Origin of the sequence: Acidithiobacillus albertensis (assembly GCF_001931655.1) — a bacterium.
Taxonomy (GTDB): domain Bacteria; phylum Pseudomonadota; class Gammaproteobacteria; order Acidithiobacillales; family Acidithiobacillaceae; genus Acidithiobacillus; species Acidithiobacillus thiooxidans.
Genome location: NZ_MOAD01000001.1, coordinates 1 through 57,671, shown reverse-complemented (window position 1 = coordinate 57,671; position 57,671 = coordinate 1). Strand labels below are relative to the sequence as shown.

Annotated in this window: 52 protein-coding genes (1 of these 52 running past the window's edge); 13 read left to right on the top strand and 39 right to left on the bottom strand. The window is 55.2% G+C overall.

What is annotated here, in order from left to right; genetic code table 11:
- The 22 genes from BLW97_RS00260 to moaB all read right to left on the bottom strand — a co-directional run.
- Positions 1 to 205, bottom strand: partial view of a F0F1 ATP synthase subunit epsilon gene (locus BLW97_RS00260; protein WP_075321994.1) — the beginning only. The gene continues 221 nt to the left of window position 1, outside the view; only the first 205 of its 426 coding nucleotides appear in the window; the start codon lies at positions 203 to 205; its stop codon lies off the left edge, out of view.
- Positions 206 to 208: 3 nt separating this feature from the next.
- Positions 209 to 1,618, bottom strand: coding sequence for a F0F1 ATP synthase subunit beta (atpD, locus tag BLW97_RS00255; RefSeq protein WP_075321993.1), 1,410 nt, complete (start codon positions 1,616 to 1,618; stop codon positions 209 to 211).
- A gap of 41 nt (positions 1,619 to 1,659) precedes the next feature.
- Complete coding sequence (gene atpG / locus BLW97_RS00250) at positions 1,660 to 2,526, bottom strand: F0F1 ATP synthase subunit gamma (RefSeq protein WP_024894408.1); 867 nt, start codon at positions 2,524 to 2,526, stop codon at positions 1,660 to 1,662.
- A gap of 9 nt (positions 2,527 to 2,535) precedes the next feature.
- Positions 2,536 to 4,080, bottom strand: coding sequence for a F0F1 ATP synthase subunit alpha (gene atpA / locus BLW97_RS00245; RefSeq protein WP_031572784.1), 1,545 nt, complete (start codon positions 4,078 to 4,080; stop codon positions 2,536 to 2,538).
- 18 nt (positions 4,081 to 4,098) lie between these two features.
- Complete coding sequence (locus BLW97_RS00240) at positions 4,099 to 4,638, bottom strand: F0F1 ATP synthase subunit delta (RefSeq protein WP_075321992.1); 540 nt, start codon at positions 4,636 to 4,638, stop codon at positions 4,099 to 4,101.
- A 9-nt stretch (positions 4,639 to 4,647) separates the two neighbouring features.
- Positions 4,648 to 5,127, bottom strand: coding sequence for a F0F1 ATP synthase subunit B (atpF, locus tag BLW97_RS00235; RefSeq protein ID WP_031572782.1), 480 nt, complete (start codon positions 5,125 to 5,127; stop codon positions 4,648 to 4,650).
- 42 nt (positions 5,128 to 5,169) lie between these two features.
- The gene (gene atpE, locus BLW97_RS00230) at positions 5,170 to 5,424 is read right to left on the bottom strand and encodes a F0F1 ATP synthase subunit C (RefSeq protein WP_009561114.1); all 255 of its coding nucleotides are present in this window, start codon (positions 5,422 to 5,424) and stop codon (positions 5,170 to 5,172) included.
- Between the two features lie 45 nt (positions 5,425 to 5,469).
- Complete coding sequence (gene atpB, locus BLW97_RS00225; protein ID WP_024894404.1) at positions 5,470 to 6,219, bottom strand: F0F1 ATP synthase subunit A; 750 nt, start codon at positions 6,217 to 6,219, stop codon at positions 5,470 to 5,472.
- Between the two features lie 2 nt (positions 6,220 to 6,221).
- Entirely contained in the window at positions 6,222 to 6,620 is a 399-nt protein-coding gene (locus BLW97_RS00220; RefSeq protein WP_226860383.1) for a hypothetical protein, read from the bottom strand.
- 63 nt (positions 6,621 to 6,683) lie between these two features.
- Entirely contained in the window at positions 6,684 to 7,532 is an 849-nt protein-coding gene (locus tag BLW97_RS00215) for a ParB/RepB/Spo0J family partition protein (RefSeq protein ID WP_075321991.1), read from the bottom strand.
- Entirely contained in the window at positions 7,529 to 8,290 is a 762-nt protein-coding gene (locus BLW97_RS00210; RefSeq protein ID WP_075321990.1) for a ParA family protein, read from the bottom strand. The genes BLW97_RS00215 and BLW97_RS00210 overlap by 4 nt, the downstream gene beginning before the upstream one ends.
- Before the next feature lie 65 nt (positions 8,291 to 8,355).
- A complete protein-coding gene (rsmG, locus tag BLW97_RS00205) occupies positions 8,356 to 9,018 on the bottom strand; it encodes a 16S rRNA (guanine(527)-N(7))-methyltransferase RsmG (RefSeq protein ID WP_075321989.1) in 663 nt (220 codons plus the stop codon).
- Positions 9,018 to 10,892, bottom strand: coding sequence for a tRNA uridine-5-carboxymethylaminomethyl(34) synthesis enzyme MnmG (mnmG, locus tag BLW97_RS00200; protein ID WP_075321988.1), 1,875 nt, complete (start codon positions 10,890 to 10,892; stop codon positions 9,018 to 9,020). Before mnmG ends, rsmG begins: the two co-directional genes overlap by 1 nt.
- Before the next feature lie 50 nt (positions 10,893 to 10,942).
- A complete protein-coding gene (locus BLW97_RS00195) occupies positions 10,943 to 14,041 on the bottom strand; it encodes a type I restriction endonuclease subunit R (RefSeq protein WP_075321987.1) in 3,099 nt (1,032 codons plus the stop codon).
- Positions 14,038 to 14,583: a Fic family protein gene (locus tag BLW97_RS00190; protein WP_075321986.1), complete on the bottom strand. Its 546-nt coding sequence runs from the start codon at positions 14,581 to 14,583 to the stop codon at positions 14,038 to 14,040. The genes BLW97_RS00195 and BLW97_RS00190 overlap by 4 nt, the downstream gene beginning before the upstream one ends.
- Positions 14,573 to 15,580, bottom strand: a complete 1,008-nt coding sequence (locus BLW97_RS00185) for a virulence RhuM family protein/type II toxin-antitoxin system death-on-curing family toxin (protein ID WP_075321985.1) — start codon at positions 15,578 to 15,580, stop codon at positions 14,573 to 14,575. Before BLW97_RS00185 ends, BLW97_RS00190 begins: the two co-directional genes overlap by 11 nt.
- A complete protein-coding gene (locus BLW97_RS00180; protein ID WP_075321984.1) occupies positions 15,577 to 16,773 on the bottom strand; it encodes a restriction endonuclease subunit S in 1,197 nt (398 codons plus the stop codon). Before BLW97_RS00180 ends, BLW97_RS00185 begins: the two co-directional genes overlap by 4 nt.
- Complete coding sequence (locus tag BLW97_RS00175; protein WP_075321983.1) at positions 16,770 to 17,810, bottom strand: PDDEXK nuclease domain-containing protein; 1,041 nt, start codon at positions 17,808 to 17,810, stop codon at positions 16,770 to 16,772. Before BLW97_RS00175 ends, BLW97_RS00180 begins: the two co-directional genes overlap by 4 nt.
- Positions 17,807 to 19,363, bottom strand: a complete 1,557-nt coding sequence (locus BLW97_RS00170) for a type I restriction-modification system subunit M (RefSeq protein ID WP_075321982.1) — start codon at positions 19,361 to 19,363, stop codon at positions 17,807 to 17,809. The genes BLW97_RS00175 and BLW97_RS00170 overlap by 4 nt, the downstream gene beginning before the upstream one ends.
- Positions 19,360 to 19,836, bottom strand: a complete 477-nt coding sequence (locus tag BLW97_RS00165) for a copper resistance protein NlpE (RefSeq protein ID WP_075321981.1) — start codon at positions 19,834 to 19,836, stop codon at positions 19,360 to 19,362. Before BLW97_RS00165 ends, BLW97_RS00170 begins: the two co-directional genes overlap by 4 nt.
- Before the next feature lie 30 nt (positions 19,837 to 19,866).
- A complete protein-coding gene (locus BLW97_RS00160) occupies positions 19,867 to 20,436 on the bottom strand; it encodes a class I SAM-dependent methyltransferase (protein ID WP_075321980.1) in 570 nt (189 codons plus the stop codon).
- Between the two features lie 8 nt (positions 20,437 to 20,444).
- Positions 20,445 to 20,987: a molybdenum cofactor biosynthesis protein B gene (gene moaB / locus BLW97_RS00155; protein ID WP_075321979.1), complete on the bottom strand. Its 543-nt coding sequence runs from the start codon at positions 20,985 to 20,987 to the stop codon at positions 20,445 to 20,447.
- A 143-nt stretch (positions 20,988 to 21,130) separates the two neighbouring features.
- On the opposite strand from moaB, the gene BLW97_RS00150 reads away from it, so the two are divergent.
- Genes BLW97_RS00150 through BLW97_RS00135 form a run of 4 tightly spaced genes read left to right on the top strand, consistent with a single transcriptional unit; the run spans position 21,131 to position 24,875 of the window.
- Positions 21,131 to 22,066: a magnesium transporter CorA family protein gene (locus tag BLW97_RS00150; RefSeq protein ID WP_075321978.1), complete on the top strand. Its 936-nt coding sequence runs from the start codon at positions 21,131 to 21,133 to the stop codon at positions 22,064 to 22,066.
- Positions 22,067 to 22,096: 30 nt separating this feature from the next.
- Positions 22,097 to 23,038 carry a magnesium transporter CorA family protein gene (locus BLW97_RS00145; RefSeq protein WP_010640880.1) on the top strand — a complete coding sequence of 314 codons (942 nt, stop codon included), beginning with the start codon at positions 22,097 to 22,099 and terminating at the stop codon, positions 23,036 to 23,038.
- A 7-nt stretch (positions 23,039 to 23,045) separates the two neighbouring features.
- A complete protein-coding gene (locus BLW97_RS00140) occupies positions 23,046 to 23,948 on the top strand; it encodes a CorA family divalent cation transporter (protein ID WP_075321977.1) in 903 nt (300 codons plus the stop codon).
- 12 nt (positions 23,949 to 23,960) lie between these two features.
- Positions 23,961 to 24,875, top strand: a complete 915-nt coding sequence (locus tag BLW97_RS00135) for a CorA family divalent cation transporter (protein WP_010640883.1) — start codon at positions 23,961 to 23,963, stop codon at positions 24,873 to 24,875.
- On the opposite strand, the gene glcF is transcribed toward BLW97_RS00135, so the two are convergent.
- The 11 genes from glcF to def all read right to left on the bottom strand — a co-directional run bounded on the left by glcF (position 24,872) and on the right by def (position 39,254).
- The gene (glcF, locus tag BLW97_RS00130) at positions 24,872 to 26,122 is read right to left on the bottom strand and encodes a glycolate oxidase subunit GlcF (RefSeq protein ID WP_075321976.1); all 1,251 of its coding nucleotides are present in this window, start codon (positions 26,120 to 26,122) and stop codon (positions 24,872 to 24,874) included. The genes BLW97_RS00135 and glcF overlap by 4 nt on opposite strands.
- An 8-nt stretch (positions 26,123 to 26,130) precedes the next feature.
- On the bottom strand, positions 26,131 to 27,195 hold the full coding sequence (glcE, locus tag BLW97_RS00125; RefSeq protein ID WP_193650276.1) for a glycolate oxidase subunit GlcE: 1,065 nt from the start codon (positions 27,193 to 27,195) through the stop codon (positions 26,131 to 26,133).
- A 1-nt stretch (position 27,196) separates the two neighbouring features.
- Positions 27,197 to 28,669, bottom strand: coding sequence for an FAD-linked oxidase C-terminal domain-containing protein (locus BLW97_RS00120; protein ID WP_075321974.1), 1,473 nt, complete (start codon positions 28,667 to 28,669; stop codon positions 27,197 to 27,199).
- 12 nt (positions 28,670 to 28,681) lie between these two features.
- Entirely contained in the window at positions 28,682 to 30,022 is a 1,341-nt protein-coding gene (locus BLW97_RS00115; RefSeq protein ID WP_242947625.1) for a four-carbon acid sugar kinase family protein, read from the bottom strand.
- The gene (locus BLW97_RS00110) at positions 30,012 to 32,231 is read right to left on the bottom strand and encodes a phosphoketolase family protein (protein WP_075321972.1); all 2,220 of its coding nucleotides are present in this window, start codon (positions 32,229 to 32,231) and stop codon (positions 30,012 to 30,014) included. The genes BLW97_RS00115 and BLW97_RS00110 overlap by 11 nt, the downstream gene beginning before the upstream one ends.
- An 86-nt stretch (positions 32,232 to 32,317) precedes the next feature.
- Positions 32,318 to 33,721, bottom strand: a complete 1,404-nt coding sequence (locus tag BLW97_RS00105; RefSeq protein WP_010640895.1) for a sigma-54-dependent transcriptional regulator — start codon at positions 33,719 to 33,721, stop codon at positions 32,318 to 32,320.
- 21 nt (positions 33,722 to 33,742) lie between these two features.
- Positions 33,743 to 35,956 (bottom strand): sensor histidine kinase, encoded by a 2,214-nt coding sequence (locus BLW97_RS00100; RefSeq protein ID WP_010640897.1) that lies wholly within the window; start codon positions 35,954 to 35,956, stop codon positions 33,743 to 33,745.
- Positions 35,926 to 36,531, bottom strand: a complete 606-nt coding sequence (locus BLW97_RS00095) for a DUF4390 domain-containing protein (protein WP_075321971.1) — start codon at positions 36,529 to 36,531, stop codon at positions 35,926 to 35,928. Before BLW97_RS00095 ends, BLW97_RS00100 begins: the two co-directional genes overlap by 31 nt.
- Complete coding sequence (gene rsmB / locus BLW97_RS00090; protein ID WP_010640900.1) at positions 36,528 to 37,826, bottom strand: 16S rRNA (cytosine(967)-C(5))-methyltransferase RsmB; 1,299 nt, start codon at positions 37,824 to 37,826, stop codon at positions 36,528 to 36,530. The genes BLW97_RS00095 and rsmB overlap by 4 nt, the downstream gene beginning before the upstream one ends.
- Positions 37,823 to 38,758 carry a methionyl-tRNA formyltransferase gene (gene fmt, locus BLW97_RS00085; RefSeq protein WP_075321970.1) on the bottom strand — a complete coding sequence of 312 codons (936 nt, stop codon included), beginning with the start codon at positions 38,756 to 38,758 and terminating at the stop codon, positions 37,823 to 37,825. Before fmt ends, rsmB begins: the two co-directional genes overlap by 4 nt.
- On the bottom strand, positions 38,751 to 39,254 hold the full coding sequence (gene def / locus BLW97_RS00080; protein ID WP_010640902.1) for a peptide deformylase: 504 nt from the start codon (positions 39,252 to 39,254) through the stop codon (positions 38,751 to 38,753). The genes fmt and def overlap by 8 nt, the downstream gene beginning before the upstream one ends.
- 90 nt (positions 39,255 to 39,344) lie before the next feature.
- Here def and BLW97_RS00075 point away from each other — a divergent pair, with 90 nt between their 5' ends.
- Genes BLW97_RS00075 through minE form a run of 8 tightly spaced genes read left to right on the top strand, consistent with a single transcriptional unit; the run spans position 39,345 to position 46,659 of the window.
- Positions 39,345 to 40,412: a LysM peptidoglycan-binding domain-containing protein gene (locus BLW97_RS00075; protein ID WP_075321969.1), complete on the top strand. Its 1,068-nt coding sequence runs from the start codon at positions 39,345 to 39,347 to the stop codon at positions 40,410 to 40,412.
- Complete coding sequence (gene dprA / locus BLW97_RS00070; protein WP_075321968.1) at positions 40,412 to 41,509, top strand: DNA-processing protein DprA; 1,098 nt, start codon at positions 40,412 to 40,414, stop codon at positions 41,507 to 41,509. The genes BLW97_RS00075 and dprA overlap by 1 nt, the downstream gene beginning before the upstream one ends.
- 10 nt (positions 41,510 to 41,519) lie before the next feature.
- Positions 41,520 to 41,957 carry a Smg family protein gene (locus BLW97_RS00065; protein ID WP_024894351.1) on the top strand — a complete coding sequence of 146 codons (438 nt, stop codon included), beginning with the start codon at positions 41,520 to 41,522 and terminating at the stop codon, positions 41,955 to 41,957.
- 3 nt (positions 41,958 to 41,960) lie between these two features.
- Positions 41,961 to 44,480 (top strand): type I DNA topoisomerase, encoded by a 2,520-nt coding sequence (topA, locus tag BLW97_RS00060; RefSeq protein ID WP_075321967.1) that lies wholly within the window; start codon positions 41,961 to 41,963, stop codon positions 44,478 to 44,480.
- A complete protein-coding gene (gene fdxA / locus BLW97_RS00055; protein ID WP_075321966.1) occupies positions 44,477 to 44,803 on the top strand; it encodes a ferredoxin FdxA in 327 nt (108 codons plus the stop codon). Before topA ends, fdxA begins: the two co-directional genes overlap by 4 nt.
- Before the next feature lie 30 nt (positions 44,804 to 44,833).
- A complete protein-coding gene (gene minC / locus BLW97_RS00050; RefSeq protein WP_075321965.1) occupies positions 44,834 to 45,577 on the top strand; it encodes a septum site-determining protein MinC in 744 nt (247 codons plus the stop codon).
- A 19-nt stretch (positions 45,578 to 45,596) separates the two neighbouring features.
- Positions 45,597 to 46,406, top strand: coding sequence for a septum site-determining protein MinD (gene minD / locus BLW97_RS00045; RefSeq protein WP_010640913.1), 810 nt, complete (start codon positions 45,597 to 45,599; stop codon positions 46,404 to 46,406).
- A 1-nt stretch (position 46,407) separates the two neighbouring features.
- Positions 46,408 to 46,659, top strand: coding sequence for a cell division topological specificity factor MinE (minE, locus tag BLW97_RS00040; RefSeq protein ID WP_010640915.1), 252 nt, complete (start codon positions 46,408 to 46,410; stop codon positions 46,657 to 46,659).
- A gap of 281 nt (positions 46,660 to 46,940) precedes the next feature.
- Here the strand turns inward: minE and BLW97_RS00035 are convergent, their stop codons facing one another.
- On the bottom strand, positions 46,941 to 50,429 hold the full coding sequence (locus BLW97_RS00035; protein ID WP_075321964.1) for an FAD-dependent oxidoreductase: 3,489 nt from the start codon (positions 50,427 to 50,429) through the stop codon (positions 46,941 to 46,943).
- Positions 50,430 to 50,533: 104 nt separating this feature from the next.
- Here BLW97_RS00035 and BLW97_RS00030 point away from each other — a divergent pair, with 104 nt between their 5' ends.
- Complete coding sequence (locus BLW97_RS00030; RefSeq protein WP_226856101.1) at positions 50,534 to 51,325, top strand: UDP-2,3-diacylglucosamine diphosphatase; 792 nt, start codon at positions 50,534 to 50,536, stop codon at positions 51,323 to 51,325.
- A gap of 14 nt (positions 51,326 to 51,339) precedes the next feature.
- Here the strand turns inward: BLW97_RS00030 and gyrB are convergent, their stop codons facing one another.
- From gyrB to dnaA, 5 genes are read right to left on the bottom strand one after another with little or no spacing between them, the layout of a single operon-like run.
- The gene (gene gyrB / locus BLW97_RS00025; protein WP_075321963.1) at positions 51,340 to 53,742 is read right to left on the bottom strand and encodes a DNA topoisomerase (ATP-hydrolyzing) subunit B; all 2,403 of its coding nucleotides are present in this window, start codon (positions 53,740 to 53,742) and stop codon (positions 51,340 to 51,342) included.
- Positions 53,739 to 54,794 (bottom strand): DNA replication/repair protein RecF, encoded by a 1,056-nt coding sequence (gene recF / locus BLW97_RS00020; protein ID WP_024894344.1) that lies wholly within the window; start codon positions 54,792 to 54,794, stop codon positions 53,739 to 53,741. The genes gyrB and recF overlap by 4 nt, the downstream gene beginning before the upstream one ends.
- Before the next feature lie 24 nt (positions 54,795 to 54,818).
- Positions 54,819 to 55,916 (bottom strand): DNA polymerase III subunit beta, encoded by a 1,098-nt coding sequence (gene dnaN / locus BLW97_RS00015; protein ID WP_075321962.1) that lies wholly within the window; start codon positions 55,914 to 55,916, stop codon positions 54,819 to 54,821.
- Positions 55,916 to 56,173: a hypothetical protein gene (locus BLW97_RS00010; protein ID WP_075321961.1), complete on the bottom strand. Its 258-nt coding sequence runs from the start codon at positions 56,171 to 56,173 to the stop codon at positions 55,916 to 55,918. The genes dnaN and BLW97_RS00010 overlap by 1 nt, the downstream gene beginning before the upstream one ends.
- Complete coding sequence (dnaA, locus tag BLW97_RS00005) at positions 56,170 to 57,528, bottom strand: chromosomal replication initiator protein DnaA (protein WP_010640941.1); 1,359 nt, start codon at positions 57,526 to 57,528, stop codon at positions 56,170 to 56,172. The genes BLW97_RS00010 and dnaA overlap by 4 nt, the downstream gene beginning before the upstream one ends.
- Positions 57,529 to 57,671: the final 143 nt, after the last annotated feature.

Genomic DNA, 57,671 nt, shown 5'->3' with positions numbered 1-57,671 from the left:
GCATGCCGCCGTTTACGAACAAATATTCGGTGTTTTCACCGTTGATAATCCGTAACTCGCCGGGACGTAATCCGGTCAGCAAGGGAGCGTGGCGCGGCAAAATACCCAACTCACCCATTTGACCGGGGGCTACCACCATGGTGGCAACGCCTTCGTAAATACTCCCTTCAGCACTGACGACCCGCACATCAATGGTCATGGCCATACCTTATCCCTGTTGCAGCTTTTGCGCCTTGGCAATCGCTTCATCAATAGTACCTACCATGTAAAAGGCCTGTTCCGGCAGATGATCATATTCACCGGCAACAATAGCCTTGAACCCGCGAATGGTATCTTTCAGTGAAGCATAGGTACCGGGGCTACCCGTAAATACTTCCGCCACGAAAAAGGGCTGGGACAGGAAGCGCTGAATTTTACGGGCGCGCGAAACCAGCAGCTTGTCATCTTCGGAAAGTTCATCCATACCCAGAATGGCGATGATGTCCTGCAATTCCTTGTAGCGCTGCAGGGTCTTCTGACAGGAACGTGCCACGTCATAGTGTTCCTGACCGACAATCGCCGGATCAAGCTGACGACTGAAGGAATCCAGAGGATCCAGAGCGGGGTAAATACCCAGTTCGGCAATCTGACGGGATAACACCACCGTTGCGTCCAAGTGAGCAAAGGTCGTAGCCGGTGACGGATCGGTGAGATCGTCAGCAGGCACATAAACCGCCTGTACCGAGGTGATGGAACCCACCTTGGTAGAGGTAATGCGTTCTTGCAACTTACCCATTTCTTCAGCCAGCGTCGGCTGATAACCCACTGCCGAAGGCATACGCCCGAGCAGCGCGGATACTTCCGTACCCGCCAGGGTGTAGCGGAAAATGTTATCAATGAACATCAGAATATCGCGGCCTTCATCACGGAAATGTTCCGCCATGGTCAAGCCGGTCAGTCCGACGCGCAAACGGTTGCCGGGTGGCTCATTCATCTGGCCATAGCACAGCGCCACCTTGTCGAGCACGCCAGATTCGGTCATTTCGTGATAGAAGTCATTACCTTCGCGGGTTCTTTCACCCACACCGGCAAACACGGAGTAACCGGTATGCTCAATGGCGATATTCCGGATCAGTTCCATCATGAGCACGGTTTTACCAACACCTGCACCACCGAAGAGACCGACCTTGCCGCCCTTGGCGAAAGGACAGACCAGATCGATAACCTTGATACCGGTTTCCAGCACTTCGGTGCTGGCCGCCAGTTCATCAAAGCTGGGGGCGGGGCGGTGAATGGCCTTGCGCTCTTCCGTCTGTACCGGACCCTTGCCATCGACAGGATCACCCAGGACGTCCATGATCCGTCCCAAAGTACCGTGACCAACGGGTACGCTGATGGGGGCACCCGTACGGGCAACCGCCAGACCCCGCTTCAAACCTTCGCTGGGGCCCATGGCAATACCGCGCGCCACGCCGTCACCCAACTGCGCCTGAATTTCAATGGTGAGATTTTTTTCCGTGATGACCACGGCTTCCATGATCTCCGGGACCTGCCCGCGAGGAAAGGCGACATCGATCACCGGTCCGATCACCTGGACAATGTGGCCGACGGCATTATCTTTAGCTACCGCTTCGCTCATGATTTAACCCTCAAAAAATCCAAAAATGCTGTGCTTAATCGTCAAACCGCCGCCGCACCGGCGCTGATTTCGGCGATTTCCTGTGTAATGGCTGCCTGACGGGCCTTGTTGTAAGCCAACTGCAGATCGCCCACCATCCGTTTGGCGTTGTCCGAGGCATTCTTCATGGCCACCATGCGCGCACTTTGCTCGCAGGCCAGATGCTCAATGACCGCCTGATAAACGACAGACTCCACATAGCGATGCATCAGCTTGTCGAGAACCGGGCGAGCCTCCGGCTCATAAATGTAATCCCACATCTCCGCCGGTTTTTCGGCAGGCACTTCCGGCTTGGCTACGGGCAGCAACTGCTCCAGAGTGGCGCGTTGCAGCATGGTATTGACGAAGCGGGAAGAGACCATATAAACCACATCGACCTCACCCTTGGCGTAAGCATCGGCCATGGCCTTGATGGGTCCGATCATGTCCGCCAGATTGGGCTTGTCGCCCAGTCCATTCAGTTCAGCGACCAGATGGGCGCCATGCCGACGCAAAAAACCCAGCCCCTTGTTCCCCATGACCGCGAGATCCGAACTGACGCCCTGTTCGTGCAGATCGTGCATTTTATGGACAACCTGCCGAAGCACATTGACATTCAGCGCACCGCAAAGGCCACGATCGGTAGTGATGACCAGAAAACCCGCTTTTTTAACGGGCCGAACCTGCATCAAAGGATGTTCATACTCCGGGTGTGCCAGCGCCAGATGGCCCAGTACTTCGCGAATTTTCTCCGCATAGGGCCGGGCAGCGCGCATCCGTTCCTGCGCGCGCCGCATCTTGCTTGCAGCCACCATTTCCATGGCGCGGGTGATCTTGCGCGTATTTTTTACGCTCTTGATCTGACCGCGAATTTCCTTGGCATTGGCCATGCTGCTCTCCTAGTACGTCGAACTGGACTTGAACTGCTTGACTGCCGCGTCGAGCTGCTTTTTGAAGTCATCGGTGAGCTCTTTTTTGTCTTCGAGCCCAGCCATCAGGTCCTTGTTATTGCTGTGCAGATAAGCCAGCAAGGCCTTCTCAAAAGGCCGCACCTTGGCCACTTCCACGTCATCCAGGGCACCGCTGCTGGCGGCGAACAGGGCAACAGCCTGTTCTGCGACCGACATGGGTGAGAACTGATCCTGTTTCAGCAGTTCAGTAACCCGTTTGCCCCGTTCAATTTGTTTGCGGGTTATTTCATCCAGATCAGAAGCAAACTGGGCGAAAGCCGCCAGTTCACGATACTGCGCCAGATCCAGACGAATACCCCCACCCAACTTCTTGATGATCTTGGTCTGGGCAGCGCCACCGACGCGCGACACGGACAAACCGGCGTTAATGGCGGGACGGATACCGGAGTTGAACAAATCGGTTTCGAGATAAATCTGGCCGTCGGTGATGGAAATCACGTTGGTCGGCACGAAGGCAGAAACGTCGCCGGCCTGGGTTTCAATGATGGGCAGGGCGGTCAATGAACCGGTCTTACCCTTCACTTCACCATGGGTGAATTTTTCTACAAAATCCGTGTTGACACGCGCAGCGCGCTCCAGCAAACGGGAGTGCAGGTAAAACACATCGCCCGGATACGCTTCGCGACCCGGAGGACGCCGCAGCAACAGGGAAATCTGCCGGTAGGCCCAGGCCTGCTTGGTCAGATCGTCATACACAATCAGCGCGTCCATGCCGCGATCGCGGAAGAACTCACCCATCGTGCAGCCGGAATAAGGCGCCAGATACTGCATGGCCGCTGATTCGGAAGCGTTGGCGGCGATGACCGTGGTGTATTCCATGGCGCCATATTCTTCCAGCTTGCGGACCACTCCAGCCACGGTTGAAGCCTTCTGGCCCACCGCCACGTAAATGCAGTAAACACCCTTGCCTTTCTGGTTGATGATGGCATCCACTGCCACAGCAGTCTTGCCGGTCTGGCGGTCACCAATGATCAGTTCGCGCTGTCCGCGTCCCACCGGTACCATGGCATCAATGGATTTGACGCCGGTCTGCATGGGCTCGTCCACACTTTGACGATCCACCACGCCGGGCGCGATTTTTTCGAGAACGTCAAATTCCTTGGCATCTACCGGGCCTTTGCCATCAATGGGCTGTCCCAGGGCATTGACCACACGACCCAGTAATTCCTTGCCGATAGGAACCTGCATGACCTTGCCGGTGCATTTAACAATGCCACCTTCTTCAAGGCCGGAGAATTCTCCCAGTACCACGGCACCGACATTGTCCTGCTCCAGATTCATGGCCAGCGCATAGCGCCCGCCGGGAAGTTCAAGCATCTCGCCGTACATAACGTCTTCCAGACCGTGAATGCGCAGGATACCGTCGCTCAGGCTGATGATAGTGCCCTGGGAGCGCGTCTCGACACGGCCTTCAAAGCCAGCGATGCGTGCGCGGATCAGGTCACTGATTTCCGATGGATTCAGTTGTTGCATACTTTGTTCCTCAAGACTTTAGCTGCGAAGGGTTCGGGCAAGTTGCTGCACTTGTCCACGCACGGAAGCATCTATGGTGAGATCACCCGTATGAATTACGAGACCGCCAATCAGCGAGGCATCTACCGACTCACGAAAAGCGACTTTGCGACCGCTGAAACGCTGTTCAAGCGCCGCCTGAACCGAGCTTTTCTGCTGCGCGTCCATAGCCACCGCACTGGTTACCAGAACGTCGACAATGCCTTCGTCATGGCGCAGAGCCTCAGCGAAGAGGACGGCAATTTCTGCTGCCGCTGCCCAGCGATCGTTATGCACCAGAAGAGTCAGAAAGGCCTGCCAGCCCGACTGTTCCAGAGTAACAGGAGCGGCGGCGAGCAAGGCCACCTTGTCCGCTTCCGGGCGTTCAGGGTCATTCAAAAATGCCTGGGCCTGGTCGTCTGCAACCATGGCGGTAAGCACCTGCAAAGCGTCTGCCCAAGCCTGTTGCTGACCAGAGTCTTTGCCCAGCCCGTAAAGCGCCTCGGCGTAGGGTCGCGCCACCGTGATCAGATCTGCCATTTCAGATCCTCACAGTTGGCCGACCATACGGTCGATGATGTCGCGATGGGCGTTCTGATCAATTTCACGATGCAGAATACGCTGGGTGCCGTCGACCACCAGCTCCACCACCTGACCACGCAGGACTTCACGGGCCCGGTTGGTTTCCACATCAATTTCTGCACGGGCTCCGGCAATAATCCGGTCAGCCTCCTCACGGGCCTTGACCTGAGCTTCTTCACGTAGCTCCACACCACGACGCTCGGCGTTGGCAATAATCTCTGCCGCCTTGTCCTTGGCCTCCCGCAGTATTTCTGCCGCGCGTTTCTGGGCCAGGGCCATTTCTTCCTTACCACGTTCAGCAGCGGCTAGACCGTCAGCGATTTTCGCGCGGCGGGCGTCCATTACCTTACGCAGGGGACCATACATATACTTGTACAGCAACGCCACCAAAATGACGAAGGTGATCAGCTGTATGATCAGTGTTCCATTGATACCTACTGGATTCATGACTACCTCACTTGCAAGAGGGCCGGATCAACCGGGCCCGCATCAGCCCAGGAACGGGTTGGCGAAGAGGAACCAGAAACCGAAGGCCAGAATGATGAAGGGGAAAGATTCCATCAAGCCGGCAAAAATGAAGGTATTCACTAACAACTGGGGACGCATTTCGGGTTGACGGGTAATGCCTTCAATGGTCTTGGAGGTAATCAGACCCCAGCCAATGGCGGAACCCAGACCAGCGGCGCCAAAAATAATACCCACAGCAATGGCTGTAGCAGCTACGATAATGGTGTGTGCGTCCATGATAACTCCTTACAAGTGTCGCAAAAGTGAAATATAAAAACTGTATTAATGATCCTGCATATTCGCCATGCCGAGGTAAACCACGGTCAACACGGTGAAAATAAACGCCTGCAGGACAATGATCAAACTTTCAAACAGGGACCAGACCGTACCCATCACCAGCTCGCCCCACCAGGGCAACATGGCCAGCAGCAAGAATACCAGCTCGCCGGCAAACATGTTGCCGAAAAGTCGCAGGCCCAGGCTTAACGGCTTGGTGATTTCTTCGATCAGGGACATGATGATGTTCATCGGAAACAGCCAGATACCGAAGGGATGGGTCAGGTAGGTCTTGAAGTAGCCGAAACCCTTCACCCGCAAATTGGTGGCAATCATCACCAGAAATACCGTGATGGAAACGCCGAGGGTGGTGTTGAGGTTGACGGTCGGGGTTATCCGAAATTCTGGAATACCAAACCAGTGCGCAATAATGCCGGGCAAGTAGGCAGGGATGACGTCCAGGCTGTTCATCAGCAGTATCCACAAAAATACCGTGATGGCCATGGGTGCAATCAAGGGGTCCTTGACCGGGAAACTGCCCTGGACCAGATCATCAATAAAATCGACGACGCCTTCCAGCCAGTTTTGCATGCCGCTGGGGGTACTGGTCTGCAATTTTGCGCCGACTACCATGCCGGTAATGACCAGAATGGCCGCCATGATCCAGCCCATGACAATGGTGTCCAGATCAAACGTCCAGAAACCGGAACCGATAGTCCAGTTGACGAGATGATGGGCGATATCGCCTGAAGCCACACTTAACTCCTTTGCCTGATACGTTCCCGCATCAGAAATGCCAAAAATACGAAATGGGCCAGCAAAAACCCGGCAACCAGCCCGATAACAGGCAGATGCAGCCAGAAAATTGCCAAGATGAGACCCAGAATGGTGATGATCCAGCGCTGCAACACCGCCCCACCCAGCCGCCGTGCGGCAAGATGCGTAGAAGCGGGGAGCGCGATCAGGCGACCACCCAGGATGAGCATGTTGATTACGCTCAAAAATGCCGCAAAAAGCAGTGCGTAGGCTTCTTGTCGTCCCCAGCGCCATGCCAGCAAGGCAGCCAGGAACAGGGCCAACGTCAACACCGTCGCAGTGACTCGCCCTACATAGGACGAGAAGTTCACCATGCCCATTTGTTTTTCTTGCTCTTTCAATGGGCAAAACTCAAATACAGGCGGAGTCTAAACACGCAGATGCCCAGCGTCAAGAGTGATCCATCAGCTTTCGTCGTCATTGAGCGATACGCCCAGACGTTTCAGAAGCATGGCCTCCTGCTCCGGACTTTCCCAGCGAATACGCAGTTCCCCCCCCTGGCCACGGGCGCGCAAATCCACACCAAGTCCCAGAATGGATTGAATCAGTGCTATGAGAGCGGCCGTGTTGGGGTCCGGTTCCGGCGGGGGTGCTGGCGGATTCAGGTCTTTTTGAGCCAGCTTTTCGGTGGCGCGGACGCTCAGGTTTTCCTGGACCACTTTTTCGGCCAGAACCTTCTGCCGCTCGTCACTGAGGGTCAACAACGCGCGGGCATGTCCGGCACTGAGGGCACCACTTTCCACGTGCGGATGCAACGCGGGACAAAGGCGCAAGAGCCGGAGCTGGTTACTGATGGCCGCCCGCGAACGTCCCAGCGTTCCGGCCAGCGCTTCGTGGCTGAGGCCAAATTCATCCAGCAAGCGCTGCAGCGCCTGGGCTTCTTCCAGCGGATTCAGATCCTGACGTTGTATATTTTCGATGATGCCGATGGCCAGGGCCTGCTCATCGCCACAATCGCGGACTACCGCAGGTATTTGGGTCAAACCCGCCAGTTGTGCGGCACGCCAGCGGCGCTCGCCGGCAATAATTTCATAACGACCGCCGCCCACGGCACGCACCACGATGGGTTGTACCACTCCCTGATGGCGTATGGACTCCGCCAATTCCTGCAGGGAAGACTCCGCAATGATTCCACGCGGTTGATAACGACCGCGCTGGAGAAGATCAACCGGGATTTCCCGCATGGACCCGCTACCCGAATCTTCATTGGCAAACAGTGCATCGAGCCCTCGACCCAAACCCACTCGCTTCATTTTGTCCCCTCCCGTTGCAGGAATTCTTTGGCCAGACCCTGATAGGCCAGGGAACCCGCGCAGGAAGGATCGTATTCCAGAGCAGCGCGGCCAAAGCTGGGGGCTTCGGCAAGGCGAATATTGCGGGGGATAACCGTTTGATAGAGCTTATCCGGAAAATGCCGTTCCAACTCCTGACCGACCTCCGAGGAAAGACGGTTGCGGTTGTCGAACATAGTCCGCAACAGGCCATCCACTTCCAGATGAGGGTTCAGCTGGGCGCGCACCCGCCGGACGGTATTCAGCAACTGCGTGAGGCCTTCCAGGGCATAATATTCGCATTGCATGGGAATCAGCACACGGTTTGCCGCTACCAGGGCATTGATGGTCAGCATATTCAGGGCTGGCGGGCAATCAATGAGGACATAATCAAAGTCCGACGCCTCGGCCAAAGCTCTTTTCAGATGCTGTTCACGATCTGCGCGCGGGTAGATTTCCACTTCGGCCCCGGCCAGATCGGGGCTGGAGGGTGCGAGAAAAAGTCCGGCAGGGGATACTGCATGCAGCACCGCGCAGAGCGGTAATTCCCCCAGCAATACGTGATAAATGCTGCTCGCCGTATTACCCACCTGGCCCAACCCGGTGCTGGCATTGGCTTGCGGATCCAGATCAACCAGCAGCACCCGCTTGCCCGTCTGGACAAGTCCGGCAGCCAGATTGACGGCAGTCGTGGTTTTTCCCACGCCACCTTTCTGATTGGCAACAGCAACGATGCGCATGTTTTGGGGTGATTTCCCGATGAAGTCTACAATCGCGCAAGAATACCCTGTCAGCTCGCGGGGGGCTAGGGCATCTGCAGCGGATTCGTCCAAATCAAGAGCTTGCGCAGGGGTGAACCCGGTACCTGCAAGTCGTGACAACGCAGCTCCAGCGCAGCCGCGCGGGGCCAATCGGCCAGTTCTTCTTCGACACCGGGCCCCTTTAAGGCCAGCACTCTACTCTGCGGACCCTGCAGATGGATGGTCATTGCATCCAGGCGCGCGAGAGGGGCGGTAGCGCGGCTGATGAGGATGTCCGGCAAGTTTTCGGGCTGGTATTTTTCGCTGGTCGTGGGGACCACCTGCACATGGCGCAGGCCGAGCTCGGCCAGCACACTGCGTAAAAAAGCCACGCGCTTGCCAGCGGGCTCCACCAGCGTAAAGGCCTGGGCGGGTCGGCAAATGGCCAAGGGGATTCCCGGCAAACCCGCACCACTGCCAATATCCGCCACCTGCCCGGCATCCAGAAAAGGCAGCACAGCAAGACTGTCCAGCAGATGCCGGGAGATCATTTCGAGCGGGTCGCGCACGGCGGTCAGATTGTGGGTACTGTTCCAACGCTGAAGGAGTAGCACATACTGAATCAGCAACTGGCGCTGATCGGGATGAACCGAATCCAGTTGCATGAGCGCAAGACCGGCGTCCAGAGCCTCGGCCAGTTGTTCTGGCAGGGCAGAAGCGGACGGCATCAGCCTGCCTGCGGCAAGCTGCGGCGTTTCACGTGAATCAACAACAGCGACACGGCTGCCGGAGTGACGCCCGGAATGCGGCTGGCCAGACCAATGGTTTGCGGACGCTGGCGACTCAGGCGTTGCCTGACTTCCGTGGACAACCCGCGCACCGAGGCATAATCCATGTCCTCAGGAATGGCCATGCCCTCCCAGCGGACGGCCCGCTCAATTTCGTCCTGCTGCCTGGCAATGTAACCCGAATATTTGCACTCAATCTCCAACTGTTCGCTGACACGTGGGTCCGCACAAACCGGGATGTCCAGAGCCGTCGTCAGGCTGGCGTAATCCCAATCCGGACGGCGCAACAATTCCAGCGCGGTTACGTCCCGGTTCAGGGCCTGACCCACATGCGCGGCAACCCGCTCCGCTGCTGCATCTTCGGGGCGAATGCGCACACTCTGGAAACGCCCGCGCTCGGCTTCCAGATCATCCTGTTTGCGGCTGAAGGCTGCCCAGCGTGCATCATCCACCAACCCAAGTTCGCGACCCTGCGGGGTCAGGCGCATATCGGCATTATCTTCACGCAATTGCAGGCGATATTCGGCCCGGCTGGTAAACATCCGATAGGGTTCATCCAGCCCCCGGGTGACCAGATCGTCCACCATTACGCCCAGATACGCCTCATGACGCCCCGGCACCCAGGCAGACTGTGACCGCGCCCGCCGTGCCGCATTGAGACCCGCCAGCAGGCCCTGTGCGGCGGCTTCTTCATAGCCGGTGGTGCCGTTGATCTGGCCAGCACAAAAAAGTCCGGGCAGACGCTGGCTTTCGAGGCTGGCGTGCAAATCACGCGGATCGAGAAAATCGTATTCAATGGCGTAACCCGGACGCAGCAAAACGGCATGTTCCAGACCGCGCATGCTCCGCACCAAATCCACCTGCACGGGAAAAGGCAGACTGGTGGAAATGCCGTTGGGATAGACTTCGTGCGTATCCAGTCCTTCAGGTTCGAGAAATATCTGGTGCGAGGTTTTTTCGGCAAAGCGCACCACTTTGTCCTCAATGGAAGGACAGTAGCGCGGCCCTACGGACTGAATGTGCCCGCCATACATGGCCGACTGGTGCAAATTGGCGGTAATGATTTCATGGGTGCGCGCATTGGTGTGGGTAATATGGCAAGCGCGCTGGGGGATATCCACCTGCCGGGTCATGAAGGAAAATGCGGGGAGTGGATCATCACCGGGCTGGGCTTCGAGCACGCTATAGTCGATGCTGCGTCCATCAATGCGGGGCGGCGTGCCGGTTTTCAGACGGGCAACCGGAAAATCCATTTCCCGCAGGCGCAGGGACAGGGCGTTGGATGGCGGATCGCCTGCCCGTCCGGCGGCATAATTCTGGTCTCCCATGTGCACGCGCCCGCCGAGAAAAGTCCCGGTAGTCAAAATCACCTGACCCGCACGCAGCTCCAGGCCGGTTTCCGTGCGCACACCGGCCAGATGCCCGTTTTCCATTAACAAGTCGCCCGCCATGCCCTGAAACAATTGCAAATTGGGAATGTTTTCGAGAAGACGACGCACTGCGCGTTTATACAAACTCCGGTCGGCCTGGGCGCGGGTCGCCCGCACCGCCGGCCCCTTGCTGGCGTTCAGGGTCCGAAACTGGATGCCCGCCTGATCAATAGCGAGGGCCATGATGCCCCCCAGGGCGTCGATTTCCTTGACCAGATGCCCTTTGCCAATACCGCCAATGGCCGGATTACAGGACATCTGCCCAATGGTATCGAGATTCTGGGTCAGGAGCAGCGTGCGCGCACCCAAACGGGCTGCGGCTGCGGCAGCCTCGGTGCCGGCATGGCCTCCACCGACAACAATGACATCAAATTCGTTTTGCATCCGCTGATTATCCGCGCCCGGGGGTGGTTTTTGCAATATCCAAAAAAGTGTTAAACCTGTCCGCCCACGCCTTTGAACTTCTCGACAAAGGCTGCGATTTTCTGGAACACACTCTGCTTTTTACTCAGGTACTGAGGATTCAGTGGGCTCATTTTGGGGAGCAGGGCATTGAGCTCGGTGCCATTATCGCTGGCAAACTCCCGTTTCAGGGAAACGCTGATATAGCGACGCGCGGCTTCGACATTCAGGTTTTCGTCAGCGATAAGCGCATCGGCTTCGCGCCGCTGTTCGCCCTGGGCAAAGGTAAAAAAGGCCTCAATCAGGCTGGTTTTGTCACCAAGCTGATCCAGATCGGTTTGATTGATGAAATCCACCAGGAGCGTTTCTTTGGCACGATTCCCGAGGCTGGCACGGATCACCCGGCGCACATCTTCCACCAGGGCCACCTTGTCTTTGATTTTTTTGTTGTTCTCAAAAATCAGCTCGAGAATGTAATCCAGATTGATTTCCTGAGATTTGAGCAAATCTACCTCAAACACCACGTCATCCCAATCGATGCTGGACTCTGCTTTTTCCGAAGCGGATTTTTCCCGCCGCAACCAATCGCGCACATCATTGTAGGTAGAACGGTAGTCCTGGGTTTTGCGTTCGGATGGGATTTGAACAGCCTGCAACGCAGGCAACTCCTCATCCGTCACATAATACTTGGCCTTGAAGGCTTCTAAGGCTGCGGGGTCATCCATATCGACATTTTGCAAAGCTTTCAGGCTGGCGAATTCATCAAAGTTTTGCAGCACATTTTCCACGCGCAAAAATTCGCCAAACAACTTCACAAAGGCTTTTTTATCCGATTCTTTTTCAATGGCAGCAGGATCAGGAAAACGCTGCTCCAGTTCTTTCACCACATCCACAAAGCCGCGCCGCGCTTCGCCTGTGACCACATCGGTAAAGCCTTCCATGTACTCCCTGAAGCTTTTTTCGAGCACGACATTTTTGGTGTTTTTGTCCCCAAACAGGGTGATGGCGTCGATAGTCGCCTGTTCGAGATTGCGGAACGTGATGATATTGCCAAAGGTTTTGGTCGCATCATAAATGCGGTTGGTGCGTGAGTAAGCCTGAATCAAGCCGTGATAACGCAGGTTTTTGTCGACAAACAAGGTGTTGAGCGTCGGCGCATCAAAACCGGTCAGAAACATGCCCACCACAATCAGCAGATCAACTTCCCCGGCCTTCATTTGCTTGGCCAAATCGCGGTAGTAGTTCTGAAAACCGTCGCTATCCAATCTGAAGCTGGTTTTGAACAGTGCGTTATAGTCGGCAATTGCTGTCGCCAAAAACTCCTTGGCACTGCTGTTCATGGCCGAAACATCAAAGCTTTCATCAATAATATCGCCCACGGCATCTTGTTCTTCGTTGGCTGCAAAGGAGAAAATGGTGGCGACCTTCAAGGGTTTTTCGCGGTCTTTTTGCACGGTTTTGAAGGACTCATAATACCACTTGGCGGCTTCTACGCTGCTGACGGCCAGCATGGCATTAAAGCCTTTACCACCGGCCTGCAAACGATGGGTTTTTTGCCGGAAGTTATTCAAAATGTACTGGGTAATTTCGCGGATACGGTCGGGATGCAACAAGGCCTGGCGATTTTCGGCGGCACTGAGTTTTTTCGCATCCTGCTCGGCTTCCAGCGCCTTGAACTGAGGACGGACATCGTTGTAGTCCACCTTGAACTTCAGCACTTTTTCGTCGCGGATAGCATCGGTAATCACATAGGCATGCAGTTCGCGGCCAAATACGCTGGCCGTGGTATCGGCTCCCAGGGCGTTTTGCGGAAAAATGGGGGTGCCGGTAAAACCGAACTGATAGAACTTTCTGAAGCGTTTTTTCAGGTTTTTCTGGGCTTCGCCAAACTGGCTGCGATGGCATTCATCAAAAATAAACACCACCTGCTGGTTATACACCGGCAGGTCATTTTCGCTTTTGATCAGCCGGTTGAGCTTCTGGATGGTGGTGACGATGATTTTGTTATCATTTTTATCCAGATTGCGTTTGAGTCCGGCGGTGCTATCCGAGCCATTGACGCTATCGGGCGAAAAACGCTGATATTCCTTCATGGTCTGATAATCCAGATCCTTGCGGTCCACCACAAAAAATACCTTGTCGATAAAGTCCAGCCCGGTGGCCAGACGCGCCGCCTTGAAACTGGTCAGGGTTTTGCCGGAACCGGTGGTATGCCAGACATAACCGCCACTTTCCGTGCTGCGCCAGTTTTTCGCCTGATACGCGCTGTTGATTTTCCACATAATGCGTTCGGTGGCGGCAATCTGGTAAGGGCGCATCACCAGCAGGGTATTGTTTACATCAAATACCGAGTAATGCAGGAGCACATGCAGCAGGGTGTTTTTCTGAAAGAAAGTAGCCGTAAAGTCCTTCAGGTCTTTGATCAGGCTGTTATCCGCCTTTGCCCAGTTCATGGTGAAATCGAAGCTGTTTTTATTGCGCTGGGTGGTGTTGGCAAAGTAGCGGGTGTCCGTACCGTTGGAAATCACAAAGAGTTGCAGATACTTGAACAGGGAATGTTCACTGTTGAAACTCTCCTTGCTGTAGCGATGCACCTGATTAAAGGCCTCGCGGATGGCCACTCCGCGCTTTTTCAGCTCTACCTGTACCAACGGCAGGCCGTTGACCAGAATGGTCACATCGTAGCGGTTGGCGTGGCTGCCGGATTGCTCAAACTGATTGATGACCTGCACCTTGTTGCGGGCGATATTCTTTTTATCCAGCAGGTAAATATTCTGAATATGGCCATCATCAAACACAAAATCGTGAATATAGTCATCGTGAATTTTGCGGGTTTTGTCCACGATGCTATCGCTGGGTTTATCCAGCCAGGTTTCCACAAAACGCAACCATTCACCTTCCAGAAACTCCAGGTTATTCAGTGCCTGCAACTGCACACGCAGATTGGCGAGCATTGCCTCGGGATGATTCAGGCCGGGCAGGTATTCATGGCCCTGATTCGTCAAATCCTGAATCAGTTCGCGTTCCAGGTCCCCTTCACTCTGATAGCTATCGGCCACCTTCCAGTCCCGGTTGTATTGATCCAGAACAATGAAGTTGTTGGATTCGGCAATGGTTTTGTAGTCTGTCACGGCTGTACCTCCCAATGGCCGGTTTTATCGGAACCGACGCGATTAATTTTTCCCGCCTGCTGTAATTTGGCTAAAGCCCGGCCAATGGTGCATAGGTCTTTGCCCATCAGTTCGGCGAGCTGCTGGCGTGTCCGCTGCGGGTTATACGCCAGTAACACCAGAATCGCTTCGGGGGTTTTGAGTCCACGTACATCACGCTCCGGATTTACAGGGGCGTTTGCAGGGGCACTTACAGAGGCGTTTTGGGTTAGCGTCCGGGCAATTATCGACAACATGAAGCGAATAAACGGCGTACTATCGGCTTGCTCGTCACCCTGTTCAAGTGCCTGGTAATACGTCTGTTGATGATCTTTAATCACGCTTTCCAAGGGTAACGACAAAAACAGCGGGTGCCACCGAGACAAAATTAAGGTTTGCCACAAGCGCCCCATACGGCCATTGGCATTTAACGCGCTGGCGTCCAGCCGCTTTACTTGCTGGCTGATCTCTGCTACCAGATTCAGGATTTCGCTGGTAATGGTAAAGGGCGGTTTATAAGGCATTGCCGTCCTCTTTCAGCAAAATAAAATGCTCGATCAGGCGAATCATCAGCGATTTTTGCGCTGGCTCGCTTTCCGCGACCAGCAAGGCCAAGGCGACCAGCGTGTTGTCGTTAATCAATCGCTCCACGGGCCTGGCCAATAAATGCTGATTGCGGCGCAAGTACCATAAAAACAAAAATGAACCACTGCGCTTATTACCATCAGCCAACGGGTGATTTTTAATCACAAAATACAGCAGGTGCGCGGCGCGACTCGCGACATTCGGATAAAACAGTTCGTCACCATAACCCTGCTCGATGGTGGCAATAGCCGATTCGAGGCCATTGCCGCGCAACTGACCAAATAATTCCGTAGCTTCGCCCTTGGTGATCAGTGCTTGTTTTAATTCATGGATGGCGTTTAGCGCCTCGTCCAGATTCAGCGCCAGCATGGCCGACTGTTTACTGTTCAGCTCCCCCAGACTTTGTTCATCATAGCCCTGCAACAGACTCCAGCTCCGGGCATAGTCGCTGATCACCGAAAGCACCGCTGCGCCTTCAGCGTTCACCAACTGCTGGTTGCTGAGGGTCTGGGATAAAAGCGCCATCGCCTGCTCAAATTCGATGCCGCGCTCGTGCAAGCGGCGTTGATTGAGGGTGTAACCCTGCACCAAATGTTGTTTGAGGGTGCGAGTGGCCCAGATGCGAAATTGGGTGGCGCGACTGGAGTTAACGCGGTAGCCCACCGAAATAATGGCATCAAGATTGTACTGTTTGGTTTTGTAGCTTTGGCCATGCCCAGCCATATGTTCCAAAATGGAACAGGTGCTATCTTCGGACAACTCACCCGATTTATAAATATTGCTCAAATGTTTGGTAATGGCTGGTCGCTTGGTGCCGAACAAATCAGCCATTTGTGATTGCGACAACCAAACGGTGTCTTGGTCAAAGGCCACCTTCAGCTCAAGCTGACCATCGTCGGACTGATAGATTTGAATCTGCGTATTTTCATGATTCATGGGCATTCTCCTGCTTGAACCGGCTTGGGAAAGCGGAGCAGCAGATCGCGGTAATAATCGTATTGCTTTTGGCGCAGTTCGATTTCGCAGGGTAGGCCTTCGGTGAGGGAGGTGGTCAGTGCGTCGAACTTGTCGAGGATGGCGACGATGCGGGCTTGTTCGGCCAATGAGGGGAAAGGTAATTTTAGATTTTCAAATGTGCCTAGATTTATATTGCTTTGGGCACTGCCCTGGCCTTTTTCTTCTAGCTTTGTTTTTAATGAAGACAGTAGGTATTCAACATAACCTGAACTGGTCTTTTCAGGATTAGCTATAAAACCGATGACGCTATCAGGAAAACATGCATCAAATCCTAAAATGGATGTTTCAGCAATATTAGCAGCAATAGTTACGCACAATGTCCCTTTAGGCCACAATTTGCTTTGTATTAGCCCAAGCTCGCTATAGGTCTGGCTATATTGTGTAATGACATGCGCCGCATTTCTAATATCTCCGGTCTGGATGAAAGGTATATCACCGCCATACAATTTTTCATCATTTCTAGGACGATGTTTAGATTTGCCTCTACCAAAATCTAAGGCCACTTCTCCCAACGTCTTCCACTCCACTTCGCCGTTTTCAAAACTCAACAATTGGTCGCGGTAGTGGTTGTATTGTTTTTTGCGTAGATTAAGCTCGGTGGTCAGCTCGGTGGTCAGCTCGGTGAAGGTGTCCAGAATGCGAACGATTTCGGCTTGGATTTCCAACGATTTTTTGGGGTTTTCTGGGCAGGGGATGGGGATTTTTAGCTTTTCAACCGCAGCTATTGATAGGCGAGGAACACTTGCCCTGCGTACTTGAGATGAAATTTCATGCTGTTTCGTTAGAAGAAAGTGATACAGATATTTGTTATTAACAGCATTTGCTTCTGGGAAGAAATAGACATCATCTGCGGCCCAGAAAGCAACATCGCTAAAACCAATCTCGCCCGCCGCGCCGGCAACAATCACAAAGGTTGCCCCGGCTTGAGCATTACTTTTATGGTAGTAGCCGAGCGGCTTCATGCTGTTCTGATAGACAGCATAACTACCGACTTCTTCTAATTGGCTTTTGACGAGTCTTCTCCCGCGCTGGGGTGAAATTAACTCGCCCACCTCGATCCACTCCACCGCCTCGCCATCCAGCAGCTTGTCCAAAAAATTCCCGCTGCTCATGCCTTATCTCCCTGCAATTCCCGCTCAATCTGTTCGATGCTGGGCAGGTTGGTTTTAAGGTGTTCGGGGAGGGCTTCCACGAGTTTATATTCAGCTATGCCCATGGGCTGGGTTTTATCGCCCAGGGCATATTCAGCCACCACTTTGTTTTTGCTTTTGCACAGCAGCAGGCCGATGGTGGCGTTATCGAGTTCATGCTTGATTTGCTTGTCCACCGCCGTCATGTAAAAACCCAATTGCCCTAGATGCTCGGGCTTGAATTTACCGGTCTTGAGTTCAATCACGACATAGCAGCGCAATTTGAGGTGATAAAACAGCAGGTCAATAAAGAATTCGTCACCGCCTACATCCAGCAACACCTGCCGCCCCACAAAGGCAAAGCCTGCGCCTAATTCCAGCAAAAAGTGGGTAATGTGCTCGACCAGCGCCGATTCAATTTCGCGTTCGTCGGCTTCTTTGCCCACATCGAGAAAATCGAACAGATAGGGGTCTTTGAGCGATTCCCGCGCTAAATCACTACCCGGCGGGGGCAGGCGTTCGGCAAAGTTGGTAACCGCTTTGCCGGTGCGTTCAAGAAGTCGGGTTTCAATGTGGATATTCAGCACATTGCGCGACCAACCCTGTTCGATGGCGGCCTGGGCATAGGCCAGACGCTGTTCCGGTTGCTTCAGTCGGGTCAGCAAGACCAGATTGTGTCCCCAAGGCAATTGTCCAACAGCCTGTTGGACAATTTGCTCGTCTGGCCAGGCCTCGGCAAAGGCACGCATATACATGAGGTTGGCGCGGGAGAAGCCCTTCATCTCGGGAAAAGCGTTGCGCAAATCATGCGCCAGCCGCTCGATCACTTTCGCGCCCCAGCCTTGTGCGGCCTGCCGTGTCAGGATGTCTTGGCCAATTTGCCAGTACAGCAAAACCAGTTCGCGGTTGACGGCGAGCGTGGCGCGTTGTTGGGCGCGGTGAATGCGCGCTTTTAATTCGGCCAGCCAGTCGGCATAGCCTGCGGGCGGTTGTGTGAGTGCGATGGGGTGATCGTTCATGCCTCAATCTCGGCCACAATGGCATCTATCTCTTTGCGTAGCTGGTCGATTCTTGCCACGGTGGTTTTCAAATCGCTATTGAGCTCTGCAATATCCACCACCTCGCGGGTGTCGCGGGCTTCGACATAGCTGCTCACCGAGAGGTTGTAATCATTGGCGGCAACCTGCTCAAACGGTACGGAACGGGCAAAGTGCTCGACATTCGCCTTGCTGTCGAACACGGCCATGATCTCGTCGATGTGGGTATCCAGCAGCAGGTTGTTGTTGGTTTCTTTTTTGAACAGGCCACTGGCATCAATGAACTGGGTGGTGGTGTCTGTCTTGTGTTTGGAGAGCACCAAAATGGTCACGGCGATGGTGGTGCCATAAAACAGGTTGGGCGCGAGTGAGATGACGGTTTCGACGAAATTGTTATCCACCAGATATTGACGGATTTTCTGCTCGGCACCGCCCCGGTAAAAAATACCAGGAAAACAGACGATGGCGGCGCGGCCACGGCTTGAAAGGTAACTGAGGGCGTGCAGTACAAAGGCAAAGTCGGCTTTGGATTTGGGGGCCAGTACGCCCGCCGGGGCAAAGCGGTCGTCGTTGATGAGGGTGGGGTCGTCGCTGCCGATCCATTTTACGGAATAGGGCGGATTGGAGACGATGGCATCAAAGGGCTTGTCGCTGTCAAAATGGGGGGCTATGAGAGTGTCCCCCAACTGGATGTTGAATTTGTCGTAATTGATGTTGTGCAGGAACATATTCATCCGCGCCAGGTTGTAGGTGGTGTGGTTGAGTTCCTGCCCGTAAAACCCGTCTTCAATAATGTGCGCGTCAAAATGCTTTTTGGCTTGCAGTAACAGGGAGCCGGAGCCGCAGGCGGGGTCGTAAATCTTGTTGACGCGGGTTTGCTTGTGCATGGCCAACTGGGCGATGAGTTTGGAAACATGTTGTGGTGTAAAAAACTCACCGCCCGATTTACCGGCATTGGCGGCGTAGTTGGAAATGAGAAATTCGTAGGCATCGCCAAACAGGTCGATGTGGTTACTTTCAAAGTCGCCGCTATGCGCATCACCAAAATACAGACCGGCAACGCCTTTGAGCACGGCAGCCAGGCGGGTGTTTTTGTCTTTGACGGTGTTGCCCAGACGATTGCTGGTGGTGTCGAAGTCGGCAAACAGGCCTTTGATGTCGCGCTCGGAGGGATAACCGCTGGCAGAATTTTCGATAGCGGCAAAAATATCGGCCAAATCCGTATTCAGGCTTTCGTTGCTGTTGGCGCGGGCGGCCACATTGGCAAACAACTGGCTGGGGTAAATAAAATAGCCCTTGGTTTTAATGGCATCGTCTTTGATGTCCGGGGTGATGATGTTGTCCGGCAACTCGGCGTAGTGGATGCTGTCGTCATCGGCTTCGATATAAATAGCGAAGTTTTCGCTGATGAAGCGGTAAAACAGGGTGCCTAGCACGTATTGCTTGAAGTCCCAGCCATCGACTGCGCCGCGTACATCATTGGCAATCGCCCATATTTGCCGTTGCAGGGCGGCGCGTTGCTGGATGCTGGTCATTGGGTTTTTCCTGTTTGCATTTTCTTCAACACCATTTTTGCCGCCATTGGTCCGGTAATGGGCTGGCCATCCATTCCCAACTGAATAAGCTGGTTTTCTCCTACCCGAAAGTACATGGGTTGTTGCATGCCTTCCAGCCGGATAGTTTGACCATTGACCCAGGTGAAGCTGTTACTGCGCGAAAAGGCCGAACCCGGACGGTCTACATAGTGAGTGCTCAGGGCATAGGTTTGGTCTTTGTGCAGCACCAGGGTTTCGCGCACTCCGGGACAATCGGCACAGGGCAGGGTCCCCACGTAGGTTCCGGCCCAGTCGAGGGCCGTCTGGCTGCTGTGCATGTCCGGCGCGGCGGCCTTGGTATTTGTTTTGGCGGCTGGCGCAGCGGGTTCAGCCACCTTGCCGGGCAGCTTGGCGCAGGCACTCAGGGAAATGATGGCGAAGACAATCATGCTCAAACGGCCATTCCGGGTCATTGCTGGTCTTCCTCTTTATGGATCAGTAAATTACGTCAGTGTAACAGGGCCGACAGGCGCTCTCCAGACGCCAGCGCTGCGGTCGGCGTCTTCCTCCAGCATCAGCAACTGTAAGCCCGGAAAGGCATGGTTCAGTTCACCCAGACGCAGACGAAAATCCGGATTTTGAGGTCCGCGCCCGGCATAAGGCCCGGCCCAGGTTTCGTAGAACAGCAAACCTTGGGCTTTTATGGCCTGCGCCAATATCGGGAAAAGCGGGCGGTGTAAAAAATGGGCAACCACGATCACGTCGAAGCTGTCCGGCTCCGGTGGCTGCGCCAGCACATCCCGGCATTGGGCATGGAGGGGCAGGCCCGCTGCGGCCTGCTGGACAGCGGCAATGGCCGGGTCGGCGTAATCCCAGGCCCAGGTTTCCAAACCCCGTCTGGCGAGGAACAAGGCATTAGCCCCCCGACCACAGGCAAGATCCAGCGCCTTGCCCTGTGCGGGTAGCAAAGCTGCCTGCGCCTTGAGCAGAGGCAGAGGCGGTGCTTGTTGGGGGTCGCTCCGGGCGTAGCAGTTATTCCAGCGCGCCTGCCGTTGTTGTTCGTCTTCAGGCATGAAGAAGTTCAGTGTTCATGACGAATACGTGGTAACAACTCACTGAGATTGCAGGGGCGATGCCGGTTATCCAGTTGCGGAATGATGATGGCTTCCATACCCAGGCGGACACCTCCGGTAGAACCGGGCAGCAAAAAGACCATGGTGCCCGTACAAATGGCGGCTTCGGCCCGGGACTGAATGGTGCTGGTGCCGATTTCTTCATAGGACAACATGCGGAATAATTCACCAAAGCCCGGAATGGGTTTGCTGATCAGGGGTGCGAGAGCCTCCGGGGTTACGTCCCGTCCGGTGACTCCGGTGCCGCCGGTGGCGATGATGACGTCAATGGCCGGGTCGCTTATCCAGCTTTGCATCTGCTGGCGAAGGGTTTCCGCCGTATCGGGCAGGATGCAGCGCGCCGCTATCTGGTGCCCAGCGGCCAGGGCCAGCTCCGCAATTTTGTCGCCGGATTTGTCGGTTTCCGGGGTGCGGGTATCGGAAACAGTGAGGATGGCAATGGCGAGAGGATTAAAGACTTTACTATCAGTTGCAGAATGCACATTACTCACAGCGGAATTTCCTTTACAGGCGACACGGAAGTCCAGTATAAAAGGCTCCGTCCCGTGCTCCAAATGTGCCGGCTGAGTACCCCTGACCGGGAACAGGCCAGACACTGGTGCCCTAACGCCCGCCTCTGATCTGGAGAACATCCATGGATGTATTTCCCCCGGCAGATCATCCCGTAACCGCCCATTCGGAAGAGCAAATTATTCCGGATCCGGTGAAGGGCTGGCAACATCTGACGGCGCCGAGACCCGCCGACTGGGTGCAGGCCGGGCAGCTTGCGGATGACTGGGATTTTGCCCAGGACATTCTCGATCCCGATGAACGCTCCTGGCTGCGGCGCGAAGAAAATCGGGTGTTTCTCACCTTGCAGTTTCCGGTGCGGGGCATCGTCGACGATGCCTGGACTTTGCGGCCATTGGGAATGGTTCTGCACCAGCAAAGCCTGACCACACTACTGGCTGAAGACCTGCCCTCGCTCTCGCCTTTTTTTGAGCAGATGGAGCATCTTTCCAGCCCTCCGGAAAGCATCGAGATACTTGCGGCGATTCTTAAAATACTGGCCCAGAGTTATGAAGATGCCCTGCATCAACTGAATATGGCCATCCATGAAAATGAACGGCAACTGGATTGGACGCAAAGTAATGGTGACTTTTTCACCTTGCTGGAAATCAGTAAAAGTCTGACCCGTTTTGAAGTGGCTCTGGTCGGCAACATTGCCACGGCCTTCAAGATTTCGCGTCTGGCAGAAATTCGCGATGATCTGCCAGCAACCCGACAGGTCGATACGGCCTTACTGGAGTTGCAGGTGGCCCATGAGCGCGCCCGGGTGTATGCCGGAACCAGCACGTCAATGATGGATGCCTACGCTGGTATGGTACAAAACAACATCAACCACGGGCTCAAGGTGGTGACTGTTCTGGCCATGATATTTTATGTACCGAGTATGCTGGCCACCCTGTATGGCGTGAACACGACCCTGCCCTTTCAGAAAACCCATTGGATTTTCTGGGTGATACTGTGTTTGGGGCTAGGTATTTCCGGGGGATTGGCCGCATTTTTCAAACGCAAGGGCTGGATATGATCGGGCAGGAGTCTATAAAGGAGAGGCAGAATGCTGCACTGGTTTGACGACAAAACAGATGCCCAGCTGGAAATCACCAGTGATTTTCAGTGGCCTCCCCGTGCCACCTGGATTCAGGTGGTTGCACCCAGCCAAGCCGAACTGGAATTTGTCGCCAAACATCTGCAGGTACCCGACTACCTGTTTCAGGACGTTTCCGATGAAGACGAACGTCCGCGTCTGGAACGCGACGGGGATGTGGCCCTGATCATTTTGAAAGTACCGGCCCCCATGCAGGACGATGCGGAACTCCGCTTCCAGACCCTGCCGGTAGGACTCTGGCTGCTGCCCCAGCAGATGGTCACTGCCAGCGCGCATCCCCTGGCATTGTGGGACGAACTCCGCAGTCAGCGTCAGCGCGGCAAAATCCTCCATGTTCGGGGGCTGCTCGCTGAAATTTTCCAGGCTATTGCCCGGGATTTTCTGCGGGCATTGCGCATTATCAACGCAGAAATAGCCGCCACCGAAAAAATCCTCCGCCACTCGCAGAACAATAATGAATTTTTCCGGCTGCTGGCGCTGAACAAAAGTTTGATTCTGTTTTCTGCCGCGCTCAAGGGCAACATTTCCGTGGCCCAGCAAACCCTGCGCTTGCCCATGCTCCTTCAGGATGAAGGCGATCTGGAAGACATTGCCGATGCCCTGATTGATTTGCAGCAGGCCCGGGACATGACGGAAATTTATGCCTCCACCATCACCAACATGATGGATGCTTATGTGGGCGTGCTCCAGAACAACATCAGCAACACCCTGAAAATCATTACCGCCTGGACCGTGGTGGTGGCATCGCCCGCTACGGTGGCCAGTATTTACGGGATGAACGTTCCTTTACCCCTGCAGGACTGGACTTATGCCTGGCCGGTACTGATGGGCGGGGGTTTTCTCATTTCCGGGCTGCTCTTTGTATTTTTCCGCAAAAAAGACTGGATCTGAGGCAACGATGACGGCCCGTTATTTCGACATGGCGCTTGGTGACTGGAATTCCAGTACATCTTGCACGGGTCCGGGATTATTTCTGCTCAACCCGGAACAGGCCCCCTCCTGCAGCGGACTGGGAAATCTGCTGCGCCATAGTGAAGACCAGCGCCTGTATTGTGAAGGCGAAGAAATCATCCTGCGGCTGCCCGTTGCTCTGCTGGAAGAAGATGCCCGATTTGGCACTGTCGCACAGGTAAGCCACCTGATTGTGCAGCACGACAGCCCCGGGCGCCTGGTCATCATCGCTGAAGACGCCCTGCTGGCAACCCTGCAGCAGGATTGGCTCGGCAGCCTGCAGCAAAATGCCCGTGGCGATCTTCTGCAAAGAATTCTGCTCAACATCATCTACAGTCATGAACGGGTCGCCCGGGTGTTGGTGGACCGTCTCCAGGAACTGCGTATGGCCCTGAAAACCGCCATGGGTAACCGTGAGCTGCGCGAAATTGTGGTCCTGAACCGGGATCTGGGAGAACTGGTCATCGCCTTGCGCGAAACCGGACTGATTTTGCGCGACGCCTTGCGGGCCACGCCCGGCGATGCTTCGACTTATCCCTTGCTGGATGCCGCCCTGCGCGAACAACGGCGCATGGAAGATGTGGTCAATCTGGTCTATGAGCGTTATTTGACCGTCACCAATGCCTATAACGGCATCATTCAGAATAATGCGCATACCGTCATGAAAGTCATGACCGTGTGGCTGGCGCTGCTGATGATGCCCATTGCCTTTATCATGCCCTTCCACATGATGACCATTCTCCCGCTGGAACACTGGCATTATCTGTGGTTCGGCCTGCTTGCCTATGTTTTCGGAGCCACCCTGATGTTTGCCATCTGGGCCAGAAAACACGGCTTTTTTGCGATGTAGGGAGAAGCCGCCATGCTGCGAATTACCCGCGACTGCCTGCTTTCGGGCAACGCCAACCGGCGCAGCTGGATGGCCCTGGTCAACCCTTCGGCCCTGGAATTAAGCCAGGCGGCCATGACTCTGGATATTCCCGAAAGCTTCTTGCGCAAACGCCTGGAAGGCGAGGCATCGCGGCCGCTGATCAAGGAAGAACGACTGATTTCCCTGCAATTTCAGGTGCCAATACCGGAAGATGGGCGCATCGGCCAGTTTTCTCTGGTGCCTCTCAGCGTTTATTTTGTACCGGGTTATTTCGTGACCCTGGCGGATCAGGAAATCCCCTTTCTCAACCAGTTGATTGATCCAGATAAACCGCGTAAACGCTGGGAACTCGTCCTGCGCATCATCGCCGAGGTGACCCGCCTGTACCTGCCCACCGCGCGCGCTGTGGCCCGGGAAATGGCCATGGTTGAACGGGATTTACGGCAGGCCCAGCGCCATGATGTGGTGTACCGGGGCCTGGATATTCATGACCGCCTCCTGGCCCTGGATCTGGGCTTGCTGCAACTGGAGTATGTGGTCAGTGAAATCGGCCTGTTCCTGCCCAAGGAAGACCATGATCTCAGAGAAATTCATGAAGATACGCGCATTGAACTGTCACAGGTTCGTGATCAGGTGGACAGCGACCAGGAAACCATCAATGAATTACTGGAATCTTACGCTTATGTGGTGCACAACAATGTGAATCATTTGTTCAAGTTCATGGCGGCACTGATTATTCTGGTCACCATTCCGTTGTTCATACCGGGCGCGGCGGCCATGAACGTCCCCCTGGGACCCCTACCCCACTGGCGTTATGGATTTGTCGCCGTCACCGGCGGCCTGGTACTGGTGGAAGCACTTATTGCCTGGATATTTTACCGCAAGGGGTGGTTGCGGCTGGATTAGGGTTTTTTAGACAGCAACGACTCCGCAAGCAATTCCAGCCAATGGCGGACCGGCAGCTCCGTACCACCCTGTAAATGCAACTGGCAACCGACATTGGCGGTAGCAATAGCGCAGGGTTCGCCCTGTTGCAGGGCGTCCAGCTTTTGCTCACGGAGTTGCCGAGATAAATCCGGCTGCAAAATGGAGTAGGTGCCGGCTGAACCACAACAAAGATGCGCACCGGCAACCGCCGTCAACTGGTAGCCTGCGCGTTCCAGCAAGGCTTCGACCTTACCCTGCACCCGTTGCGCATGTTGCAGTGAACACGGCGCGTGAAAGGCCAACGGGCCACGATTTTTGTGCTCCAGCGGCAGGGCTTCCAGGTGTTCGAGCAGCCATTCACTGGGGTCCCGTGCCAACGCCGCTACTTGCCGGGCTTTTTCGGCATAATCGGGGTCGTTTTGTAGAGCCTCGGCATACTCCTTGACCATGCTGCCACAACCACTGGCGCTCACCAGAATAGCCTCCGCACCGGCTATGATATGCGGCCACCAGGCATCAATATTCCGACGCATGTAATCCTGCGCTTCGGCGCGGGCGTTGAGATGCAAACTCAGGGCACCACAACACCCCGCCTCGGGGGGAACTTCCACTTGATAACCGAGCCGGTCAGCAATCTGCTCCAGAGCCGCTTCGGTTTGCGGCGTCATGACGCTTTGCACACAACCCGCAAGGGCAAGCACCGTGGGCCGGTGGTCGGACGTCGCAGCTTGCAGCAGATGCGGCACCGGAAGCGCTGTGCCAGGCCATTCGGGTATGTTCCGGGCGAGGGCTTCCGGCAAAAAGGGTTTGAACAGGGTCCCCAGTTGCAGCGCCAGACGAAAACGCGCGGGATGAGGAACCACCGCACGCAGCATATTGCGCTTCAGGCGCTCGAGGGCCGGACGCGGAATTTCGTTTTCCAGATGTTCACGGCCAATTTCCGCCAGGCGGGCATAGCGTACCCCGGAAGGACAGGTCGTTTCACAAGCGCGGCAAGTCAGGCAACGATCCAGATGTTTGAGGGTTTCAGCGCTGGCGGGCGTGCCGGCCAGAAACTCCTTGATGAGATAAATACGGCCACGGGGGCCGTCCAGTTCGTCACCCAGTAACTGATAGGTGGGACAGGTTGCCGTGCAAAAACCGCAATGGACGCAACTCCGCAAAATACTGTCCGCTTCGACAATGTCGGCGTCATTCTCAAAACGGGGAGCAATCCGGGTTTGCATAGGCTTCTCTAAAGGGCCGCGTACAGGCGACCAGGATTCAAAATACCGTGCGGATCAAACGCATTTTTCAGGCGTTGATGCAGGGCGAACAGGGCTGGCGGCAAAGGCTGGAACACCTCTTTGGCATGGTCACCGCCGCGAAACAGGGTGGCGTGTCCGCCATGCTCAGCCGCCAGCGTCTGCAGGGCGCTGGCATCCCGTTGACCGCGCAGCCAGCGCTGTCCACCACCCCATTCAATAAGCGTCTGTCCGGGCAGAGCCAGGGGGGGCGTGGCGGGCGCTACGGCCAGCCGCCAGAGTGCTGCGCTTCCCTGAAAAAATACATGGCGATGTTCACGCAGATTTTTCCAGAAAAGGATGCCGTCGTTTTCGTCCAGCACCGCTCCACCGATTTTGCTCTGCGCCGCTGCGACGGCTTTCTCCGTCCCCGACAGACGCAGGTACAAGTGGGCCCCATCCCAGGCACTGGCTGACAAGGGCAGGGGCTGGCCCGCCCATTGATTCATCCGGACAATGGCTGTAGCCATGTCGGTGTCGTGTACCAGTGTCAGCTCCCGCTCGGGACGCGGCAACACTTTGAGCGTCACTTCCAGCAAAATGCCGAGGGTACCCAAAGACCCTACCAGTAGACGGGATACATCATAGCCCGCCACATTTTTCATGACCTGTCCGCCAAAGCGCAAGGATTCTCCCAGACCATTGAGCATGTGCACACCCAGCACGTAATCCCGGGCAGAACCCGCATAAGGCCGCCGTGGACCGGAAAAACCACAGGCCAGGGTGCCACCGATCGTAGCTTCCGCCCCGAAAAAAGGCGGCTCGAAGGGCAGCATCTGGCCAGCTTCGGCCAACTGTTCCTGCAAGGTCTGCAGGCTTGTCCCGGCCCGCAGGGTCACAAACAGTTCACTGGGTTCGTAATCCACAATCCCTTGATGCTCGCGCAATAGCAACGGTTCCGCATCAGCAGTTTTTCTGCCGTAAAAGCGCTTGGTCCCGGCCCCCTGAATCTGCAGGGGACGCGACTGCTGAAAGGCTTCGCGGACCTGTTCCTGCAAACGCTCGCGCTGATCCATCTTAAAAGCGCTCCAGTTCCGGGAAAGGTAATTGACCATGATGCACATGCATGGCTCCCAGTTCTGCGCAGCGATGCAGACTGGGGACGGCCTTGCCCGGATTCAGCCGCCCTTCGGGATCAAAGGCCGCCTTGATGCGGTGCAACTGGGCCAGCTCGGCAGGCGTAAACTGGGCGCACATGCTGTCCAGTTTTTCTACGCCGACACCGTGCTCTCCGGTGATACTGCCGCCGACCGCCACACACAGTTCCAGAATGCGCTGACCGAGGGCTTCTGCAGCATGCAACTGCTCTTCCACATTGGCGTCATAGAGGATGAGCGGGTGCAGGTTGCCATCGCCAGCATGAAACACATTGGCGACCCGCAAACCATATTCGGCCGACCAGATCGCGATTTGTTCGAGAACTTCCGCCAAACGCCTGCGCGGGATGGTCCCATCCATACAGTAATAATCAGGGGCCAGGCGACCCACCGCCGGAAACGCGGCCTTGCGGCCTTTCCAGAGTAACAGCCGGGTTTCGGCATCAGCGGCAATACGGATGCTGGTGGCCCCTTGCCGCTGTAACAGCTTTTCCACGGCGCGCAGGCGTTCCTGAAGTTCTGCCTCGGTCCCATCCAGTTCGCAGAGCAAAATGGCAGCGGCATCGCGGGGGTAACCGGCATGCACAAAATTTTCGGCGGCTTCTATGGCGAGTTGGTCCATCATTTCCAGCCCGGCCGGAATGATTCCCGCCGCAATGATGGCACTCACCGCATCTGCTGCCGCCACCACCGAGGCGAAAGCCGCCAGCAATACCAGAGTATTTTCGGGAACCGGCAGCAAGCGCAACGTACATTCGGTCACGATACCCAGCAATCCTTCCGAACCCATCATCAGCGCCAGCAGATCATAGCCGGGACTGTCGGGCGCCTGACTGCCGATTTCCAGACGTTCACCCGATACATCCAGCACTTCCAGAGCCAGCACATTGTGGACCGTCAAGCCGTATTTCAGACAATGTACCCCACCGGAATTTTCTGCCACATTGCCGCCAATGGTACAGGCGATCTGGGAGGAAGGATCCGGCGCATAGTACAGGCCCATGGGCCGCGCTGCTTCACTGATGGCCAGATTGCGCACCCCCGGCTGCACCCGGGCCGTACGGTTGCTGGTGTCCAGCGCCCGAATCTGCTTGAGTCGCGCCAGGGAAAGCACAATGGCCCCGGCGCTGGGACGAGCGCCACCGGATAAGCCGGTGCCCGCCCCTCTGGGAACCACCGCTACACCATACTGCTGACAGATTTTCAGAACAGCCTGTACCTCTGCTCGATGACGGGGGAGGACCACCGCCAGAGGCAGCTCCCTGAGCACCGACAAACCATCACATTCGTAAGGATGCAGGTCCTCGCTCTGCGTCAGCAGGCTATCGTCCGGCAATAGGGCGCGGAGGGCGCTGAGAAATGCGGCATGATCGGAATCAGGACTGCCCGCCATGAGTTGCGCCCGTCACCGACCGCGCAGGCGACGCCGTGCCAAGGCAAGACTTTCGGCATCCCCGACGTTACCGGGAAATATCACCACCGGCAGATCCGGATAGCGTGGATGATCATGCGGACACTGAACCACAGAGCAGCCGGGCAAAATCTGCCCCATGACCCGCGCCTTGCGCAGCGCCAGCCCGCTACTCAGAACATCATTGGACGTGATACCACCCTTGCTGATGAGGAAACCCAGATCTTCGGGCAGACCACGCAACAGATCCATGAGAAAAGCCGATACGGTTTCACCGAAAGCCAAACGTGTCGCCTGATCGGCAAACTGGCGTTCACTGCGGCTGGTAAAAATCACCAGATCCAGGCCCTGAGCGTGAAGCCTGGCGGCCTGATCGAGAAGATGGGTTAACTGCTTCTTGCCCGCCTCCCCGCTGCAGGCATCCACCTCTACCTCCAGTCCTTGCAGACCCGATTCCTCCAGCAAGCGGCTGAGCTGCTCGGTGGTTTTACGCACATGAGAACCGACCAGAATGGCTCCGGCTTTACCCCCGCGTACCAGTTGTGCCATGTTTTCCGCAGATACCGGCTGGGGCGGCAGATCGGCCAGTGCGGTCAGCAAGCTGGCCGCACTTCGGAACAGAAAACGCTTGCCCTGCCCGGCAGCAGCCCGTAAATCCCGGGCAAAGGTGTGCAGATCTGCCGCTTCCACGGCGTCCACGACCACACAGGTATTATTTTTGAGTGCCAAAAGCTGCGCCAGGCAACCGGCGCGCAAGTCCGCCAGACGCAAGCGTTGCACCTGCTCCGCAGGAATGCGTCCGTGGGTTTTTTCGGCCACATAATCGGGCAGATAACTATGCTGAAAGGCAAACACCGAATCCCGGGCAAATTCGGTTTCATGGGCGGGAACTTCTACCCCGTTCTGGATGACATAATGGGTGCTGTCACGGGTAATGCGCCCTCCTTCAAAAAATGCCGGAACCAGAAAATGCGCATCAAAGGGTCCCAACTCCTCAGCCATCACATCGGTTTCGACCGGATAATGGCCGCGCAAGGTCGAATCCGAGCGACTCACCAGCAACGGTTGTATCGGCTGTCCGTTATTGGCCAACTGCTCCAGAGCCACATGCAGGTTCCGGCAGATTTCCCGGGTGACCTGTTCGGCACGGACGGCAGTCATGCCCCGGGTATTACTCAAAACAAAAAAGAGCGGGGAATCATCCTGCAAGGCTTCCCGCAGGGTCTCAGGATCCCATCGGGTCAGCAGCAGGCAGGAATGGACCGTCTGCGAGCCGGTGGGATCATCATCAATGACGATGATTTTGGTACGGGTTTCCCGGGGATTACTGCCCACCAAAACTCCGCACCTTGCTGAGAATGGCATCCGCCGTAATCCCATTGAAAGCCATCAGTTCACCCGCGCTGGCGGTGGTTTCACCGCGCTGCCAGGCCAGGGTATCGCGATACGCCGCGCGACTGCGTAAGAGCACCGGCTCCAGCGCTCCGGAACCGCCACCGCCGATGGTCAGTAACATGTCGCCGGCAAACAACTGGTGGAATTCCGCATCAGCCATGAAATCCGTATCCGGCTCGGATACGGTATGCGCAGCCACATCCGAGGGGCGATACAACTGACGGGGATTGATGACGGAAACAATGCGCACCCCGTACCCTTCTTTTTCCAGGATCTCGCGGGCGGCGAACACCGGCATCAACACCATGTCTCCGGTAACGGCAAAAGTTACCGTGCCGCGCGTGCCGCCAGCCCCTTCATAAAGAACTGCAGCGCCCTTACGGACTGCCGCACGCGCTTCGGCCATACTCAGATGCACGGGCAGCGGGCTTTTCGAGGCAATGATAATCATCGACTTGTTGACGCTATTCACGGCGTATTCATAGGCGGCCTGGATGACGTTGGCATCCGTGGGATAGAGCAGAAACACATTGCCATTGCGCATTTGCGCGGCGAAATAGTTTTCGATTTCCGGACGTTGGTGAGTCCAGCCATTGCGACCCTGCTCCAGAGCTCCCGCCGTGAACATGCATACCGTCGAGGGAGTCTTGCGGCGCAGCTCGGCCATCGCCTGACCCACTGTCTGCATAATCGGCCAGCCGTTGATGGCAAAGGACTCATAGGATAACCACAGGGAACGACTGCCAAACAGGGCCAGACCCGCTGCCAGACCCGCGCAGGCATCTTCGTTGAGGGGCTCGTAAACCTGCCCTCCGGGCTGCTGGTTGTAGAGCGGATCTTCCGTGGGATGGCGGATTTTCAGGGCATCATTAATGTTCTTCATGGCTGAAGCTTCATTACCATCGGCATTGCTCACCACAAAGCGCGGGTCCTGCTGTCCCAGCCAGGCGACCAGTGCGCCCATGGCGGTGGCCGGCACGGCCTGTTCTCCGACGGCAAAATTCTGCAGGGGAAACTCACCCAATTGGGCGATTTCCAGCACCTGCTCGGTCACCGCTGTTTTGGCAGCAGGGCCCCCTCCGGCACGGGAGAAGTTGTCGCGGACCAGCGCCCAGGCCTCCGGACTCAGCGCGCGCTTTTGCAAAGCAGCTTTGATTTCCGGTGACTCAAAAGTGTCCTTGGGATACAAATTGTGGGATTTTGCACCGGAGACATGCACCCCGGCACCCTTCAACTGTTTGAGGATGAAAGCGGTGTGACGACCATTCAAGGCATTTTGCGCGGCCTTGGCGGCAGCACTCAGAACCGCTTCCATGAAAGCCATGCGTTGCCCGAAGGAGAAACGCGTGGAATCCACATAGGCGCCTTCCTGTCCGGCATCATCATAATCCTTGGCATCAACCAGAATGACCTCATCAAAGTCATGCGCCCGCCAGTAGGCCATCATTTCCGCGTTGCTCATCAGCGAGACCATGGAATGATGTTCCTGGCTGAAACCATTCCAGACCAAGATCGGCAGATAGTTGGTCACCCGGGGATAGGCAAAGTGAAAATGTTTCATGGAGCTCAGTACATACGGTTCGCCAAAGCCGCCATCGCCGATGGTGACCGGGAACAGCGTGCCGGGATGCAGCAGCGCCCCGGCCATGGCGAAATGTTGCCCCTGTCCCAGCGGACCGGCAGGCGCCAACAGACCCGGAATAGCGCCGGAGAGATGACCCAGCAGACCATGCTGTTCGCGGAAGCGCGCCATCATGTCATTCATGTTCTGAATACCCATGGCTTCCAGGGAGCGGTCGAGAAACATGGCACTGTAAAAGCCGGGCGCGTGGTGCCCCACTTCCGTGACAATGTTGGTATGACCAAGCATGACCATGGCCGCATAGGCCTCCGCGCTGGAGGCAAAACCCCCGGGATGGCCGGACGACTTGGCGGTACAGACCTGCAGCGTGCAATAACGCAGAGCATCGGCCAACAACAGCGACTGGTACACCGCCTCCCGTGCCTGGGGGTTCGCAATCGCCTTATGATCCGCAGCAATGGCAGAGGATTTGCCGTATTCGTCGAAATCCGGCCAGTTCTCACCAAAGTAGAGCATTCCCGCACAAAACTCGGGGGCATTGGTGGGCAAAGTATTTTGCTGGGTCATAACGGGCTTCCTGTAGCTAAAAATATTGCGCCCACTCTAAGCAGGATCACAGGAATCCGCAATAGAGCGGGTTTTTGGTATTGAATTCAATCCTCTTCTTCGCCGTCTTCGCCAACTCTTCTTTCGCCCTTGAGGGCAATGCTGAGATTTTTCAGCTTACGATACAGATGGGTACGTTCAAGCCCGACGATTTCAGCGGTGCGGGCAATATTCCAGTCATTGCGCGCCAGATGATACTCAAGAAAAGCCCGTTCAAAGCGTTCGCGGGCCCGTTTGAGGGTGCCGCCGAAGTCGTCCTCGTCGAAGTTGCTGTTGGCGAGAGCCATGCGGTTATCCAGACCCAGCGCGCCTTCGATTTCTGCCGCGCTGATTTCCGGACCTTCAGCCAGAATCAGCAGGCGTTCCACCAGATTTTGCAGTTCGCGAACATTCCCCGGCCAGGGATAGTGGTTGAGAACATCCATGCTGTCCGGCGCAAAACGGCGGCCGGGCAGACCATCCCGGGCACCATAAAAACGCACAAATTCTTCAATGAGTACCGGGATATCCGCCGTTCGCGCCGCCAAGGGCGGGACCCGCAAGGGCAAGGCACTCAGCCGATAGTACAGGTCACTGCGAAACTGGCCGTTTTGTACAGCCTGGGATAAATCATGGGCACTGCCGGCAATGACCCGCACATCGACCGGCACGGGGGTACTGCCCCCCACCCGGATGATGCGTTTTTCCTGCAAGGCTGAAAACAGACGGGCCTGGGTTTCCAGATCCATATCGGCTATTTCGTCGATGAACAGAGTCCCGCCATGGGCGACTTCCAGACGTCCACGGATGAGTTTGCCCTGGGTTTCATTACCAAAAAGTTCCGTAGCCACATTGGGCCGGGCAATGGCGGCAGCACGCAGGTCCACAAAAGGCCCCTGTGCCCGACGGCTCTGCCGGTGCAGATAACGGGCCGCAACTTCCTTGCCGCTTCCCGCTTCGCCGAGCAACAGGGCCCAAGAGTCTACCGCAGCGACCCGGGTGAGCTGCTCCCGAAACTGACGAATGGCCGGACTATCCCCACTGGGCCGTTCTACCCAGCCGGTTTGGGCACGCAGGTCGCGATTTTCGCGCTGCAGGCGGCTGGCCTCCAGGGCGTGGGCAACCGTCAGCAGGGTTTTGTCCAAAGACAGCGGCTTTTCGACAAAATCATAAGCACCCAGCTTGGTGGCCTGGACGGCGGTTTCAATGGTGGCGTGTCCGGACATCATCACCACGGGCTGCTCCAGACCCGCATCCGCCCAGCGCCGCAACAAGGTGATGCCATCTTCACCGGGCATCCAGATATCCAGCAGGACCAGATCCACCATCTGGTCGCGCAGAAATTCCTCTGCCGCCGCTGCGCTGCCTGCCGTTTGTACCTGATACCCTTCATCTTCGAGAATATCCGCCAGGGTCTGGCAGATATCGGGTTCATCATCGACGATCAGAATCTTCAATCTTGCCGCTTCCATGCCACCTCCAGAAAATCCAGGTCAACCCAGGGGAAAATCCATCACAATCCGCGCGCCACCATTAACGCCCTGATTATCGGCAATAATCACTCCGCCATGCTCTTCGACAATGCGGCGGACAATGGCCAGGCCCAAGCCCGAACCTTTGACCTTGCTGGTCACATAGGGCTCAAATACCCGGGCCAGGAGTTCTGCCGGAAAACCAGGACCGTCATCCATTACGCTCAACTCTAGCATCTTTGCCGAGCCGCTGTCCGTCAAGCCGGTGCGAATCAGAATATGTTTTCCGGCAGGACTTTGTTCCGTACCTTGCAGGGCATCCATGGCGTTACGCAGTAAATTGTTGAGAATCTGGCGCAGGCGATGCACATCTGCGCGAATACTGGGCAGATCCGCAGCCAGCTCCGCACGGATTTCAATACCATTTTCCTGCCCTCGATAGAGGTCCAGAACATCGAGAATCAAAGGATTGATCTCCAGCGGCCGAAGCTCGATTTGCGGTTGCCGGGCATACTCGGAGAAAGCATCTACCAGCACTTTCAGGGCATCCACCTGATGAATAATGGTTCGCGTCGCCCGATCCAGGGTTTCACCTTCATCACCCAGACGCTCCAGATATTTGCGGCGCAGGCGTTCGGCCGAAAGCTGGATGGGCGTCAGCGGATTTTTGATTTCATGGGCCAGGCGGCGGGCTACCTCGCTCCAGGCGGCGCTGCGCTGGGCGGAAACCAGGGTACTGATGTCATCAAATACCAGAACAAAGCCTTTACTGCCGGCTTCGTCGGCAAATTGCGCACCGTGTACGATCAGGGTTTGCGGTCCATCACTGCGCTCCAGCTGCAGCTCTTTTTGCATACCGGTGCGGGGATGTTCCACCCACTCGGTCACCAGCTTCCAGAGCGGTTCGAGAACGGCCCCGTCCTGCAGTTCTTGCAAAGCCCGGCCCTTGGGTAAATCTTCCTGCAGAATCTGGACAGCTGCCGCATTGATTTCTGCCAGACAATGCTCGCCATCAAAGGTGAGAATGCCGCTGGATAATTGTCCCAACATGGTTTCCAGATAGAGCCGGCGCTGCTCTGCCTGCTCCTGAGCGGCGGCCGCCTGCTGTTTGGCGCGGGCAAGCTGGCGCGTCATATTGTTGAAGGAGTGCAGCAAAACGCCCAACTCATCCTGACTGGCAATGGTTTGCAGGGGGATAAATTCGCCCCGGGCTACGGCCTGGGTGCCTGCAGCCAGCCGGGCAATAGGGGCCGTCAGCCGCCTGGCCAGATGCAGCCCCATCCACACCGCAGACAAAACTGCCAGGAGCAGCGCTACGGCCAGACTGAGCTGAAAAGCCGTTTTCATGGGCTCACGCATCAGCATAAGCTGATGGTAGCGGGTATAGGCCACCTGTACGGCTTCTGCCGCCTTGGTAAGCTGTTCGGGAATGGGCTGCTCCACATAGAGCATGCGGTTACTTTCACCCAGATGCGGGCTCAGAACGGGAATCAGCGCCTTGACCAGCAGGCTGCCATCGGCTTCCGGTTCAATATTTGCGGTAGGGTGTCCTTCTTCCATGGACAGAATTTCCTGACGCGGCAGACGCGGTGCCAGGGCCAGATTATTACTGCTGGTGGCAATAATCCGGTTATCACTGGAAAACAGGGTGACGCTGCTCAAATGGTACTGATCACGCAAGGCAATGACTGTCAGAATGGCATTACTGTCTGATTCACCCACCAAAGCCTGGGCGATACTCTCGGCAGCGAGCAGCGTCGAATTGCGATAACGGTCAATGCCGGCCTTGGCCACATTCAAAGCCTGGTCCAGAGCACTTTGCACGGCCGAACTGAACCAGGAATCGACCCCCCGATTCAGGTACTGCCAGGAAAATCCGAAAACCACGGCCGCAGGCAGAAAACTCAACAGGGTGATGATGATCACCAAACGCGTGGCGAGCTGACTGCCTACTTCTCCCCGACGCAGCCGGACCAATAGCGCCACCACGGAAACCAGCACCAAAACCAGCAAAAAAAGGACGATGCCTGCTGAAATGACCAGCATAGGGACAAAATAGCGGCTTAGGGGTCCGCCCGCGCTGGTAAAAAAATTGATCGCCAGAAAGCCTAAAATGGCCAGAAGCAATAAAATGGCACCCCAGCGGGGGCCAACCTTCTGGCGTTCCGGCGCCGCGCCGGCACTGAGGGCGCGTAACCAGTTTCTCAGTTTGAAAGGAGCGCGCTGACGGTCCATGGGGACTCCAGTTTCCAGTGATCCAGCAATGCACGCAGGCGCAGAGGGACGGGCAGCGCCTGTATATCCACATAAACCCGCAGCGCTACCCGTCCCCGTGCCGCGCCCTGTTGCAAAGGCAATTCGAAATCATGAATCTGCTTCAAGACGCTGACAACATCCTGCCAATGATTGAATAAGCGCAGGGTGCCTGCTGCATTTTTCAGTGCGTATTGGTTGGTCAGCGGATAATAGTGAATTTGCCAGCGGACTTCTTTTTGCGCATGGGTGCCCAGACCTGTAATAAAGGAAAATGGTTCGGGTTCCCGCCATTCCGCTTTCACGACCCAGATCAGGGTCTGTCCCTGATCGAGAATTTCCTGCAGCAGGTCTTCTTTAGTGATTTGCACCTGAGCATTGATTTTCACCCGGTTCATTTCTGGCGTGACCTGTAACTGTTCCACGTGAAACGCGGTACCTGCCAAAGCCCAGCCACAACCCACAAAACACCACAAGACCAGGATCAGGCCCAGCAAAACCGCGCCGCGCTTGCGCATCATGCCACCCGCTCGCGCAAAAACCAGCACAGAGGTCATTCAGCTTTCACCAGGAGGGCATAGTAAAAACCATCCATGTCGTTCTGACCCGGCAAATGTTGTCCGGTGAGGGGATGGGCCTGCTGGCGAGCATCCTCGTGGCGTGCCAGAAACGCCCGAATCTGCAACAGATTTTCTTCGGGCAGGATCGAACAGGTCGCATAAAGAAGCCGACCGCCGGGGCGCAAACAACCCCATAATGCCTCCAGAAGGCGTTGCTGTTGGGCCACGGCCTGCTGGACATCTTCGGCTTGACGGCGCAGGCGGATATCGGGATGCCGGCGAATGACGCCAACGCCCGTACAGGGCGCATCCAGGAGAATGGCGTCATATGGTTCACCATTCCACCAGCTTTCCGGATCACCGGCATCGGCAGCCTGCAGATGGGCAATAGCCCCCTGCCGGAATAGCGCTTCCCGTAATTTCTGGAGACGTTCTGCAGAGCGGTCCAAGGCATCCAGACGGCGTGCGCCCAATGCCCAAAGATGCGCAGTTTTTCCTCCCGGTGCGGCACAAGCATCCAGTATTCGTTCTTCGGATTGGGGAGCCAGAATGTGCGCGGCCATCTGGGCTGCCGCATCCTGCACGGCCACCCAGCCCGCGTCCCAACCCGGAAGCGTGGCGACCGGAATGCTTTCGGGAAGACAAAGAGCGGCGTCACTCCAGTCCACTCCATGACAGGACAAACCTTGTGCCAGCAGCAACTCGCGGTAGTTTTCGGGGCTGACCCGCTGCGTATTGACGCGCAGCCAGAGGGGTGCGGGACGATTGTTGGCGGCGGCTATGGCTGACCATTCTTCCGGATAGGCTTCCCTGAGGCGCGCGGCCAGCCAGGCCGGATGACTCAGATCAGGATCCGCTAGTTGCGCTTCCAGGGCTTCACGTTCACGCAGAAAGCGGCGCAAAACCGCATTCATCAGACCCTTAGCCCAGGTTTTCTGGAGTGTTTCAACCATCTCCACCCAATCGTTCACCACCGCAAAAGCGGGGCGCTGTCCATGCCGCAATTCAAAAAGTGCCAGATGCAGAAGAAAACCCAGATTCTGGTCTTCTTCCCGCCAGCTTTTGCGCAGCAGTAATCCGGATAATTTCTGCAGTAACAAATATTCCCGCAAGGTTCCCAGCACCAGCCACTGCAATGTGGCGCGCTCCGGGCCGCTGACTGTCGTAGCGGCCAGGGCCTGATCGACTTTTTCGCCTTCATCCACGGCTTGCAATACCTTGATGGCTGCTTGCCGCAGCAGGGTTCCGCCGGGCATGCCGGGGCTTCCCTGGTGATTTGGTTTTTTACTCATCCCAACTTTTCTCCCTGCACAGGATGATATCCACGGATGAAATCTCCCGCGCTGAGTTTTCCCTTGCCCGCCGGTTGCAAAAGCAACAATTCGAGTTGCCCGTCACCACAGGCTACCGTGAAACTCTCCTTGTGGATGGCGGTGATGCTTCCTGGCGCAATATCCACCGTTGCCGCTATCGGTCTGACTTGCCAGACGCGCAATCCTTTCTCCCGAAACAGCGTATGCGCAATGGGGCTGGGATTAAAGGCGCGCACCTGACGGTCCAGCATTGCAGCGGGAAGCTGCCAGTCCAGCAAGGCTTCTTCTTTCTTCAGCTTACGCGCGTAGCTTACCCGGCTTTCATCCTGAACCAGTGCTGTTGCGGTCCCTGCCCAGAGCGCGTCCAGAGCCTGCCGCAAGGCGGCTTTGCCCAGCAGTGCCAGACGATCATGGAGGCTGGCCGCCGTGTCTTCAGGATGTATGGGACAGGTAAGTACGTTCAGCACCGGTCCAGAATCCAGCCCGGCTTCCATTTGCATAATGGCCACCCCGCTTTCCACGTCTCCGGCAGCAATGGCGCGGGCAATGGGGGCGGCACCACGCCAGGCGGGTAACAGACTGGCGTGGACATTAATGGCGCCAAGGCGGGGTGTATCGAGAACTGCCTGCGGAAGTATCTGTCCGTAGGCCACGACAATCAGGAGATCCAGCTGCAAGCTGCGCAACAAATCCAGAGCCTCGGGAGTTTTGCAGGACTCCGGCTGAAAAACCGGAATACCCGCCTCCCTGGCCAATTGCTTGACCGGGCTTTCCTGCAGATGGCGACCGCGCCCTGCAGGGCGATCGGGCTGCGTCAACACACCCACCAGAACTTCCGGACCGGCCAGTAATTCTTCAAGAACGATGCGGGCGAATTCTGGAGTTCCCGCAAAAACAATGCGTTTACTCACCCTGACGCACCCGCTTTTCCGCCTTGCGACGGATCAGATTCTGTTTCAGGCGCGACAGATGATCCACAAACAAGGTGCCATTGAGATGATCAATTTCATGCTGAATGCACACCGCCAGCAGGCCATCAGCTTCGAGCTCAATGAGTTTCCCCTGTACGGTGGTTGCCCGCAGGGTAATTTTTTCGGCCCGCCGAACCGTTTCCAGAACCCCGGGAACCGACAGACAACCTTCTTTCATTTCTTCCTCGCCACTATGGGCGATGATTTCGGGGTTCACCAGCACCATCAAATCATTGCGATTTTCAGAAACATCCACGACAATCAGGCGTTGTCCGGCAGCCACCTGAGGAGCCGCCAAACCGATCCCCGGAGCATCGTACATGGTTTCCGCCATGTCATCGGCAAGCTGCTGAACCTGCTTGTCCACCCGGACAATAGGCTGCGCCATATTCTTGAGGCGCTGATCGGGAAATTCGAGTATTTTCAGGAGCGACATTTTTACCACCAAATTAATGAAGGGCTATCCGGCAAAAAACGTATCTTGGACTAATACTATCCCCTGCGGAAGTCCAGCGGAGATCATTACATGTACAAACACATATGGCGCAACCTTGTTTTTACCCTAGGCCTGAGCGCCCTGGCCCCGGTAATGGCCCAGGCGGCGCCTGCCGGTATTCAACTGCGCACACAACAAAGTTATACCGTAAAACCTGGAGATACCCTCTGGGGCATTGCCGGCCATTTTCTGGTTCATCCCTGGCAGTGGCCACAGATATGGCACAAAAATCCCTACATTCAAAACCCCAACCTGATTTATCCCGGCGATCGCATTGTCATCCACTATGGGGCCAATGGTGAACCCGAACTGGGTCTCGCATCGTCTTTCAGTGAAAACGGAAGCAATCTTGTGGAGCTGCGTCCACAAATGTCGAAAGAGGCTGTACCCTCGGTTTCTACTGGTGAAGTGATGCCCTTTCTCGGTACTCCCGGAGTAATCGACAGTAAAAAACTCTTCGCGCAACTGCCTTATCTGGCTGCAGCCGCCAAGCAAAGACCCACCTATGTGACCGGGGATACGCTCTACACAGTCGGACTGGAAAAAGCCCCTGTTGGCTGCCGCTATCAAGTCGTCACCCTGGGACCGGAGTTATTCCAGGCCAAAACCCATCGTTCTTTGGGCTATGCCCTGGAAGACCTGGGGCAAGTGACGGTCACCCAGAGTGGTCATCACGCTGCGGTGCAAATCACCAAACTCCGCAAAGAAATTGATCTTGGTGCACGCCTGGTACCTGTCGTCACGACGGCAATCCCTCATTATTTTCCCAGTGCACCCCTCCATGCTGTCGCGGGTCATATCATTGGCCAACTGGATGGGAACCCGGCGCTGACCGTCGGTCAGGTAGTCATCATTGATCAGGGTGCCCGGGATGATCTCAAGCCCGGTAATATCCTGCAGATCCAGCGTAGCGGGGTAACGACCAATGCGGTTACCGGCAAGGCCTTTACACTGCCGGACCAAACCATCGGCGATATCATGGTGTTCCGGGTTTTCCCCTCGGTTTCCTATGCAGTCATCACCATGGCCAGTCAGAGCATCCGCCTGGGAGATGCAATTCACAGTCCTGCCTCAGCCGATGGCACTGTGCAAAAATAATGTCTGATGCCGCCTGGCTGGCACTTTGCCGAATTAACGGTTTGGGGCCACAGCGGCAACAGGCTTTACTGGAGCGATTTAGCCATGCCGCCGCCTGCTTTCAAACGGGGGCCGGCCTGTTACAAGACCTCGGTTTGTCCGCAAAGCAGATCCAGGCTCTGCAAAAAGACCCCGAAGACCTTATCCGTCCTGCTGACCGGCGCTGGCTGAATAGTCCCGATACGGATTTATGTCGCTGGACGGATCCCGATTATCCGCCTTTGCTGCGGCAAATTCCCGACCCACCGCCCCTGTTATTTATTCGGGGACAGCGTTCCTGTCTGAACCAGCCCATGCTGGCCATTGTCGGCAGCCGCTCGGCAACGGCCGTAGGGGCAGCTACCGCCGAGGCTTTTGCCCGCAGTCTTGGTGAAACCGGGCTGATCATTACCAGTGGCCTGGCCTTGGGCATTGACGCTGCCGCCCATCGCGGTGCTCTGGTCAGCGGCACAGTTGCCGTACTGGGCACCGGCGCCGATCTGATTTATCCGCGCACGCATTTACAGTTGGCGCACCAGATTATCGAGCATGGCCTGCTCGTCAGTGAACAAGCCCCGGAAACCGGGCCACATAGTGGCCTGTTTCCGCGTCGCAACCGCATCATCAGCGGACTCAGTCTGGGGGTACTGATTGTTGAGGCGGCGGAAAACAGCGGCTCCCTGATTACTGCCCGCCTGGCTATCGAGCAGGGGCGAGAAGTATTTGCAGTACCCGGTTCGATCCACTCACCGCTGTCCCGGGGTCCGCATCGTCTGATTCGTGACGGTGCCAAACTGGTGGAAAGTGCCGGGGATGTGTTGAGCGAGCTGGGGCCGCTATTTGGCGCATTATGCCAGGCCCGACCGGTAACATCAGCGGATCATTGGCAACCTGACGATCCCCATCAGGCGAAAGTCTGGGCGGCAATGGACTTTGATCCGCTGACAGCAGAAGAAATTGCTGCGCGTTGTGGATTGACGCTGGGCGAGCTTTCGGCCATCCTCTTGGAAATGGAAATATCAGGTTACCTCACGGCCAGCCCCGGCGGCCGGTTCTGTCGCCTCCCTCCTGCACCCTGAAGGCTCTGGCATGGAAGACGTCATAGACATAATTACATACCTACTGGATCACCTCGACGACGAAGACGACGCGGTCATTGAAGATCATCTTCGTGCCGTGGGTTTTCCCGACGCGGACATTCAGCGCGCCCTCGACTGGATGGAGGGTTTTGCTGTTGAAGAACAGGAAGATACCAGTCCCCGAGCGCTGCGCGCCTATCATCCCTACGAGCTGCAGAACCTTTCTGTGGCAGCACGCGGTCAACTGCATGACTGGGAACGCCTGGGCGTCATTAACGGCGCCATGCGGGAGCGGATCATTGATCGTTTACTGGCCCTCGACCTTGAGGATATGGATATGGAAACCCTTGACTGGGTTGCCTTCATGGTAATGGCCAACGATCCCGGCCCGGAAGCACTCTGGGTAGACGCCTTACTGGACACAGACGGAACCCGGATACTGCACTGACCTATGGCCCATCAGCTCGTAATTGTCGAATCTCCTGCCAAAGCCAAAACCATCCAGAAATATCTCGGGGATGATTTTGAAGTTCTGGCCTCTTATGGTCACGTTCGTGATCTTCGCCCCAAAGAAGGGGCCGTTGATCCTGAGCAGGATTTTGCCATGCGTTATGAAGCCATCGAGCGCAATGAACGACATGTAGAAGCCATTATCAAGGCATTGCGCAAGGCTGATAAACTATGGCTCGCCACCGATCCGGACCGCGAAGGCGAAGCCATTTCCTGGCATTTGGTAGAACTGCTGCGCGAGCGCAAGCAGTTGGGAAACAAGCCCGCCCAGCGCGTGGTTTTTCACGAAATCACCAAAAAGGCCGTGCAGGAAGCCATTGCCAATCCCCGTGAAATCGCCATGGATCTGGTCAATGCCCAACAGGCCCGGCGCGCCCTGGACTATCTGGTGGGCTTCAATTTGTCACCGCTGCTGTGGCGCAAAGTGCGTCCCGGCCTTTCTGCCGGTCGGGTGCAAAGCGCCGCCCTGCGTCTGATCTGCGAGCGGGAAGACGAAATTGAAGCATTTGTCAGCCAGGAATATTGGACGATTGCGGCACGCCTGCTGCACGCCGATAGCGAGTTTTCCGGGCGTTTGACGCACTGGCAAAACAAAAAACTGGAACAATTTGATATCAACAATGAAACCCAGGCAGAATCCATACGCAGCGGTATGGAAGCGGATATGCAGCAGCAAGCGCTTCGGGTCCGCGAAGTGGAGCGTAAAAGCCGGCAACGTCAGCCTGCCGCGCCTTTTACAACCTCCACCCTGCAGCAGGAAGCCTCCCGCAAACTGGGTTTCAACGCCAGCCGCACCATGCGCGTCGCCCAGCAGCTTTATGAAGGCATAAACATTGGGAGTGAAACCGTCGGCCTGATCAGTTACATGCGTACGGATGCCGTCAACCTTTCCGAAGAAGCCATTGCCGATATTCGCGGTTTCATCGACGGGCATTATGGTCATGAATTTGTCCCTGAAAGCCCACGTCGTTACAAAACCAAAACCAAAAATGCCCAGGAAGCCCATGAAGCTGTGCGCCCGACGGACATCAGTCGAACGCCGGAAATGCTGCAGGGTATTCTCGAAAAGGATTTGTGGCGGCTATATGATCTGATCTGGAAACGCAGCGTCGCCTGTCAGATGGCTCCGGCCCGCCTGGATATGGTCGCTGTAGACATGGATGCCGGGACCCACTGGACGCTACGTGCCAACGGTTCGACCGTTACTTTCCCCGGCTTCATGGCGGTTTATCTGGAAGGGAAAGATGATACGGACGAAGATGAAAATAATCGTATTCTCCCGCCTCTGGAACAAGGCGACCAGCCGCAGGTCCAGGGCGTAGATTCGGAACAGCATTTTACCGAACCGCCACCCCGCTACAGTGATGCGACGCTGGTAAAAACTCTGGAAGCCCATGGCATCGGGAGGCCCTCTACTTACGCCAGCATTATTCAGACCCTGCAAAATCGCGAATATGTAGAAACGGAACAACGTCGCTTTAGGCCCACCGATCTGGGCAGAGTCGTTGGACGCTTTCTGTCCAATCATTTTGAGCGTTATGTGGACTACAACTTTACCGCAGGTATGGAAGATGAGCTGGATGCCATCTCCCGTGGCGAAAAGCAATGGCGGCCGGTACTGAACGAATTTTGGGGACCATTTCGCTCCTTGCTGGATGAAAAAGCCAACGTCAGTCGCGCCGAAGCCACCAGCGAAGCCATGGACGAAAATTGTCCTGAATGTGGAAAGCCACTATTTCTGCGCCTTGGACGGCATGGTCGTTTTGTCGCCTGTTCAGGATACCCCGAATGCAAATACACCCGTCCTGTGGACGGACCCCGGGAAGCCCCTGAACCCGTTGGACGCGACTGTCCCGACTGCGGAAAACCTCTGGTGTATAAAACCGGGCGCTACGGGCGCTTTATTTCCTGTAGTGGTTATCCGGAATGTAAGCACATTGAACCGTTGACCCAGCCCAAGTCTTCCGGCGTCACCTGTCCGCAATGTGGAGAAGGCGAACTGGTAGAAAAGCGCAGCCGTTATGGCAAAGTATTTTATTCCTGCAATACTTATCCAAAATGCACTTACGCCGTCTGGGGACCACCGGTTGCCAAAGCCTGTCCACGTTGTGCCTGGCCGATCATGATTGAAAAAAGTGGAAAACGACTGGGAGAACAACTTGCCTGTCCTCAGCAAGAATGTGGATTCCATTTTCAGGTGACTGCCAGTGAAGCAGAAATTGCAGCACTGCTGGTTGACTATACGCCGCCTCCTCCCCGGGAAAAACGCGCCGCGCCCGCCAAAGCTCCGGCGCGCAACGCCGCCAGCAAAACAGTGAAAAGTCCCGCTAAAAAGACCACAAAAACGGCTTCTGCAAAGAAAACCACAGCCAAAAAAACCACCAAGGCCTCAACAACTACCGTCGACAAACCCGCGCCCGCAGCACGCAAGCGCGCCAGTAAAAAAGTAGACAACCCATGACTTACGTCGTTACCGAAAACTGTATCCAGTGCAAATACACCGATTGCGCAGAAGTGTGTCCTGTTGAATGCTTTCATGAAGGCCCCAATTTTCTGGTTATTGATCCTGACGAATGTATTGACTGCGCCGCCTGTATTCCCGAATGCCCGGCAGATGCCATTTTTGCCGAAGACGAGGTGCCGGAAGACCAGCGCGACTTCACCGCCATCAATGCTGAACTCACCAAAAAATGGCCTATCATTTTGCGCAAGAAAAGTGCTCTACCCGATGCAGAAACCTGGAACGGCAAAACGGATAAACGCCCACTGCTGAAAGAAAACTGATCGGAGATCATGAAATGTTTCACGTGAAACATGTCTGCTAAAAAAACAGAAGCGGGCTCTCCCAAATTTTCCCCCTTACGCTTGAGTGGAAGCGTCTTTACGCTTTCTGTTTTACAGTTGGAAAGTAATGACCCGGCCTTGCTCAAGGCGCGCATTGACGAAGAACACCGCCGTCATCCTGCTGCTGCGGCATTCCATCAGGAATCACCGCTGGTCTTGGATCTGAGCGGCATTCCTGAAGAAGCCCCACTGGCTCTCGAAAAAATTATCACGGTATTAAGGGCTGCAGGCTGGCTGCCCGTAGGCATTCGCAATGCCGCAACAACCCATCAGCTGCTGGCCACATCCCTTCACCTTCCGGTATTGCGTGGACAAGCCCAGCGCACTCCGGCAAAATCCGAAGCAACCTTAAGCCAGCCGTCCAATGCTCCCAGCCCAGCACCATCTGCCGGCCTGCTGATTGAACACCCGGTGCGCAGTGGGCAACGAAATTACGCGCGTAATGGCGATCTGGTCTGTATGGCAACCGTCAACGCCGGAGCGGAAATCATCGCTGACCGCAACATTCATGTTTACGGACCGCTGCGAGGTCGCGCTTTAGCCGGAGTCAACGGCGATGAAAATGCCCGTATATTTTGCATGGCACTGGAGGCAGAACTGGTTTCCATCGCAGGATTATATCGGACCCTCGAACCGGACCACCCCCTTTGGGGAAAACCTGCGCAGGTTTACAGCCGGGACGAGCAACTGCATATTACCCCCTTAAATTCATAATGATCCGGAGAAAAAAAACGTGGCCAAAATAATCGTCATAACTTCAGGGAAAGGTGGCGTCGGCAAAACCACCACCAGCGCAGCTTTTGCCAGCGGCCTCGCGCTGCGCGGGTATAAAACGGTCGTCATAGATTTTGACGTGGGTTTACGCAATCTTGATCTCATTATGGGTTGCGAGCGTCGGGTAGTTTACGATCTCATCAACGTCATTCAGGGTGAGGCAAAGCTCCAGCAGGCCCTGATCAAAGACAAACACTGCGAAAACCTGTATGTGCTCCCCACATCACAAACCCGCGATAAGGATGCCTTGACCGTTGAAGGGGTTACCACGGTTATGGACGAACTGCGCAAAGACTTTGATTATATTGTCTGTGATTCGCCGGCTGGCATTGAATCAGGAGCGCTGATGGCCTTGTATCATGCGGATGAGGCGATTGTCGTCACCAACCCAGAAGTTTCTTCAGTACGCGACTCCGATCGGATTCTGGGGATTCTTGCTGCACGCTCACGTCGAGCCGAACAGGGAGAAGAACCCGTCAAGGAACATTTATTGTTGACCCGTTATTCCGCCAAGCGGGTGGAAGACGGTGAAATGCTTTCCCTGGAAGACGTCAAGGAATTATTGAGGACACCACTGCTGGGTGTCATTCCCGAGTCAGAAGTGGTGCTGCAGGCTTCCAACCAGGGTATTCCCGCCGTGCATATGGGAAACACCGATGTGGCTGAAGCCTATAAGGATGTAGTAGCCCGCTTCCTGGGCGAAGAAAAACCCCTCCGATTTATTCAGGCTCCGAAAGTGGGTTTTTTCAAAAAGCTTTTTGGAGGCTGACATGTCCATACTTGATTATATTCTCGGTTCCCGGAAAAAAACGGCCAATGTGGCCAAAGACCGTTTAAAACTTATTCTTGCCCATGAAAGGGAAGAAGGGGGACCTGATTTTTTACCTGCCCTGCAAGAAGAATTACTGACGGTTATCGCCAAGTATATTCCCGTGGATAAAAACAACATCAAGGTCAGTATGGAACGCAAAGGCGACTTTGAGGTGCTGGAGCTGAACATCCTATTTCCTGATCAGCATTAAGTTTTTATCAAAGGCTCAGGTCAAAGTCGCTGCAAAACACCCTCCAGGCCAACTGCTGCTTTCGGGTTTTATTAGCTTTAATCCTAAAAATGGCAGTTGCTGTGGGTGCTTTGCAGCGACTTTTGTTTTGAGCCGTTGTTGTTCTTGGTGAAATCCTGCGCCCGTCAGGAGAGCTGTTTGAGCCCGCAGGGCGAGTTCTCTCCTGACAACAGGATGAGCCTTAGTACAACAGGCAAGGAACAATGGAGCAAAAAGCACCCACGGCAACTGCCGTTTTTAGGCTAATTACTCTCAGCGCGTAAATGATCCAGCCACTGACTGGATATTCTTTCCAGCAAGCGATTCTGGCTCTGGCGTGCCGTCAGATTATCAAGATCCACCCATGCCAGGGGCTGGTCCTGGCCGGCGCAGGAAAATACCGCTTTGGTCCGTTTGCCGGTTTCCGGATCAATCTGCCACTGCAAACATTGGGCGCAGACGCCTTTGAGCATGCACTGCATCGGGCTACCTACTGTGGCTACCGCTTCCAGATCACTGCGGAAATAAGCACTGAGAGATCCTTTCAGGGCCTGCTGAAAGCCTTTTAATAATCCAGTAGAGCCCATGACCATCAAGCGATCCACCTGATCCAAGGCTACCGCCCCCGGCACCGTACTCTGACCGGGAAGTTCGGCGGCTCCGTAAGCACGTAACAACTCCACCATATCACTGGCTTCGACACTCAAGTCCTGAGGACGATGGGTTGCAATCAGCGGACCACTCCCCGTGCACCAGATAATCTGATCCGCCGCTTCTTCAAGTTCCGCCTGATTATCCAGTTCGCTGGCTTTACCCAAAGCGGCGACATACAGGACCCGATTACCCGCAGCGCGGAGCGCTGGACCGATATCCAGCATGACCGCAGCGCCCCAGCGTCCTGCCACCACCAGAATGGTTTTATTCTGGGGAATATCCGTCGGTGCTCCAGTGGGACCCATTAATATCAAGGGATCACCGGGTTCCAGGCTCCCTACCAGACGCGGCCCGGTTCCCCATTGCAGTACCATCAGACGCACCGCATCATCTTCGACGCCGGCACCACTGACGGTCAGAACCGGAATCTGCAGGCGGGTATTATTCACAACCGGGCTATGGCTTTCAAAAGTCTGCAGACGGAAAAACTGGCCCGGCCGGAAATTGCGGGCGGCCAGAGGGGCTTTAATCCACATTTCGGTTACCGCCGGGTTACTGCGATCCACGCGCAGCACGCGCATGGTCAGCAAATCCCGCAAGTTTTCCTGAAAGTCCGGCAGCTTATGTTGGGTTACCGGAGCGAGGGCGTTAAGACCGTGCATGACCTGCGGATAACTGGCTTTTGCCGAGGCAATGGCCTTGACCACGCTGCCATGAAACACCGGATGGGTATCACCAATGAAACTGACACGATGCGCCTGCTCATCTGTATAGGAAGTAAACGGGCCGGCTTCGGGTGCCTTGCAGTGTTCAGCCACCTGCACAGCCTGAAGAGCACTCTTGCCGTGGGCCACATGGGTCTGAAAATGATCCCCATCCAGCAGCAGGGTACCGGGATACTCTCTTTCATAAATAGTATTCGGTACGGTTCCCGCCGCAATAAACACCGCACGAGCTGGTAAACGCAACTCCTGGTCACTGCTCAGCCAACGACCTTCGGCTTCACGCATCTGCCGGAATACCATGTGGGCGATGTGTCCATAGGTATCCAGTTCGGCACGCAGAGGATCCAGACCCTCTGCGTAATACAGGCCTTCTTCCATGGCCTTGATCAATTCTTCATGGTTGCGCGTATAAGCCGGGGATTGCCGCATACCCTTGCGATAAGCCAGCGTGACCCCGCCCCAGGATTGAATCAGGGGGACAAAATTCGGGGATTCTCCGCTTTCCTGCGCGCGTTTCCTTTCCTGGCGAACGGCGCGCCCGTGGGCAAGAAATTCTTCGAGAATTTCCGTGTCTTCGGCAGAAAGTCCGGCACGCATTTTTTCCTCCCCGCCGCGCTGGGACATCTGCTCATAACGCTCAAGGACTTTTTCAACCTGACGAATGTAATAGGCCTGCACTTCGGTGGCAGTATCCACCGCTGTGAGACCACCACCAATGACCACTGCGGGCAAGCGTACCTGCAAATTGGCGAGACTGCTCTTTTTCCCGGCACCGGTCAGCTGCAGGGCCATGAGGAAATCACTGGCCTGACGCATGCCCCGCGCCAAACTTTCGCCCATGGGAACCACTCTGGGCAAACCCGCACCCGTGGCAATACAGACATGATCAAACCCCAGAGACCAGGCATCTTCCAGGGTGATGGTGCCACCCAAACGCACGCCCCCGAAAATCTGAAAGCCGGGACGCCGAGCTAAAGTCAGATAAATGAGTTTGAGAAAGTTCTTGTCCCAACGCACGGTGATACCATATTCCGCCACCCCGCCAAAACCCAGCAGAATCCGCTCGTCCAGGTCTTCCTGCAAGGTGCTCCAGTCACGAATCGGCGCGGACAGCCAGGCTTCCGGCAGCGGTTCGATTTTCAGTCCATCAATACCCACTACCGCACAACCTTCCTGCAGCAAATGTTGAGCCATGGTGAAGCCCGCCGGCCCCATGCCTGCCACCAGCACCTTGCGCCCATTATACGGTTGTGCCGCAAATTGAACGGCGCGCAAGGGATTCCAGCGGGTCAGCAAATCATACAGCTCAATCCCCCAGGGGAGGTTGAGGACATCCGTCAAAATGCGGGTTTCAACCTGCGGAATGTTGACCGGGTCCTGCTTCTGGTACACACAGGCTTTCATGCAGTCATTGCAGATGCGATGGCCGGTAGCGGGAACCATGGGATTATCGACCATGGCCATGGCCAATGCCGCCAGATTCAGTCCGTCCCGTTTGAGAATCTGCATTTCCGAAATTTTTTCTTCGAGGGGACAGCCCGTCAGGGTCACGCCCAGAGGATCAACCTTCAGGCCCAGTTCCGGCACCCCTTTTTTTTCGGGGAATCCTCTGGAGCAAAAATCGCCATCATGATCATGACAATACAGACAATAATGGACTTCACTCTGCACGCTGCGCGGGTCCATGCGCAAATCCGTCAGATGAAAGCTGTCGCGGCGACGCAGGGTACCGTCGGGCGCTACAAATGGCGTACCGGGCACCTGATCGAGCTTTTTGAGGGGCACGAGGGCCTCATGATCTACGCGCTGGGGCAAACGGAAGCTCGACCACCCCGTAACCGCCAGAGCTGCCTGGGGGTCCTGAAGAATCAGGGCACACCATTGGGTCAGGCGCTGAATCTCCTCAGCATGGGTATTTTCATCCTTGAGCCAATCTTCACCAAGCCGGGAAATCGCCCACTCACGATCCGTATCGGGCCAGGCGCGTTGGCGTATCTGGCTATCCAGCCATTGATCCAAATCCGCAAAAGTCTCCGGAAAATCTCCGCGATAACGCCGGGCGCGACGCAGCACAAAATGCTTTTTGAATTCCATGACTACATCATGACTGCGGGTTTGTGTCTGTAATTCAGAGACTTCTTTTTCCAGGGCGAATAAGCGCGTAATAAACTGTTCCACATGGGGAGCCAGGCGCAGCAGAAAGTCGCTTTGTGCCTTGCTCGCCGGAAGCAAACCCTGAGCCCGGTAATCATGCAGGGCTTCGGCGAGTGAACTATCCGCTTTGTTCAGACTGTCGAGAAATTCCTGATCCAGACGCGCAATGCCCTCATCTGTAAAAAGTTCTTTATATTCAAAACCAACCAAATTCAGCACCCGTATCTCCCCATTCGCGCAGAGGCATACACGCCATCCACTTTCATCAAACTGTCACATTTTGCTGGCATTATAGACGTATGTCACGTTTTCAGGACGAAACTATGCCTCATTACCGCAGTATTTTCCTGTCCGATGTCCACCTCGGGACCCGAGGCTGTCAGGCAGAAAGTCTGCTCGACTTCCTGCGCCACAATTCCTGCCAGCAATTATATCTGGTCGGCGACATCATTGATTTATGGCGACTCAAAATACGCTGGTACTGGCCGCGCAGCCACAATACTGTCGTCCAGAAAATCCTGCGTCTGGCGCGTTCGGGTGTCGTGGTCCGCTATATTCGCGGAAATCATGACCCCGTCTATGAGCTGCTCTCTGATTATGTTCAGGGTCAGGATGATGAGAGCATTTCCCTGGGCGATATTGCCATTCTCAGTGAGACCGTTCATGAAACCGCCGATGGAAAAAAACTCTGGGTGATTCATGGGGATCAATTTGATGCGGCCATGCGTTATGCTACCTGGCTGATTCATCTCGGTGATCATGGTTATATCCTGTTGCTCTGGCTCAATCGCCTGCTGCAGTCCGTCTTCCGTCGTCTGGGTCTGCGCCGGCACTGGTCCCTGAGTGCCTACATCAAGTACCGGGTCAAAAAGGCCGTGCAATTTATCAACGACTACGAACATCTGCTTGCCGAAGAAACCGCCCGCCGGGGTTATGCCGGGGTTATTTGTGGCCATATTCATCATGCTGAACAAAAAAGCATTGATGGCATACTTTACTACAATGATGGTGACTGGGTGGAAAGCTGTACGGCGCTGGTAGAACACATGGATGGCCGGATGGAAATTATCCACTGGCCCATCACATTGCGTTTTGATCAGGACGTCGCCGCCTGAAGCCGGTTTACCGGCTAAATATCCAGTCGCGATACAAAGCGGGCGTTTTCTTCTATAAAACGCCGGCGCGGTTCTACAGCGTCCCCCATCAACATGGAAAATACTTCATCTGCGGCAATGGCATCTTCCACATCAACCCGAACCAGTCTGCGGTTTTCCGCATTCATGGTGGTTTCCCAGAGTTGCTCCGGATTCATCTCACCAAGACCTTTGTAGCGCTGAATTTCCACGCCCTTGCGGGCATCTGCCAAAAGCCAGTCCATCGCCTCCCGGAAACGCTGAACCACGCGATTTTTCTCGCCCCTCTTGATCACGGCGCCGGGATGCATGTTGCCTTCAATATTTTTGGCATATTCAGCCAGATGCCGGTATTCACCGCCCGCGAAAAAGTCCTGGTCAAAAAAGCGGAGTTCCTGACTGCCATGATGTTCACGCCGGACCACCAGTCGTAATCCGTCCGCTTCGCCGATTTTCTCGACTTGATAGTGTTCTGCGGGTAAAGCGGTTGCGCTCAGGGCCGTTCGTAGTCCTTCCGCAAACTGGTCCCAGTCATCATTACGGGCGGTTTCTGCAGCAATGGGCGGCAGGGTTGCCAGCGCCCAGAGCAGGGTGGCGGGATAACGCCTTTCCAGACGCTGCACCAGGGCTTCAATATTCTGGTATTGCCGCATCATGCCAGCAAGCTGATCCACACTGACGGCTTCACTATTTGCGGAAAGATGAAATTCAGCACCATGCATGGCGATTTCACGCAGATAAGCTGCCAGTTCCGTATCATCTTTGATATAGCGTTCGTCTTTGCCTTTTTTAACCTTGTATAAAGGGGGCTGGGCAATATATACATGACCACGATCCACCAGATCCGGCATCTGCCGGTAAAAAAATGTCAGCAACAGGGTACGAATATGACTGCCATCCACATCCGCATCGGTCATGATGATGACGCGGTGGTAACGTAACTTGGCCAGATTAAAATCTTCCTTGCCGATACCGGTGCCCAGCGCGGTAATGAGGGTGCCGATTTCATCCGAAGACAGCATTTTGTCGAAACGTGCCCGTTCGACGTTCAGAATTTTTCCTTTAAGCGGCAAAATGGCCTGATGACGACGATCCCGGCCCTGTTTGGCAGAACCCCCTGCCGAATCTCCTTCCACCAGATAAATTTCGCAAAGACTGGGGTCTTTTTCCTGACAATCGGCCAGTTTACCCGGAAGGTTGGCAATATCCAGAGCCCCTTTGCGGCGCGTCAATTCACGCGCCTTGCGGGCGGCTTCCCGGGCCCGGGCGGCGTCAACGATTTTCGCGGCAATAGCCTGGGCTTCCTTGGGGTGTTCATCCAGAAAAATGGTGAGGGCCTCGGCCATGGAAGATTCGACCACCGGTTTCACTTCACTGGAAACCAGTTTGTCCTTGGTTTGTGAAGAGAACTTGGGATCTGGCACTTTTACGGAAAGTACCGCCGTCAATCCTTCGCGGGCATCGTCACCAGTGACGGAAACCTTGGCTTTGGCCAGGGTTCCTTCTCTTTCCATATACTGATTGAGGGTACGGGTCAGGGCGGCACGAAATCCAGCCAGATGGGTTCCGCCGTCGTTCTGGGGAATGTTGTTGGTGTAGCACAGCACCGTTTCGTTGTAGCCCTCATTCCACTGTAGCGCTGCTTCTACAACAATCCCGTCGCGTTCGCCGGCAAGGCTGATTACATGCGGATGAATGGCGGTTTTGCTGCGATTGAGATGTTCCACAAAGGCGCGAATGCCGCCGTGGTAATGGAAAATTTCTTCACGGTTGACCCTCTCATCCAGAAGCGTGATATGTACTCCTGAATTCAGAAAAGCCAGTTCGCGCAGGCGCTTGGCGAGAATTTCAAAATGGAACTGGGTATCGGCAAAAACCTCCGGAGAAGGTTTGAAACGGATGATGGTACCATGCCGGGTGGATGCTTCGCCCCGGGCAATAGGCGCCAGAGGGGCGCCATCCGCATAGGACTGGGTCCAGACAAATCCATCCCGGTAAATGCGCAGTTGCAGGGAAATGGACAGGGCATTTACTACAGAAACGCCGACACCGTGCAATCCACCCGAGACTTTGTAGGAGTTATCGTCAAACTTGCCACCCGCATGCAGGATGGTCATGATGACTTCAGCGGCGGAACGACCTTCTTCGGCATGAACATCCACCGGAATACCCCGTCCGTTATCACTGACACTGACCGAATCATCGTCATGAATGGTGACCACAATAGTATCGCAATGCCCACCCAGCGCTTCATCAATGGCATTATCTACCACTTCAAAAACCATATGATGCAAGCCACTGCCATCATCGGTGTCGCCAATGTACATGCCCGGGCGTTTTCGTACCGCTTCCAGCCCTTTCAACACCTGGATACTGGAAGAATCGTACTTTTGCGTCATATTACTATTTCCTTTTCAAGCTGGCCCTGGGCCAGATAAAAATGACTGCCTTGAACACCTGCCGGTATTTGTCCGGCTGCAGTCACCGCAGCAAAAACCTGTACATTCAGTACATTCAGTTGTTCAACCCACCAGTTTCTGGCGGATTCATCCAGTTCGGCCGCAAAATCATCAATCAATAGGGTCGGCAAAGCAAAACCGGCTTCCCTGAGCAGGAGCAACTGCGCAATGCGATAGGCAAGACCCAATATGCGCAACTGCCCACGGGAAAGAATATCCAGGGCCATTTTCTGGCGAACCCGAAAAACCAGATTGGCCCGGTGTGGTCCACTATGGGTATATCCCATTTCCCGATCCTGTCCCAGATCGCGCTGCAAACTTTCCTGCAAGGCCAATCCTTCTTTCCAGCCGCTCTGCAGATGTAAACCCAATATCTCAGTAGCGCCGGACCAACTGGTCCAAAGTTTCTGCAGATAAGGTTCTATGCGTGTCAGATAATCCTGACGGCGTTGCTGAATACCTTCTCCGGCCATAGCCAATGCCGAATCCCAGGGACTTTTGCCTTGGGGTTTTTTCAGCCAAGCATTACGCTGTGCCAGGGCTCGACGATACTCCCGAAAAACCGTGCCGTAGTATGGATCCACATAATAAATTCCCCAATCCATGATCCGTCGCCGATCATCCGCCGTGCCGGCAACAAAATGACTGTTATCATCATGTAGACTTTGCAGAGGCAGGATATCCAGCAATTCCCAGGCTGAATGGACAGACTCACCATCATAACGTATTTCCCGCACTTCGCCACGTCTGCGCAAAGCCAGGAAATGATCAGACATCCGCGCAGTGAGCAGGTATTCCGCATCACCTTCGCGCAGAACGTGGCGTGGTCCATGCCGCCAGGTTTGTCCGGTACCCAGAATGTGGAGGGCTTCAAGGACCGTACTTTTTCCTGCGCCGTTCGCACCAATCAACCAGTTCCACCGGGCATGGGTAGAAAGTTGTAAATTCTGAATACAACGCAACGACTGAATTTGCAGAGTCTCCAGGGTCATCAGGCAGGGATTTTCAGGACTGGATCAGAGCCGCACCGGCATCAGAATGTAAACCGGATTATCTGAGTCCGGCGGTGTGAAAACGGCTGCACTGTTGCCGTCCTTGATACGCATGCGAATATTTTCCTGAGAAAAAATCTGGATGCTATCGGTGAGATAGCGACTGTTAAAGGCAATGTTCATTTCATCATTTTGATATTCTATAGAAAGTTCGATTTCTCCTTCTTCCTGTTCTTCGTTACGACTGCTCAAGGTCATCAGATTTTTGCCCAGATTGACCTGGGTGGTGGGATTACGATCACTGACCAGTACTTCACTTTGTTGCAGGGCGCTTTTGAAGTTTTGGCGATCAAGCATTGCGGAAAAAGGATGTCCCTGAGGAATAACCCGCCGATAATCAGGATACTTGGCATCAATCAGTTTACAGGCAAATTGTTGATCACCATCATCCAGTACAAAACTGGTATCAGAAAGCGAGAGATGAATATTTCCACCGTTGACAATGCGCAGTAATTCCATGACGGCCTTGCGGGGAAGAATGCACTGGAAACTTTCTTCTTCCAGGCTATTGGCAAATGGCAAAGTCATCATGGAAAGGCGATGACCATCCGTGGCTACCAGGCGCATTTCCTGACCTTGTACTTCGAGAAGCACCCCATTCAGAAAGATGCGGGCGTCATTTTGCGCCATGGTGTTGGCGGTTACTGCCAGTGCTTCCCGAAATAAAGTGGCTTCGCAATCACCCTGGCAGCGACTGCTGTGAATATTGAGATAAGGAAATTGTTCAGCGGGGAGTACATGCAGGGTAAAGCGGCTTTTAACTGCTTTCAGTAACAGTTTTTCGCCATCCTTGTGAAACTCCAGAGGGGTGTGTTCGGGTAAGGCCCGGCAAATATCATAAAGTTTACGGGCAGGAACCGCGCAGCTTCCGGGAGTATCTACTGGATGATCCTTGTCCACACTGAGCTGTACTTCCTGATCTGTGGCGATGAAACGGCAATGTTGTCCGGCAGCTTCGATCAGCACATGGGCAAGAATGGGTTGGATGGGTCTGCGATCGGCAATATTCGCCATATTCGCCAAAATGGGCAGTATGTCTTCACGATCCATGGTGAGTTTCATCAGGAAATGCTCCTTATGGTGTTAACTAAATAAATTATATTCTCCTTTTTAACTACTATTATTATTAAGGGCCTGAAGGCCTGTGGGAAACCGATATAAGCCCTTGTTAGGCATATTTTTATTGCATTAGACAAAGCGCCGGCAAGCTGTGGATAAGCAGGTATGATCGGGGATAAAAATGAGCGGTAGTTTTCATACATGCTCAGCACCGTACTTTTCCATGGGCTTTTCCACAGCTTGTTTCCTAATCCGGTCATGCGCCCAGTATCCGCAGCAAATTGTTATAATCTTCATTGATTTGAGAGTCTTCCTGACGAAGTTTTTCAATTTGTCGGCAGGCATGCAGTACGGTGGTGTGATCGCGACCACCAAAGGCCTCACCGATTTCCGGCAGGCTGTGATTGGTGAGTTCCTTGGTGAGCGACATGGCGACTTGGCGGGGGCGGGCAATATTACGACTCCGCCGCTTGGACTGCATGTCAGAGCCACGTATATGAAAATATTCGGCAACGACTTTCTGGATATTTTCCAGGCTGACCATGCGTTTCTGGACGTCAATGAGATCCCGCAGGGCTTCCCTGGCAGTATCCAGATTGTACGGCTTATGGGTAAAGTTAACGTGGGCGACGACCCGCCTTAACGCCCCTTCCAGTTCACGAACATGGGAGCGGATTTTTTCGGCAATGAAAAAAGCTACTTCTTCGGGCAGTTCTATGCCAATTTCTTCAGCCTTGCATAGAACAATCGCCATACGGGTTTCCAGATCATGAGGCTGAATGGCGACGGTGAGACCCCAACCGAAACGCGACTGGAGTCTTTCTTCGAGATGTTCGACTTCCTTGGGGTAGCGATCACAGGTAATGATGATTTGTCGGCCACCATCAAACAGGGCGTTGAAGGTATGAAAAAATTCTTCCTGGGTGCGATCCTTGCCAGCAAAAAACTGAATATCATCAATAAGTAGGGCATCGAGTTTGCGATAACGCTGCTTGAAATCGTTGATGGTGTTATGTTGTAGAGAACGCACCATGTCCATGATGAAACCTTCGGCGCTGACATAAAGCACCTTGGCGTCTGCGTTGCGCTGGAGGATGGCATTGCCAACGGCTTGCATGAGATGAGTTTTACCCAGACCGACTCCCCCATATATGTACAGGGGATTGTAGGATTTACCCGGATGCTCGGAAACTTGTCGCGCTGCTGCTACGGCGAGCTGGTTGGACTTGCCCTCAACGTAGGATTGAAAGGAAAAGCCGGGATTGAGGCGATTGCCGTTACGCGGATCTGTACTGACCGGGCTGGGCGCAGCGCTGCTTTGGGGCTCCGGTGCAGGAGCCGCCGCTGTCGTATCCAGATTGAAGCGGAGCAGCATTCCTGGAGCCAGCTCGGCGAGAACCGCTTCCAGCAAATCCATCAGCCGTTCCCTGACCCACTGCATGACAAAAGGGTTGGGGGCAAACAGATGAAATTCGTTACCATGCAGCTCGCCACGCAAAGGGCGAAGCCAGGTATTGAACTGCTGAGGTGTTGTCTGTTCCTGCAGCTGTATGCAGAGCGCTTCCCAAAGGGCATCTCCGTTGTGCAGCGCGGATAAGTTTGAATCACGGCTCATACGTAACCTGGTCGAGTGCTGGGCGGTAAAATCGTGATGTTTGGACACGACAATCAGTCGCTGCAGTATAGCCAAGTGACACGATCTGCGCCAGTATATAATCTGGCCAGCCGGGATTTGTTAACTGAACATTGCTAAATTTT

Coding starts and splice junctions, on each gene's coding strand:
- atpD (WP_075321993.1), bottom strand. CDS start 1,618: ATGAGCGAAGCGGTAGCTAAAGATAATGCCGTCGGCCACATTGTCCAG.
- atpG (WP_024894408.1), bottom strand. CDS start 2,526: ATGGCCAATGCCAAGGAAATTCGCGGTCAGATCAAGAGCGTAAAAAAT.
- atpA (WP_031572784.1), bottom strand. CDS start 4,080: ATGCAACAACTGAATCCATCGGAAATCAGTGACCTGATCCGCGCACGC.
- BLW97_RS00240 (WP_075321992.1), bottom strand. CDS start 4,638: ATGGCAGATCTGATCACGGTGGCGCGACCCTACGCCGAGGCGCTTTAC.
- atpF (WP_031572782.1), bottom strand. CDS start 5,127: ATGAATCCAGTAGGTATCAATGGAACACTGATCATACAGCTGATCACC.
- atpE (WP_009561114.1), bottom strand. CDS start 5,424: ATGGACGCACACACCATTATCGTAGCTGCTACAGCCATTGCTGTGGGT.
- BLW97_RS00215 (WP_075321991.1), bottom strand. CDS start 7,532: ATGAAGCGAGTGGGTTTGGGTCGAGGGCTCGATGCACTGTTTGCCAAT.
- BLW97_RS00210 (WP_075321990.1), bottom strand. CDS start 8,290: ATGCGCATCGTTGCTGTTGCCAATCAGAAAGGTGGCGTGGGAAAAACC.
- rsmG (WP_075321989.1), bottom strand. CDS start 9,018: ATGCCGTCCGCTTCTGCCCTGCCAGAACAACTGGCCGAGGCTCTGGAC.
- mnmG (WP_075321988.1), bottom strand. CDS start 10,892: ATGCAAAACGAATTTGATGTCATTGTTGTCGGTGGAGGCCATGCCGGC.
- BLW97_RS00190 (WP_075321986.1), bottom strand. CDS start 14,583: ATGCCTTATAAACCGCCCTTTACCATTACCAGCGAAATCCTGAATCTG.
- BLW97_RS00185 (WP_075321985.1), bottom strand. CDS start 15,580: ATGAATCATGAAAATACGCAGATTCAAATCTATCAGTCCGACGATGGT.
- BLW97_RS00180 (WP_075321984.1), bottom strand. CDS start 16,773: ATGAGCAGCGGGAATTTTTTGGACAAGCTGCTGGATGGCGAGGCGGTG.
- BLW97_RS00175 (WP_075321983.1), bottom strand. CDS start 17,810: ATGAACGATCACCCCATCGCACTCACACAACCGCCCGCAGGCTATGCC.
- BLW97_RS00170 (WP_075321982.1), bottom strand. CDS start 19,363: ATGACCAGCATCCAGCAACGCGCCGCCCTGCAACGGCAAATATGGGCG.
- BLW97_RS00165 (WP_075321981.1), bottom strand. CDS start 19,836: ATGACCCGGAATGGCCGTTTGAGCATGATTGTCTTCGCCATCATTTCC.
- BLW97_RS00160 (WP_075321980.1), bottom strand. CDS start 20,436: ATGCCTGAAGACGAACAACAACGGCAGGCGCGCTGGAATAACTGCTAC.
- BLW97_RS00150 (WP_075321978.1), top strand. CDS start 21,131: ATGGATGTATTTCCCCCGGCAGATCATCCCGTAACCGCCCATTCGGAA.
- BLW97_RS00145 (WP_010640880.1), top strand. CDS start 22,097: ATGCTGCACTGGTTTGACGACAAAACAGATGCCCAGCTGGAAATCACC.
- BLW97_RS00140 (WP_075321977.1), top strand. CDS start 23,046: ATGACGGCCCGTTATTTCGACATGGCGCTTGGTGACTGGAATTCCAGT.
- BLW97_RS00135 (WP_010640883.1), top strand. CDS start 23,961: ATGCTGCGAATTACCCGCGACTGCCTGCTTTCGGGCAACGCCAACCGG.
- glcF (WP_075321976.1), bottom strand. CDS start 26,122: ATGCAAACCCGGATTGCTCCCCGTTTTGAGAATGACGCCGACATTGTC.
- glcE (WP_193650276.1), bottom strand. CDS start 27,195: ATGGATCAGCGCGAGCGTTTGCAGGAACAGGTCCGCGAAGCCTTTCAG.
- BLW97_RS00120 (WP_075321974.1), bottom strand. CDS start 28,669: ATGGCGGGCAGTCCTGATTCCGATCATGCCGCATTTCTCAGCGCCCTC.
- BLW97_RS00110 (WP_075321972.1), bottom strand. CDS start 32,231: ATGACCCAGCAAAATACTTTGCCCACCAATGCCCCCGAGTTTTGTGCG.
- BLW97_RS00105 (WP_010640895.1), bottom strand. CDS start 33,721: ATGGAAGCGGCAAGATTGAAGATTCTGATCGTCGATGATGAACCCGAT.
- BLW97_RS00100 (WP_010640897.1), bottom strand. CDS start 35,956: ATGGACCGTCAGCGCGCTCCTTTCAAACTGAGAAACTGGTTACGCGCC.
- BLW97_RS00095 (WP_075321971.1), bottom strand. CDS start 36,531: ATGACCTCTGTGCTGGTTTTTGCGCGAGCGGGTGGCATGATGCGCAAG.
- rsmB (WP_010640900.1), bottom strand. CDS start 37,826: ATGAGTAAAAAACCAAATCACCAGGGAAGCCCCGGCATGCCCGGCGGA.
- def (WP_010640902.1), bottom strand. CDS start 39,254: ATGTCGCTCCTGAAAATACTCGAATTTCCCGATCAGCGCCTCAAGAAT.
- BLW97_RS00075 (WP_075321969.1), top strand. CDS start 39,345: ATGTACAAACACATATGGCGCAACCTTGTTTTTACCCTAGGCCTGAGC.
- dprA (WP_075321968.1), top strand. CDS start 40,412: ATGTCTGATGCCGCCTGGCTGGCACTTTGCCGAATTAACGGTTTGGGG.
- BLW97_RS00065 (WP_024894351.1), top strand. CDS start 41,520: ATGGAAGACGTCATAGACATAATTACATACCTACTGGATCACCTCGAC.
- topA (WP_075321967.1), top strand. CDS start 41,961: ATGGCCCATCAGCTCGTAATTGTCGAATCTCCTGCCAAAGCCAAAACC.
- fdxA (WP_075321966.1), top strand. CDS start 44,477: ATGACTTACGTCGTTACCGAAAACTGTATCCAGTGCAAATACACCGAT.
- minC (WP_075321965.1), top strand. CDS start 44,834: ATGTCTGCTAAAAAAACAGAAGCGGGCTCTCCCAAATTTTCCCCCTTA.
- minE (WP_010640915.1), top strand. CDS start 46,408: ATGTCCATACTTGATTATATTCTCGGTTCCCGGAAAAAAACGGCCAAT.
- BLW97_RS00030 (WP_226856101.1), top strand. CDS start 50,534: ATGCCTCATTACCGCAGTATTTTCCTGTCCGATGTCCACCTCGGGACC.
- gyrB (WP_075321963.1), bottom strand. CDS start 53,742: ATGACGCAAAAGTACGATTCTTCCAGTATCCAGGTGTTGAAAGGGCTG.
- recF (WP_024894344.1), bottom strand. CDS start 54,794: ATGACCCTGGAGACTCTGCAAATTCAGTCGTTGCGTTGTATTCAGAAT.
- dnaN (WP_075321962.1), bottom strand. CDS start 55,916: ATGAAACTCACCATGGATCGTGAAGACATACTGCCCATTTTGGCGAAT.
- BLW97_RS00010 (WP_075321961.1), bottom strand. CDS start 56,173: ATGACCGGATTAGGAAACAAGCTGTGGAAAAGCCCATGGAAAAGTACG.
- dnaA (WP_010640941.1), bottom strand. CDS start 57,528: ATGAGCCGTGATTCAAACTTATCCGCGCTGCACAACGGAGATGCCCTT.